The organism is Streptomyces sp. NPDC093984 (assembly GCF_044764595.1).
Taxonomy (GTDB): Bacteria; Actinomycetota; Actinomycetes; order Streptomycetales; family Streptomycetaceae; genus Streptomyces; species Streptomyces cynarae.
Window position 1 is genome coordinate 338,272 of record NZ_JBIWIM010000001.1, and the last position, 57,671, is coordinate 395,942.

The 57,671-nt window shown below is 71.4% G+C and carries 46 protein-coding genes and 3 pseudogenes (2 of these 49 only partly in view); 27 read left to right on the forward strand and 22 right to left on the reverse strand.

Annotation, left to right across the window (positions count from 1 at the left end):
- Together ACIRC0_RS01610 and ACIRC0_RS01615 are read right to left on the reverse strand one after the other, a co-directional pair.
- Window positions 1-273, reverse strand: the 5' portion of a protein-coding gene (locus ACIRC0_RS01610; RefSeq protein ID WP_403609787.1) for a tetratricopeptide repeat protein. The gene continues 159 nt to the left of window position 1, outside the view; only the first 273 of its 432 coding nucleotides appear in the window; it begins with the start codon at window positions 271-273; its stop codon lies beyond the left edge, outside the window.
- 395 nt (window positions 274-668) lie between these two features.
- Window positions 669-1,133, reverse strand: a complete 465-nt coding sequence (locus ACIRC0_RS01615; protein ID WP_403609790.1) for a MarR family winged helix-turn-helix transcriptional regulator — start codon at window positions 1,131-1,133, stop codon at window positions 669-671.
- Window positions 1,134-1,266: 133 nt separating this feature from the next.
- Here ACIRC0_RS01615 and ACIRC0_RS01620 point away from each other — a divergent pair, with 133 nt between their 5' ends.
- From ACIRC0_RS01620 to ACIRC0_RS01635, 4 genes are all read left to right on the forward strand, one after another.
- Window positions 1,267-2,298, forward strand: coding sequence for an LLM class flavin-dependent oxidoreductase (locus ACIRC0_RS01620; RefSeq protein WP_403609792.1), 1,032 nt, complete (start codon window positions 1,267-1,269; stop codon window positions 2,296-2,298).
- Window positions 2,299-2,317: 19 nt separating this feature from the next.
- Window positions 2,318-3,034: an NADPH-dependent F420 reductase gene (locus ACIRC0_RS01625; RefSeq protein WP_403609794.1), complete on the forward strand. Its 717-nt coding sequence runs from the start codon at window positions 2,318-2,320 to the stop codon at window positions 3,032-3,034.
- A 158-nt stretch (window positions 3,035-3,192) separates the two neighbouring features.
- Window positions 3,193-3,570, forward strand: a complete 378-nt coding sequence (locus ACIRC0_RS01630) for a DoxX family protein (protein WP_403609797.1) — start codon at window positions 3,193-3,195, stop codon at window positions 3,568-3,570.
- Window positions 3,571-3,673: 103 nt separating this feature from the next.
- Window positions 3,674-4,237, forward strand: coding sequence for an NADPH-dependent FMN reductase (locus ACIRC0_RS01635; protein ID WP_403609800.1), 564 nt, complete (start codon window positions 3,674-3,676; stop codon window positions 4,235-4,237).
- Window positions 4,238-4,352: 115 nt separating this feature from the next.
- Here ACIRC0_RS01635 and ACIRC0_RS01640 read toward each other — a convergent pair whose 3' ends face one another.
- Both ACIRC0_RS01640 and ACIRC0_RS01645 read right to left on the reverse strand, forming a co-directional pair.
- Window positions 4,353-4,772: a nuclear transport factor 2 family protein gene (locus ACIRC0_RS01640; protein WP_403609803.1), complete on the reverse strand. Its 420-nt coding sequence runs from the start codon at window positions 4,770-4,772 to the stop codon at window positions 4,353-4,355.
- Window positions 4,773-5,014: 242 nt separating this feature from the next.
- Window positions 5,015-6,616 carry a PLP-dependent aminotransferase family protein gene (locus ACIRC0_RS01645; protein WP_403612636.1) on the reverse strand — a complete coding sequence of 534 codons (1,602 nt, stop codon included), beginning with the start codon at window positions 6,614-6,616 and terminating at the stop codon, window positions 5,015-5,017.
- Between the two features lie 21 nt (window positions 6,617-6,637).
- Between ACIRC0_RS01645 and ACIRC0_RS01650 the strand changes: the two genes are divergently transcribed.
- Window positions 6,638-7,585, forward strand: coding sequence for a DMT family transporter (locus tag ACIRC0_RS01650; protein ID WP_403609805.1), 948 nt, complete (start codon window positions 6,638-6,640; stop codon window positions 7,583-7,585).
- A 16-nt stretch (window positions 7,586-7,601) separates the two neighbouring features.
- Window positions 7,602-7,775, forward strand: a pseudogene (locus ACIRC0_RS01655) (zinc-binding dehydrogenase); the annotation flags it as partial.
- A 31-nt stretch (window positions 7,776-7,806) separates the two neighbouring features.
- On the opposite strand, the gene ACIRC0_RS01660 reads toward ACIRC0_RS01655, so the two are convergent.
- From ACIRC0_RS01660 to ACIRC0_RS01680, 5 genes are all read right to left on the reverse strand, one after another.
- Window positions 7,807-9,543, reverse strand: a complete 1,737-nt coding sequence (locus ACIRC0_RS01660; protein ID WP_403609808.1) for an amylo-alpha-1,6-glucosidase — start codon at window positions 9,541-9,543, stop codon at window positions 7,807-7,809.
- A gap of 80 nt (window positions 9,544-9,623) precedes the next feature.
- Window positions 9,624-10,448: a carbohydrate ABC transporter permease gene (locus tag ACIRC0_RS01665; protein ID WP_403609810.1), complete on the reverse strand. Its 825-nt coding sequence runs from the start codon at window positions 10,446-10,448 to the stop codon at window positions 9,624-9,626.
- On the reverse strand, window positions 10,445-11,428 hold the full coding sequence (locus tag ACIRC0_RS01670; protein WP_403609813.1) for a carbohydrate ABC transporter permease: 984 nt from the start codon (window positions 11,426-11,428) through the stop codon (window positions 10,445-10,447). The genes ACIRC0_RS01665 and ACIRC0_RS01670 overlap by 4 nt, the downstream gene beginning before the upstream one ends.
- Before the next feature lie 21 nt (window positions 11,429-11,449).
- Window positions 11,450-12,691 carry an extracellular solute-binding protein gene (locus ACIRC0_RS01675; RefSeq protein WP_403609816.1) on the reverse strand — a complete coding sequence of 414 codons (1,242 nt, stop codon included), beginning with the start codon at window positions 12,689-12,691 and terminating at the stop codon, window positions 11,450-11,452.
- Between the two features lie 155 nt (window positions 12,692-12,846).
- Window positions 12,847-13,884, reverse strand: a complete 1,038-nt coding sequence (locus ACIRC0_RS01680; RefSeq protein WP_403609819.1) for a LacI family DNA-binding transcriptional regulator — start codon at window positions 13,882-13,884, stop codon at window positions 12,847-12,849.
- Window positions 13,885-14,292: 408 nt separating this feature from the next.
- Here ACIRC0_RS01680 and ACIRC0_RS01685 point away from each other — a divergent pair, with 408 nt between their 5' ends.
- Window positions 14,293-17,958: a LamG-like jellyroll fold domain-containing protein gene (locus ACIRC0_RS01685; RefSeq protein WP_403609821.1), complete on the forward strand. Its 3,666-nt coding sequence runs from the start codon at window positions 14,293-14,295 to the stop codon at window positions 17,956-17,958.
- Between the two features lie 398 nt (window positions 17,959-18,356).
- Window positions 18,357-19,052: a hypothetical protein gene (locus ACIRC0_RS01690; protein ID WP_403609823.1), complete on the forward strand. Its 696-nt coding sequence runs from the start codon at window positions 18,357-18,359 to the stop codon at window positions 19,050-19,052.
- A gap of 68 nt (window positions 19,053-19,120) precedes the next feature.
- On the opposite strand, the pseudogene ACIRC0_RS01695 reads toward ACIRC0_RS01690, so the two are convergent.
- Window positions 19,121-19,285: pseudogene (locus tag ACIRC0_RS01695) on the reverse strand (LacI family transcriptional regulator); the annotation flags it as partial.
- A gap of 203 nt (window positions 19,286-19,488) precedes the next feature.
- On the opposite strand from ACIRC0_RS01695, the gene ACIRC0_RS01700 reads away from it, so the two are divergent.
- From ACIRC0_RS01700 to ACIRC0_RS01720, 5 genes are all read left to right on the forward strand, one after another.
- On the forward strand, window positions 19,489-19,689 hold the full coding sequence (locus ACIRC0_RS01700) for a hypothetical protein (RefSeq protein WP_403609824.1): 201 nt from the start codon (window positions 19,489-19,491) through the stop codon (window positions 19,687-19,689).
- Between the two features lie 970 nt (window positions 19,690-20,659).
- Window positions 20,660-24,433: a S8 family serine peptidase gene (locus ACIRC0_RS01705; RefSeq protein ID WP_403609826.1), complete on the forward strand. Its 3,774-nt coding sequence runs from the start codon at window positions 20,660-20,662 to the stop codon at window positions 24,431-24,433.
- 106 nt (window positions 24,434-24,539) lie between these two features.
- The gene (locus tag ACIRC0_RS01710) at window positions 24,540-25,544 is read left to right on the forward strand and encodes a helix-turn-helix domain-containing protein (protein ID WP_403609828.1); all 1,005 of its coding nucleotides are present in this window, start codon (window positions 24,540-24,542) and stop codon (window positions 25,542-25,544) included.
- A 415-nt stretch (window positions 25,545-25,959) separates the two neighbouring features.
- On the forward strand, window positions 25,960-29,484 hold the full coding sequence (locus ACIRC0_RS01715) for a S8 family serine peptidase (protein WP_403609830.1): 3,525 nt from the start codon (window positions 25,960-25,962) through the stop codon (window positions 29,482-29,484).
- Between the two features lie 372 nt (window positions 29,485-29,856).
- The gene (locus ACIRC0_RS01720) at window positions 29,857-31,239 is read left to right on the forward strand and encodes an MFS transporter (protein ID WP_403609832.1); all 1,383 of its coding nucleotides are present in this window, start codon (window positions 29,857-29,859) and stop codon (window positions 31,237-31,239) included.
- A gap of 89 nt (window positions 31,240-31,328) precedes the next feature.
- On the opposite strand, the gene ACIRC0_RS01725 is transcribed toward ACIRC0_RS01720, so the two are convergent.
- The 4 genes from ACIRC0_RS01725 to lnt all read right to left on the reverse strand — a co-directional run bounded on the left by ACIRC0_RS01725 (window position 31,329) and on the right by lnt (window position 36,313).
- Window positions 31,329-33,248, reverse strand: a complete 1,920-nt coding sequence (locus ACIRC0_RS01725) for a helix-turn-helix domain-containing protein (protein ID WP_403609835.1) — start codon at window positions 33,246-33,248, stop codon at window positions 31,329-31,331.
- A 68-nt stretch (window positions 33,249-33,316) separates the two neighbouring features.
- Window positions 33,317-34,105, reverse strand: a complete 789-nt coding sequence (locus ACIRC0_RS01730) for a 3-hydroxybutyrate dehydrogenase (protein WP_403609837.1) — start codon at window positions 34,103-34,105, stop codon at window positions 33,317-33,319.
- A 54-nt stretch (window positions 34,106-34,159) separates the two neighbouring features.
- Entirely contained in the window at window positions 34,160-34,639 is a 480-nt protein-coding gene (locus tag ACIRC0_RS01735) for an NUDIX hydrolase (RefSeq protein ID WP_403609839.1), read from the reverse strand.
- A gap of 9 nt (window positions 34,640-34,648) precedes the next feature.
- On the reverse strand, window positions 34,649-36,313 hold the full coding sequence (lnt, locus tag ACIRC0_RS01740; protein ID WP_403609841.1) for an apolipoprotein N-acyltransferase: 1,665 nt from the start codon (window positions 36,311-36,313) through the stop codon (window positions 34,649-34,651).
- A 222-nt stretch (window positions 36,314-36,535) separates the two neighbouring features.
- Between lnt and ACIRC0_RS01745 the strand changes: the two genes are divergently transcribed.
- Window positions 36,536-37,585, forward strand: a complete 1,050-nt coding sequence (locus ACIRC0_RS01745; protein WP_403609844.1) for an O-antigen ligase family protein — start codon at window positions 36,536-36,538, stop codon at window positions 37,583-37,585.
- A 122-nt stretch (window positions 37,586-37,707) separates the two neighbouring features.
- Here the strand turns inward: ACIRC0_RS01745 and ACIRC0_RS01750 are convergent, their stop codons facing one another.
- Window positions 37,708-38,253 carry a hypothetical protein gene (locus tag ACIRC0_RS01750; RefSeq protein WP_403609846.1) on the reverse strand — a complete coding sequence of 182 codons (546 nt, stop codon included), beginning with the start codon at window positions 38,251-38,253 and terminating at the stop codon, window positions 37,708-37,710.
- A gap of 91 nt (window positions 38,254-38,344) precedes the next feature.
- The gene (locus ACIRC0_RS01755) at window positions 38,345-39,130 is read right to left on the reverse strand and encodes a glutamate racemase (protein WP_403609848.1); all 786 of its coding nucleotides are present in this window, start codon (window positions 39,128-39,130) and stop codon (window positions 38,345-38,347) included.
- A 56-nt stretch (window positions 39,131-39,186) separates the two neighbouring features.
- On the opposite strand from ACIRC0_RS01755, the gene ACIRC0_RS01760 reads away from it, so the two are divergent.
- On the forward strand, window positions 39,187-40,362 hold the full coding sequence (locus ACIRC0_RS01760) for a glycosyltransferase (RefSeq protein ID WP_403609851.1): 1,176 nt from the start codon (window positions 39,187-39,189) through the stop codon (window positions 40,360-40,362).
- 54 nt (window positions 40,363-40,416) lie between these two features.
- Here ACIRC0_RS01760 and ACIRC0_RS01765 read toward each other — a convergent pair whose 3' ends face one another.
- Entirely contained in the window at window positions 40,417-41,634 is a 1,218-nt protein-coding gene (locus ACIRC0_RS01765) for a TerD family protein (RefSeq protein ID WP_403609853.1), read from the reverse strand.
- Window positions 41,635-41,928: 294 nt separating this feature from the next.
- Here ACIRC0_RS01765 and ACIRC0_RS01770 point away from each other — a divergent pair, with 294 nt between their 5' ends.
- From ACIRC0_RS01770 to ACIRC0_RS01785, 4 genes are all read left to right on the forward strand, one after another.
- Window positions 41,929-42,375: a DUF6643 family protein gene (locus tag ACIRC0_RS01770; RefSeq protein WP_403609856.1), complete on the forward strand. Its 447-nt coding sequence runs from the start codon at window positions 41,929-41,931 to the stop codon at window positions 42,373-42,375.
- Window positions 42,376-42,421: 46 nt separating this feature from the next.
- Entirely contained in the window at window positions 42,422-43,249 is an 828-nt protein-coding gene (locus ACIRC0_RS01775) for an MOSC domain-containing protein (RefSeq protein WP_403609859.1), read from the forward strand.
- A gap of 279 nt (window positions 43,250-43,528) precedes the next feature.
- Window positions 43,529-44,134: a hypothetical protein gene (locus tag ACIRC0_RS01780; protein ID WP_403609861.1), complete on the forward strand. Its 606-nt coding sequence runs from the start codon at window positions 43,529-43,531 to the stop codon at window positions 44,132-44,134.
- Window positions 44,135-44,250: 116 nt separating this feature from the next.
- On the forward strand, window positions 44,251-46,689 hold the full coding sequence (locus ACIRC0_RS01785; RefSeq protein WP_403609864.1) for a right-handed parallel beta-helix repeat-containing protein: 2,439 nt from the start codon (window positions 44,251-44,253) through the stop codon (window positions 46,687-46,689).
- On the opposite strand, the gene ACIRC0_RS01790 is transcribed toward ACIRC0_RS01785, so the two are convergent.
- Entirely contained in the window at window positions 46,659-49,034 is a 2,376-nt protein-coding gene (locus ACIRC0_RS01790; RefSeq protein WP_403609866.1) for a hypothetical protein, read from the reverse strand. The two genes, ACIRC0_RS01785 and ACIRC0_RS01790, sit on opposite strands and share 31 nt — an antisense overlap.
- 276 nt (window positions 49,035-49,310) lie before the next feature.
- Between ACIRC0_RS01790 and ACIRC0_RS01795 the strand changes: the two genes are divergently transcribed.
- Entirely contained in the window at window positions 49,311-50,141 is an 831-nt protein-coding gene (locus tag ACIRC0_RS01795; protein ID WP_366026763.1) for a DeoR/GlpR family DNA-binding transcription regulator, read from the forward strand.
- A gap of 67 nt (window positions 50,142-50,208) precedes the next feature.
- Window positions 50,209-50,718, forward strand: coding sequence for an SRPBCC family protein (locus tag ACIRC0_RS01800; RefSeq protein WP_403609870.1), 510 nt, complete (start codon window positions 50,209-50,211; stop codon window positions 50,716-50,718).
- 64 nt (window positions 50,719-50,782) lie between these two features.
- Here the strand turns inward: ACIRC0_RS01800 and ACIRC0_RS01805 are convergent, their stop codons facing one another.
- Entirely contained in the window at window positions 50,783-51,892 is a 1,110-nt protein-coding gene (locus ACIRC0_RS01805; protein WP_403612638.1) for a PLP-dependent cysteine synthase family protein, read from the reverse strand.
- 418 nt (window positions 51,893-52,310) lie between these two features.
- On the opposite strand from ACIRC0_RS01805, the gene ACIRC0_RS01810 reads away from it, so the two are divergent.
- Entirely contained in the window at window positions 52,311-52,634 is a 324-nt protein-coding gene (locus ACIRC0_RS01810) for a hypothetical protein (protein ID WP_263233653.1), read from the forward strand.
- Window positions 52,635-52,878: 244 nt separating this feature from the next.
- On the forward strand, window positions 52,879-53,403 hold the full coding sequence (locus tag ACIRC0_RS01815; protein ID WP_403609873.1) for an ATP-binding protein: 525 nt from the start codon (window positions 52,879-52,881) through the stop codon (window positions 53,401-53,403).
- 213 nt (window positions 53,404-53,616) lie between these two features.
- Here the strand turns inward: ACIRC0_RS01815 and ACIRC0_RS01820 are convergent, their stop codons facing one another.
- Window positions 53,617-53,904, reverse strand: a complete 288-nt coding sequence (locus ACIRC0_RS01820) for an SHOCT domain-containing protein (protein WP_403609876.1) — start codon at window positions 53,902-53,904, stop codon at window positions 53,617-53,619.
- A gap of 194 nt (window positions 53,905-54,098) precedes the next feature.
- On the opposite strand from ACIRC0_RS01820, the gene ACIRC0_RS01825 reads away from it, so the two are divergent.
- The 4 genes and pseudogenes from ACIRC0_RS01825 to ACIRC0_RS01840 form a co-directional block, all read left to right on the forward strand.
- Window positions 54,099-54,659 carry a TetR/AcrR family transcriptional regulator gene (locus ACIRC0_RS01825; RefSeq protein ID WP_403609879.1) on the forward strand — a complete coding sequence of 187 codons (561 nt, stop codon included), beginning with the start codon at window positions 54,099-54,101 and terminating at the stop codon, window positions 54,657-54,659.
- Between the two features lie 8 nt (window positions 54,660-54,667).
- On the forward strand, window positions 54,668-54,805 hold the full coding sequence (locus ACIRC0_RS01830) for a hypothetical protein (RefSeq protein ID WP_403609881.1): 138 nt from the start codon (window positions 54,668-54,670) through the stop codon (window positions 54,803-54,805).
- Window positions 54,806-54,816: 11 nt separating this feature from the next.
- Window positions 54,817-55,401, forward strand: a complete 585-nt coding sequence (locus ACIRC0_RS01835; RefSeq protein ID WP_403609884.1) for a DUF4865 family protein — start codon at window positions 54,817-54,819, stop codon at window positions 55,399-55,401.
- Between the two features lie 275 nt (window positions 55,402-55,676).
- Window positions 55,677-55,891 (forward strand): annotated as a pseudogene (locus tag ACIRC0_RS01840) (LysR substrate-binding domain-containing protein); the annotation flags it as partial.
- A gap of 5 nt (window positions 55,892-55,896) precedes the next feature.
- Here the strand turns inward: ACIRC0_RS01840 and ACIRC0_RS01845 are convergent.
- Window positions 55,897-57,135, reverse strand: coding sequence for an ROK family protein (locus ACIRC0_RS01845; protein ID WP_403609887.1), 1,239 nt, complete (start codon window positions 57,133-57,135; stop codon window positions 55,897-55,899).
- Window positions 57,132-57,671 carry the 3' portion of an alpha-ketoglutarate-dependent dioxygenase AlkB family protein gene (locus ACIRC0_RS01850; protein ID WP_403609890.1) on the reverse strand. It continues 150 nt past the right edge of the window, so the window shows 540 of its 690 coding nt (coding positions 151-690); its start codon lies off the right edge, out of view; its stop codon occupies window positions 57,132-57,134. The genes ACIRC0_RS01845 and ACIRC0_RS01850 overlap by 4 nt, the downstream gene beginning before the upstream one ends.

The following is a 57,671-nucleotide window of genomic DNA, read 5'->3' on the forward strand; positions in this document are numbered from 1 at the left end:
GGCACGCCGCAGCTGTGCCGAGTGGTAGTAGGCGCGGGCAAGCAGCAGCCGGGGCGCGGTCTGCTCGGGGACCTCCTCGACGACGACGGCGAGCAGTTTCGCGGCCCCGATGTAGTCCTTCGCCTCGAACAGCAGCCGGGCCCGCTCCCAGCGCTCCGCCGTGGTCTCCTCGTGCGGGAGACCGGCGCCGTTGTCGAACAGGTGCAGGGCGCTCGCCCAGCGGTCCGGCGCAACGCCGTTCGTCGCCGGGTAGTCGTTGAAGGTGTCGCTCATCGGTCCTCCTCTTGGAGTTGTCCGGCGCGGGCAACGGTCCCTCACAGGAGCCAGAGCTCAGCCAGTTGCTGTTCGTACGGCACGGTGGACGGTCCGCCGTCGTGCGCCCTCAGACGCGAAGACGTCCAGACCGACCTCCTCCGCCTTCAGCGCGATGGCATCGCCCTTACCTGCCGCACTCGGTTGATACATCAACCGACAGCCCGAACATGCACCGGCCCGCCTCTATTCCAGGCGGGCCGCGTCAGCTTCGCGTCGTCGACCTCGAACCGGGAAGTCGCCGACGCGGCGGGTTGCGGCGCGGTGTGACGGTGGCGATCGGCACGGCGGGCGCGGGCGTCGACGGTCACCACGATGGTCACCACGACCACGCACAGCCGGCCGGTCCGCTCAGGCTAGGCTTCCTCTTCCAGCTTCTCGACCACCCGCTCGGAGACTTCCGCCAGTGTCCGCAGCTCCGCCGGCGTCACATGGTCCAGGAACAGGGAACGCACCGCCTTCACGTGCAGCGGGGCCGCCGCCTCGATGGCCGCACGACCGGCCTCCGTGATCGCCACGAAGGCACCCCGTCCGTCCTCGAGGCACTCCTCCCGCACCACCAGTCCCCGCCCGGCCATGCGCGCGATGTGGTGGGACATCCGGCTCTTCTCCCACTCCAGTGTCCGCGCAAGGTCCTGGTAGCGCCGGCGCCCCTCCGGCACATCCGTCAGATTGACCAGGACCGCGAAATCCGCGGCGGACAGGTTGGATTCCGTCTGCAACAAGCGCGCCAAGCGGCCGCCCAGGCGCTCATGCAACCGGACAAAGTTCCGCCATGCGTGCTGCTCCTCCGGGGTCAACCAGTGCACTGAATCCTCCACGCGGACGAGTGTAGCCAAATGGTTGATATATCACTGCGCCAGCACGCTCCGGCGCCGTACGGCTTGGTTGACACGTCAAGGGCACGGATCGGATGATTGACGCATCAACCATCAGTCTGCTCGGGAGCCCACCATGTCTGATCTCGCCTTCGGCCTGGACACGTTCGGCGATGTGCCGGAGGACGACTCCGGGAACCCGGTGTCCTACGCACGGGCCATCCGGCAGGTCGTCGACGAGGCCGTCCTCGCGGACGAGATCGGCGTCGACGTCATCGCCCTCGGCGAGCATCACCGCCCGGAGTACGCGATCTCGACTCCGGAGACGGTGCTCGCCGGCATCGCCACACGGACCCGCCGTATCCGTCTCGGCTCCGGCGTGACCGTGCTGAGCTCCGACGATCCGGTCCGCGTCTTCCAGCGTTTCTCGACCGTGGACGCGCTCTCCGACGGCCGGGCCGAGGTCATCCTCGGGCGCGGCTCCTTCACCGAGTCCTTCCCCCTCTTCGGATACGACCTGAGCGATTACGACGTGCTCTTCGAGGAGAAGATCGAGCTGTTCGCCAAGCTGCTCGAGGAGAAGCCCGTCACCTGGAGCGGCACCAAGCGGGCCCCGCTCGAGAACGCCGACGTCTTCCCCAAGACCGAGTCCGGGCACCTGACCACGTGGGTGGGGGTCGGCGGATCGCCCCAGTCGGTCGTCCGCACCGCGCGCTACGGCTTCCCGCTGATGATCGCCATCATCGGCGGGAGCCCGCAACGCTTCGCGCCGTACATCGATCTCTACCAGCGCGCCGCCGACAAGTTCGGCACGACGGCCCATCCGGTCGGAATGCACTCGCCGGGCTTCATCGCCGACACGGACGAGGAGGCCCGGGAGTTGCACTGGCCGCACTACAAGGTCATCCGGGACCGCATCGGCGCGCTGCGGGGCTGGCCGCCGGTCCGCAAGGAGGAGTACGACGCCGAGATCGAGCACGGCTCCCTCTACGTCGGCTCGCCGGAGACGGTCGCCCGCAAGATGGCCCGCGCCGTCGAGGCACTGGGCGTCGGCCGGTTCGATCTGATCTACACCGCGGGGGCGCAGCCGGTCAGCGCTCGCCTGCGCGCCGTCGAGCTGTACGGCACGAAGGTGATCCCGATGGTCCGCGACATCCTCGCGCGCTGACACCGTGAACGGACACGACATGACCACCACAGGCATCGGCACGGTCGGCATCCTGGGTGCGGGGAAGGTCGGCACCGTGCTCGCACGGCTGGCCCTCGCAGCCGGGTGTCGCGTGCTCATCGCCGGATCGGGCGACCCCGCCGAGATCGCCCTCACCGCAGAGGTCCTCACACCGGGCGCGGTCGCCGTCACCTCCGCGGAGGCCGCGGCTCAGGCAGACGTCGTCATCCTGGCGCTCCCGCTCGGCAAGTACCGCAGCATTCCCGCCGAAGCACTGCGGGGCAAGCTCGTCATCGACGCGATGAACTACTGGTGGGAGGTCGACGGGATCCGCGAGGACCTCACCGACCCGCTCACCTCTTCCAGCGAGATCGTGCAGGCGTACCTGCCCGGAGCGCGCGTGGTGAAGGCCTTCAACCACATGGGCTACCACGATCTCGAGGACGGCGCCCGGCCGGCGCAGACGCCGGGACGGAAGGCGATCGCGATAGCCGGTGACGATCCCGACGACCTCGCCACCGTCGCGCGCCTCGTCGACGCTTTCGGGTTCGACCCCGTCATGGCAGGGCCACTTGCCGAAGGGATGCGACTCGAACCGGGCACCGAGCCCTTCGGCGCCAACGTCGGCGCCGCGGAGCTGCAGGCGATGCTCAACCGGTTCCCGGAATCACAGCGCGGACGAACCGTGAGCCGAGCGCGGGCCACCGCTCCGACCTCGGCCGAACCGGCAGTCTGAGCGCCTTCGTACTGCCGGCGGTCGGCGATGTGAAGCCGCTCACTCGCCACACAAGTTGATATGTCATCCACCTTCTCCTAAGTTAGATGACGCATCAAGCAGCTCTGCGGAAACGCCCTTCCCGCGGAATCCGCACCACCCCGTCTCAAGAGGTATCTGTGAACGTCGCCCTCTGGGTTGTCGCGGCCCTGCTCGCCCTGGTGTTCCTGGGTGCCGGTGCCGCCAAGCTGGCCCAGCCGAAGGAGAAACTCACCGCCTCACCGTCCATGGGCTGGGCCGAGGCCTTCTCGCCCGGGGCGATCAAGGCGATCGGCCTCGTCGAGGTGCTGGCTGCGATCGGGCTGGTTCTGCCCGCGGCCGTGGACATCGCTCCGTCCCTGGTTCCGCTGGCCGCGTCCGGCCTGGCGCTGACCATGTTCGGCGCGGCGATCACACACGGCCGGCGCGGGGAGACGCAGTCGATCGTCGTGAACGTGGTCCTGTTCGCCCTGGCCGTCTTCGTGGCCTGGGGCCGATTCGGGCCACACGCCTTCTGACGGCGCCCGAGGGTGGGGCCCGCAACGGGCCGTTCGTGATGAACACCCGCGCCCTGAACGCCTTTCAGGGCGACACCACAACCAACACGGTTAAGGAAACACCATGATCAGGATAGGCATCATTCTCGGCAGCACCCGCCCCAACCGCAACGGCGAGCAGGTCGCCAAGTGGGTCTACGACGCCGCCACCCAGCGCGGCGACGCCGAGTTCGAGCTCGTCGACCTGCGGGACTACCCGCTGCCGCACCTGGACGAGCCGCTGCCCCCGTCCCTGGGCCAGTACCAGAACGAGCACACGAAGGAGTGGGCGGAGAAGATCGCCTCCTTCGACGGGTTCATCATGGTGACGCCCGAGTACAACCACTCCACCTCGGGCGTGCTGAAGAACGCCATCGACTACCTCTCCGCCGAGTGGGCCAACAAGGCGGTCGGCTTCGTCTCGTACGGCGGAGTCGGCGGTGCCCGGGCCGTGGAGCACCTGCGGCTGGTCGTCGGCGAGCTGCAGATGGCCGACGTGCGTCAGCAGGTGGCCCTGTCGCTGATGACGGAGTTCGAGAACTTCAGTGTCCTCAAGCCGGGCGAATACAACGTGCAGGCGCTCGGCGTCCTGTTCGACCAGGTCATCGCCTGGAGCACCGCTCTCGCACCGCTGCGCAACGCCGCCTGATCCTCCAGGCACGCCCCACCCGTGGTCGGGCCCACCGTACGGGCCCGACCACGGGTGGGATCCGGCACCGGGAGAAGGAAGGCGGCGCACGACGCTGCCGCGTTCTTGGGGCTGCTCAGCCGTGATGCTCCGCCGTCGGCCGCCACGAGCTGCCCGTCTCACGCTCGAAGACAGGGCGCACCTCGACCGTGTCGTACACGATCCGGAGGGTGGTGATGCGGCCGTCCTCATCGAGCTCTGCCAGGTCCACCACGTCGAAGGGGGCGGCTGCACCCGACGGCAGGCGCCAGTCGAAGTGGAACCAGAACGAGATCAGCGCGGCGCCCTGGTGGGTGCGGCCCTCCGTCACACCGAGCAGGGTGAGGCGTGAGCGGCTCGTGTCGGCGAAGAGTTCGGGGTAGAACTCCGTGGCCGGCCTCGGCCCGTACAGGGGTGAGTGGACCATCGCGCCGGGCGCGAACAACGCCAACACCGCCTCGGTGTCTGCGCGTTCCAGCCCGTCCAGGTATGCGGACACGAGTTCAGCGGTTGTCATGATGATGCGCTCCAGGTGGAGTCGGTCGGCTGCGCCGGCTCCAGCGTACGTAGCCACCGTCGACGGACGGCGCCCCTCCGGTGACGGAGCTCGCTTCGTCGGCTGCACAGCGGGTTGGGCCGGTGCCGGAGGGCTGACCAAGGCCGTCAACGCCCTGAAGGCAGGCCCGGCCAACAGGTCGACCAGGGCGGTGCCGCCCGCGATGTCCGGACGCAGAGACCACCACGACCAGCGAGCTGCGCTCAGCGAAGAAGGCCGCGCAGGGCGGCTCCGATGACGGCGATGCCCTCGTCGATGTCGTGGGCCGGGCCCGCCGCGTAGCCGAGGACCAGGCCCGGAGGGCCGGGTGTGATGCGGTGCCAGGACAGTGGGTGCGCCTTGACGCCTCGTGCGAGCACGGCCGCGGCGAGGTCGGTGTCGCGGAAGCCGCTGTCGCGGGCGCCGCCCCGCGGGTCGCCGAAGGTGACCATCAGGTGCAGGCCGGCTGCCGCCCCGTGGACGCGGGCACCGGGCAGATGCCTGTCGATCGCTCGCAGCATCACGTCCCGGCGCCTGCGGTGGCGCCGCCGGACATGGCGCAGGTGCCGTTCCAGCTCGCCCGAGTCCATCAGGCGAGCGAGGACGAGCTGGGTGAGGACGCCGTTTCCGAGGTCGGCGTACCGCTTGGCCGTCACCAGGGCGTCGCGTCGGTCCGGCGGTACGAGGAGCCAGCCCACTCGGAGCGCGGGCGCGAGCAGCTTGGAGACGCTGCCCGCGTAGCAGACGCCGTCGGGCAGCAGCGAGCGCAGCGCGGGCACCGGCGGCCGGTCGTAGCGGTGCTCGGCGTCGTAGTCGTCCTCGATGACCACGCCGCCCTCGGCCGCCCAGCTCAGCAGCTCGCGACGGCGTTCCCCGTCGAGGACGACACCGGTGGGGAACTGGTGTGCCGGGGTCAGCAACACCGCTCGGGCACCACTGGCACGCAGCGCTCCCACGTCGAGGCCGCCCGCGTCCACGGGAACGGGCACGACCTCGTGGCCGCCGTACTCCAGCTGCTGGCGCGCCCCGAGCGAACCGGGATCTTCGACGGCGATGCGGTGGATGCCGTGCGCCCGCAGGATCTGCCCGAGCAGGCCGAGAGCCTGCGCCACACCCGCGACGACCACCACGTCCTCCGGGTCGGCCCGAATGCCGCGATTGCGTGCCAGCCAGCCGACCACGGCCCGGCGAAGGGCGGGAGCACCCCGGGGGTCGCCATAGCCGAAGTCGGCCGGGCCGACGCCCGCGAGGACGGCGCGTTCCGCGCGCAGCCAGCCGGTGCGGGGGAAGGCGGCGAGGTCGGGGACGCCCGGGGAGAGGTCGATGCGGCAGGGCAGGGCGCGCAGAGCGTCGATGAGGCCGTCGCGGTCGCCCGAGCCGAAGAGCGCGGGTCCGGTCCCGGCCTCCGGTACGGCCCCGGGTCCGGCCGCGTCGCGGGCGTGGTCGCGGGGCGCGGCGGGAGCCGCCACGACCACCGTGCCCAGCCGGCCGCGCCCGGCGATCTGGCCGGACTCGGCGAGGCGCCGATAAGCCTCGGTGACCACGCCCCGGGTGACGCGCAGCTCCTCGGCGAGTACGCGACTGGCGGGCAGTCGTGCGCCGATGGGCAGCCGGCCGTCGGCGATGGCTGACCGCAGCCGGTCGGCGAGCCAGGCGGTACGCCCGCCCGGCGGTGCCTCGCCGATGTCCAGCTGGAGGAAGTCCGAGCCGACGACCGCGCCTGAGGCCGCCGTGTCGCCCACCGACGCGTCCGCTGCCGCCGCCGTCGGGCGTGGACTTTTGGACCCCCGTGCCGATGGGTCTGTGGACCTGTCCATGGCGTCCATTGTCACGGCAGCGTGGGCGGTATGGACACACCTTCCGCTTCGTTCACCCAACTCGTCCCGGGCATGGTCGGGATGACGCTGGTCGGCAGCAGCGTCACCGTCTCGCGCACGCTGATCGACGCCCCGCTGTTCACCGCTCAGGCGGTCCGGTACGCGGCCGCCACCGTGATCCTTTTGCTCATGGCCCGGCTCACCGGTGCCCGCCTGCTGTGGCCCCGTGGACGGGAGTGGCTGTGGCTGGCCGGGATCGCGGTCACCGGGCTGGTGCTGTTCAACGTGGCCGTGGTCCGGGGCGTCGGCCATGCGGAGCCCGCGGTGGTCGCCGTCGCGATCGCGTGCGTACCGGTGGTGCTCGGGGTGGTGGGCCCGGCGCTGGAGCGGCGCAGGCCGAGCCGGCAGGTCCTGTCGGCGGCTCCGGTCGTCATGGCGGGAGCGGTGCTGGTGGAGGGGACGGGCCGTACCGATGCCGTGGGCGTGGGCTGGGCGGTGGTCGCCCTGGGGTGCGAGGCCGCGTTCACCCTGCTCGCGGTGCCGGTGCTGCGGCGGCACTCGCCGTGGGGGGTGTCCGTGCACGCGATGTGGCTGGCCGGTGTGCTGCTGGCCGTTCTCGGCGCGGCCTCGGAAGGTCCTTCGGCGGCCCGGGAGTTGACCGGCTCCCAGTGGGCTGCCGTCGGTTATCTGGCGCTGATGGTGACGGCGGTCGCCTTCGTGATGTGGTACTCGACGGTTCGCGCCGTCGGGGCCGGACGAGCCGGGCTGCTCACCGGCATCGCACCACTCTCCGCGGCGGTCGCCGGCGTCGTCTCGGGCAGCGGCGCGCCGAAACCGTCGGTATGGCTGGGCATCGCCGTGCTGATACTCGGCCTGGTCGGTGGCCTGCGCCCACACGGCGGTCCCGCCCGGGGCGTCACGGCCGGGGATCAGTCGCCGACGGCGGACTCCGCACCCGCCTCGGCGCCCTCCAAGTAGCGGGCCCCCGCAGGGGTCGGCGCCCGAGGCGCTGCGCTCACTGGCCGAGCGCGCCTTCCGCAAGGTCACCGACGGCACTGTGAACCTTCCGGTCACCGTGGAGTTCGCGCTGTCGGACGCGGCCGAGGCCCACCGGCTGATGGGCGGGCGCACCTCGACGGGCAAGTTGCTGCTGCGGACGGCCGGCTGAGCACGCCTCGACGGTGACCGGGGGCGGTCGGTCAGTCGCCGCCTCGGCGGGTGTGTGCTTCGGCGAGGAGGAGGTAGCTGCTGGCCGTCCAGGTGTAGGCGCGGTCGCGCAGACCGGTTCCGGTGAGGGCGTCGAAGTTCTCGGCGAAGCCGTGGGTCTCGCACAGGACGCGGAAGCGGGCGCTGATGTCGTCCGCCAGTCGGAGGTGGCCGGCCCTGCGCAGGCCGTCCTCGATGAGGACGGTGGCGGGGGCCCAGATGGGGCCGCGCCAGTAGCCGTCGGCGAGGTAGTGCGGCGAGGTGGTGAGTTCGGTGGCCAGGCCGTACGGCGTCAGGTGCGCCTTGATGCGGTCCGCCAGTGCGCTGCCGACGTGTCCGGGCAGGTGCTCGCCCAGCACGATGGGCATCAGGTCGAGGAGGCTGGCGCTGCTCCAGGTGTCCCCGCTGTCGACGCCCCGGGCGACGAACCTGTCCTGCGTCCAGAGCTGGTCGAGGAGCGCCGACTGGGCGGCATCCGCTGCCCGCGTCCACCGGAGCGTTTCATCAGCCCTTCCCAACTCCGCCGCCAAGGAGGCGAGTTCCCGCATCTGGAGGATGAGGAAGGCGGCCAGATCGGCGGTGACGACCACCCGCTCGGGGTCGAAGGTGGTGGCGTTGTCCCAGCCGCTGTCGTTGCCGTGCTGGTAGTGGGGCAGTTCGCTGCCGGGGGCCCGTCGTGCGGTGAGCCAGAAGTCCGTCCACCGTTCCAGCCGGTCATAGGTCCGGGCGAGTTCGGTACGGCTGGGAGGTGCCGGCAGACGGCGGCGCAGGTGGCCGTGGGCCCAGCCGTGGATGGGCGGTTTGACGAAGTTGTACAGGACCTCGGAGTGGGTGACCGAGTCGGGCAGGGCGCCGCCGGGTTCCTGGTGGTCGAAGGGCAGGGCGAACTGGTCCATGGCGAGTTCGGGGCGTCCGGGAGCCAAGGCGAGCGCGTTGAAGCAGTGATCCCAGCTCCACACCTTGTCCATCCAGTGCTTGGACATGAGCACGGCAGGCCGGGTGACCAGACCCGTCGGGCGTACCGTGGCCGACCAGAGGACGTAGGCGGCGAGTTCGGCGGCCGGGGTGGCGGATGACCGCCAGGGCGCCACCGCCTCGACGAAGTCCGCGAACGAGTTCCGCGCGGACGCCACGATCTCGCCGAAGGTCGCCGAGGACGCGTACGGCGGGCGGGACGCGTCGAGTTCCTCGATCGCGATCTCCCAGGTGCCGTTCACTCCGGCGGTCGTGACGAGGCCGCGGTCGCCGCTGCCGAGCGCCTGGCCTCCGGCCGTGTGGGCCACGGTGCCGGAGAGCACGGTGACGCGGTAGCGGCGTCCGGTCTCGTACGACGTGAACACGTGCGCGTCCGCTGCCGGGTCGCGGAAGAAGTACGTGCCGCTGAACGGGGTCAAGGTCTCGGCCGCTGCGGACACCTTGATGCCCAGACCGGTTCCCCGCAGCCGTACGGTGTCCGGCGACTCGAAGGCGAGGTCGACGCGCCCGCCCTCGCCGGTCCAGCTGAGCAGGCCGGGTGTCGCCTCGACGCGGGTCTGGGCACGGTCGCCGGTCCCCGTGTACAGGGGGATCAGGCGCAGGACGGCGTGCATGCCGTTCTGGTGGGAGACGAGGTGGAGGTCCTCGGCGTACGTCTTCTCCGCCACCACGGGCGAGATGTCGAACCAGGATCCGTGTGTGCTGAACGGGATGTCGTGGACGGAGAAGGCCGGACCGGATCGGGCGGCGGTCATAGGGTGACACTCGTTTCTCGAGCAGGGGAGATCGGCGGTCCGACGGGCGGTCGGCGGAGCCGTGACGACGTGTGGGGCGGTCAGTCCTTGACGGCACCGGCGGTCACACCGGCGGCGACATAGCGCTGGGCCAGGACGAGGATGACCGCGGCCGGCAGCGAGGCCACGACGGCGGTGGCCATGATGGCGTTCCACTCCTGGTTGTTGTTGCCGATGTAGTGGTAGATGCCGAGGGTGATCGGCTCGTGGGCGCCGCCGTTGACCAGCGTGCTGGCGAAGACGAAGTCCGACCAGGACCACAGAAAGGCGAACAGCGACACCGTGACGACGGCGTTGCGGCTCATCGGCAGGACGATCGACCAGAAAGTCCGCAACGGCCCGGCGCCGTCGGTCTTCGCGGCCTGGAGCAGTTCGCCGGGGATGCCGGACATGAACGCGGTGAAGATGAGGACCGCGAAGGGAACCGCCAGAGTGGAGTCGGCGACGATCAGGCCGGGGACTGTCTGGAGCAGGCCGAGCTGGAGGTAGATGGCGTAGAAGCCCATTGCCATGATGATCCCGGGGATCATCTGCGCGGCCAGCAGGACGAAGCTCAGGATGCCGCCGCCGCGCGGGCGCAGCTTGGCGAGGGCGTAGCCGGCCGGTGCGGAAAGGACGACGGTCAGGACGACGGTGCCCAGGCCGATGACGAGGCTGGTGCCGAGGTAGGGCAACTGCTCGTCGAGGACGGTGCGGTAGCCGGCCAGCGTGCCGTGGACGGGGAGCAGGTCCGGTGGGCTCTTGCGCATGTCCTGGTCACGGGTCAGGGAGACGTTGAGCATCCAGTAGACCGGGAAGAGCATGATCGCGGTCAGCAGCAGACCGACGGCCGTCTTGAACCACGAACGGCTGGTGCTTCGGTTCATGACAGCGCCTGCTTTCGCTGGACCCGGACGTAGACCAGCCCGAACACCAGGGCGGCGACCACAAGGAGGTTCCCGACGGCCGCGCCCGGGCCGAAGGCGGGCAGGAGATTGCCGAAGCCGAGCCGGTAGGACCACGTGGCGAAGGTGGTGGACGAGTCCGCCGGGCCGCCCTTGGTCATGATCCAGATGATGTCGAAGACCTTGAGCGTGTAGACCAGGCCCAGGAGCAGCGTGATCGCCGAGACCGGGCGGAGCAGCGGGAACGTGATGCTCCAGAACCGGCGCCAGGCGCCCGCCCCGTCGAGGGCTGCGGCCTCGTACAGGCCGGCCGGGATCGACTGCAGGCCGCTGTGGAGGACCACCAGGTTGAAGGGGACGCCGATCCAGATGTTGGCGATGATCACGGAGGTCAGCGACCACGACGGCGAGGTCAGCCAGTTCACCGGTCCGATGCCTATGACGTGCAGGGCGGCGTTGACGATCCCGGAGTCGCTGTTGAGCATCCACGACCAGGTGGACGCCGACACGATCAGCGGCAGCAGCCAGGGCACCAGGAACAGGGCACGCAGGGTCGCCGAGAGCCGGAAGTGCTGGTTGAAGAAGACCGCGAGGGCCAGACCGATGGCGTACTGGAACGCCAGGCACACGCCGGTGAACACCACGGTGTGCAGCAGGGCCGGGGCGAAGGTCGGGTCGTCGAGGACGGTCCGGTAGTTCTCCAGGCCCGTGAAGGGCGCGTTGCCCTGCACGAAGGAGCGGACCGTGTAGTTGCGGAGGCTGAGATCGATGTTGCGGTACAGCGGATAGGCGTAGAAGAGAGCGAGATAGAGGGTCACCGGGGCGAGGAAGCCCCAGGCGGCCCACTGCGTGGAGGTGGGCCGACGCCGTGTCCTGGTGCGGGCCGGGGGCGGGGCGGCGGTGGCCGCCCCGTTCCGGGCGCGCGCGGACCGGTGGTCCGGCAGCTGTGTCGTGTGGTTCATCTGCGGTCCGGCGGATCCTGGCTACTTGGCGGCGGACTGCGCCGCGGCCAGCGCGTCCTTGGGTGACTTGGACCCGCTGAGGGCGGACTGGACGGCCTTCCACAACTGCTCGGAGATCTTCGGGTACTTGGTGCCGAGATCGTCGCTGGTGCGTCCCTTGGCCGACTTCACCGCGTCGACCCACGGCTTCAGCTTCGCGTTCGCCGTCACCTGCTTCGCCTGCACCTGGCTGGTGGGTGCCACGTAGGACAGCGTGGTGTCGGTGTCGTACAGGTTCTGGGTGCTGGTCAGGCAGGACGCCAGCTTCTCGGAGGTGGCGTAGCGGCCGGTGTCGCTCTGGACCGGGATGGTGACGAACTCGCCGCCGGTCGGGGCCGCGGCGGTGCCTCCCGAGGCGGCGGGAATGGGCAGCACCCCGTAGTCGAAGCCGGCCTTCTCGGCGTTCGCGAGCTGCCAGGTGCCGTTCTCCGCGAACGCGTAGTCACCAGTGGCGAACTCCTGCCAGCTGGTCGTCTGGGTGTTGTTGAGCACGGAGTTGGGCGCGTACCCCTTCTTCAGCCAGTCCTTCCAGAGCGACAGGGCGGACACGCCCTGGGCGGAGTCGAGTTCGGTCAGCTTGGCGCCCGCGCCCCAGAACCACGGCAGGAACTGGAAGCTGCCCTCCTCCGTGCCGATCGCCGAGAAGGTGACGCCCTTCTTGCCCGCCTTCTTGACCTTCTCCAGCGCCGCCGTCAGCGACGTCCAGTCCTTGACCGAGGCGATGTCCACCCCGGCCTCCTTCAGCACCTTCTTGTTGTAGTAGAGGGCGAGCGTGTTGGCGCCGATCGGTGTGCCGTACGTCTTCCCGCCCGACTGGCCGGCCGCGAGCAGGTTGGGGTCCACCTTCGAGGTGTCCAGCTTGTTGTCGTCGGTCGTGGTGAGCACGCCCGCCTCGGCCAGGGTCGACACCACCGGGTTGTCCACGATGAGGACGTCCGGTGAGTTGCCCTGCTGTGCCGCCAGCAGCGTCTTGTTCGCCAGGTCGCTGGTGTCGAACCCGGTCCGCTTGATCTTCACGCCGGCCTGGGTGCCGCACTTGTCCAGCAGCTTGGTCCACGCCGAGCCGTTGGCGAACTGCGGGTACGGGTCCCAGACGGTGTACGTGCCGCTGTCCGCGCCCTTGGTGCTGGTGCTGCCCGAGCCGGAGGAGCAGGCGGTGCCGACGAGGGCGACGACTGTCGACAGGGAGGCGGCGGCAAGGAGCCGTCGGGAGGAGCTGTGCATGGCGGGTCCTTCGTTTTGGGCACAGGGATGCCGTGGGAGGGGCGACGTGGGGGAAGCGGGCACGCCGAACGGCGGTGGGAGACGGATGCCCGGTGTCGAGAGGAAGGAGGAAGGAGGGAAGGAGGGTTACGGGTACGGCGGACGTGATGGTGTGGTCAGGAGTGCGGGACCTCGGCGGAGGGCGTACCGGTCGCCGGCCCGGTGCTGGCCCGCAAGGAGATCGGCGGCGTGAGCAGGTGGTGCCGGGCGGGCGCGTCAGGACGGTCGAGCCGTTCGACGAGCAGGTCGACGGCGCGGCGGCCCATCTCCGCCGCCGGTACGTCCGCCGCGGTGAGCTGCGGGGTCACCGTCTCCGCCCACCGGCCGGCCACGACCCCGGTGACGGAGAAGTCGCGCGGCACATGCCGGCCCGCCTGGGCGAGCCCTCGGTACAGGCCGCCCAGCGCGGCCTCGTTCAGCGTGACCAGGGCCGTGGTGGCCGGGTCGTCGTACAGGATCTGCTCCAGGCATGCCTGGCCCGATGCGGCATCGTCCCCGCAGCAGTACGTCCGCACCGTCAGCCCGCGCTCGGCCGCGGCCTTGGTGAACCCGTCCAGTCCCCGGTGTGCCGACTCGTACCCCGCACGCAGGAGCTGTTCGGGACGGTTGACGAAGGCGACCCGGTGGTGGCCGAGGTCCGCGAGGTGGTGGACGCACGCTTCCGCCAGCGCGGTGTGGTCCAGGCCGACCCACCAGCCGCCCTCAGGATGAGCGGTACGGCCGATGGTGACGGAGGGGAAGTTCAGGGCGGCCAGGTGATCGACCCGGTCGTCCTCCAGCCTGATCTCCATCAGGATCGCGCCGTCGACCCGCCGCTCCCCCAGCAGCCGCTGAAAGGACCGGTCGCTGTCCATGCCGCTGGGCGACAGCAGCACGTCGTAGTCGTACGCCGCGGCGGCCTCCACCACACTGCCGATGAAATCCAGCTGCATCCCCGTGTAGTGGTTCCCGGCAGGCGGGAAGACCAGGCCGATCGTGCTGGTCCGGCCATTGGCCAGGGCACGGGCGCTGGCATTGGGCCGGTACCCCAGCTCGTCGATGACCTGCTGGATCTTGCGGCGGGTGTCGTCCGACACGGGCCGCTTGCCGCTCAGCGCGTAGGACACGGTGCTCCGCGAGACACCGGCCCGCCGGGCGATCTCACCGATGTTCACGGTGACTCCTTGCTCGAACCGGTTCGACACTCCGTGGGAGTGAGCGGCTGCCGGTCGTCAGGCGATGGAATGAGGTGTGAGGCGAGGACCGGCTGCCGAACCGGTTCGCGTGAAAGTGAAGGTAGGAAGGCGACACACATCTGTCAACACTTCGGACTCGTACTGCCGCAGCCCGTTGCAACTCCGGGAGATCGCTGTCGGAGGGATTGCTGGTCACCTGTCCCGGTGCTAGCTTCGCCGAACCGGTTCGATGCAGTGATCAATCCGCCAACCGCGAGCCCGCCTGCCCCATAGCCGCGAAGTACGGGTCGGCGTTCCCGGCTGCCACGCACAGTCCCCCGGCTCCTTGACACATGCGAACGAACCGGTTCGACAGCCTGCTCACTCAAGGGATTGAGGACGCGATCGATGTCATCCGCTGACAGACCCGCCCGGCCACGCCGGGCCCCGGCCGCCGTGGCCCTGGCGCTCGGCGCGGGCCTGCTGACCTCGCCGGCCGCCACAGCACAGGCGGCGGACCCGCCCCAGCCCACTGCCCGCTACACCTTCGACCAGGACGACCTCGCCTCCGGAAAGATCGCCGACAGCTCCGGCAACGGGCTCACGGCGAGCCTGGTGAACGGCGCGACCGCCCAGTCCGTCGCGGGCGCGGACGGCGGCAAGGCTCTGGCCCTGCCCGGCGGGGCGCCCGACTCCCAGGGCGCGTACGTCCGTCTGCCCCGCGAAGTGCTCGGGGACGCGGCCGACCTGACGGTCTCCGCCCGCGTGAAGTGGAGCGGTGACGGCTCGTCCTGGCAAAGGATCTTCGACCTGGGGACCGACACCACGAAGTACCTGTTCACCACCCCGTCCAACAACGGCGGGGTGCTGCGCACCGCCGTGACCACCGGAGGCGGCGGCGCGGAGGCTCAGGTGAACGGCTACGCCGCGCTTCCCGCGGGCCAGTGGCGAACCGTCACCGTCACCCTCGACAGCTCCGCCCAGCGCGTCACCACCTACCTCGACGGCGTCGCGGTCTCCTCCGCCGCGACCGGCGTCAAGGCCAAGGACCTGCTGAACAGTTCCGCCACGGCCGCCGGTTACATCGGCAAGTCCTTCTACCCGGACCCGCTGTTCAAGGGCGCGATCGACGACTTCACCGTGTGGCACACCGCGCTCACCCCCGAGCAGGTGGCCGGCACGGTCGGGCACGTGCCCACCGTCCAGCAGCTCTCGCAGACGTCGTTCGAAGTCCGTACGACGACGGGGACCGCCCCGTCTCTCCCGGCCGCCGTCCGCTCCTCCTTCTCCGACGGCTACGACCGTGACACGCCGATCGCCTGGGACGCCGTACCGTCCGAGAAGTACGCCCGGCCGGGGACCTTCACGGTGGCGGGAACGGCGGCCGGCCGCGCGGTGAAGGCGACCGTCACCGTCGTCCGCGAGGGACAGCTGGATGTCGACCTCGGCTCGGACACCGGTGCCTTCCACGGCGGCGCCTCCGGCACCCTCTACGGCGTGTACGGGCCGGACGTCCCCACCAACAACCTCATCGAGGGCATGGGCCTGCGCACGGTGTCCACGAAGGCGCAGGACGGCCCGCAACACCCGGGTGCCGACGCGCTGGAGGTGGTCGGGCCGCTGGCCGACTCCACCGACGGCGACGTGTACATCTACATGACCGACATCCACCGCGGCTTCCCGTACGAGTGGCCGGGCGACACGCCCGAGGAGAAACTCAAGCTCTACGAGGAGAAGATCGCGAAGCAGGTCGACCAGGTCCTGCGGCTGCCGGCGAAGTACCAGGACAACATCGTCTTCGTGCCGTTCAACGAGCCCGAGGGCAACATGTTCGGCACCGGCCAGTGGAGCTACGACAAGGTCAGCTGGCTCAACGACCCGCACGACTACTTCGCCGCCTGGGACGAGGTCTACAGGCTCATCAAGGGGAAGATGCCGAAGGCCCGCATCGCCGGCCCCAACACCAGCGTTCTCTACGACCAGGTGAAGGGCTTCCTCACCCATACCCTGGCCGCCGGCACCCTCCCCGACGTCATCACCTGGCACGAGCTGAGCCACCCCGAGGCGGTGCGCGCCAACGTCGCCAAGTACCGGGCGTGGGAGAAGGAACTGTTCAAGGGCACCAGTCGTGAGGGCACCCGACTCCCGATCAACGTCAACGAGTACGCCTTCAACTACCACACCTCCGTACCGGGCGAGATGGTCCAGTGGGTTTCCGCGATCGAGGAGTCCAAGGTGGACGCCGACATCGCGTACTGGAACATCGACGGCAACCTCTCCGACTCCGCCGTGCAGGCGGGCCGCGGCAACGGCCAGTGGTGGCTGCTGCATTCCTACGCCTCGATGAGCGGACACACCCTGAAGGTGACCCCACCGTTCCCCGGCGAGAACTACACCATGCAGGGCGTCGCCACACTCGACAAGGACAAGCGGCAGGCGCGGCTGCTCTTCGGCGGATCCACCGGCAACGGCCACATCACCTTCAGCAATGTCCCGAAGACGGTCTTCGGGGACCGCGTGCACGCCTGGGTCCGGGAGATCGAGTGGAGCGGGCAGATCGGCGACTCTTCCGGCCCGAAGCTGCTCACGGAGAGGAACCTGAAGGTCGGTGACGACGGCAAGGTCGTCGTCGACTTCGGCGACGGCGGGCTGCCGAAGCTGAAGGAGTCCTCGGCGTACGAGATCGTCCTCAGTCCGGCCGGCGAGGCGAAGAGCACCCAGTCCCCGCCCGTGCGCTGGCAGGCGTCGTACGAGGCGGAGGGCGCCGCCCACACCGGGTCCGGCTACTCCAAGAACGGCCCGGAAGGCTCGCCGCGCGACGTGTCGAAGTTCTACACCTCCGGTGGCTACGACGTGGGCGGCCTGCGCACCGGCTCCGACGTCACGCTCGGCTTCACCGTGGACGTGCCCGAGGACGGCGCCTACGACCTGAGCGTCTTCGCCAACTCCCTCAACACCTTCGACAAGGTGAAGGAGCAGGGCCCCACCAACGTCTTCCTGCGCGTGGACGGCAAGGCGGACAGCGAGCAGGAGCTCTACCTGCCGCTCGGCTACAAGTGGGTGGTCTGGGACCACACCGACACCAAGATCCACCTCACCAGGGGCAAGCACACCCTCACGCTCGCCGCGAAGAGCCTCGACGGCAAGCGCGCCACCAAGGGCGACGCCATCGTCGACCGCCTCACCCTCTCCCTGCCCGCGTCTTCGGCCGCCACCCAGGTGTACGAGGGCGAACTGGCCTGGCTGGGCGGCGGGGCACGGCCCGTCTACGACCTGCCCGAACACGCCGGAACCCCCGCCACCGGCTCGGGCGCGGCCCGGCTTCCGCAAGGCGCGACGGCCACGTTCTGGGTCTACTCCCCCGCCGACCGGGAAGCCACCCTGAGCGTCGACACTCTCGGCGCCGCGAACGCCCGGCTCTCCGTCAACGGACATGAGGTCGCCCACGTGACCCGGGGCCACGGAAGCGTGGCGGTCTCCCTCTCGGGCGGCATCAACAAGGTGACGCTCACCGGCGGTTCGGCCGACACGCTCGTCGACCGCCTCACGGCCACGCCGACCGAGGGCACCCTCACGGCACGTACCTACGAGGCACAGGACGCCAGGCTCACGGGCTCCGCCACGCTCACCCCGCTCTCCCTGGCCACCGACGGCACGGCGATCACCGGCATCGGAGGCGATCCCGGCAACGGCAACACCGCGACCTTCACCGTCGACGCCGACCGGACCGGCCTCTACGCACTCCGCATCCGCTACTCCAACCCCGAACAGTCCGAAGCCACCCACTACAACCCCGACCCGCTCGCCCGGCACGCCGACATCACCGTCAATGGCGGCGACATGCGCCGCGTCAGCTTCCCCCACACCTTCCACCAGAACAACTTCTGGGAGCTGACCGTCCCGGTGCACCTCACGAAGGGACGGAACACGATCACCTTCCGCTCCGAGGAACTGCCGAACTTCGACGGCACCACCTACGCCTCGGACACCTTCCCCGGCATCCTGCTCCGCTCCCGCTACGCACCGCTGATCGACCGGATCACCATCGCGCCCTACGCACGGGAGCTCCGATGAGGTGATCACCACCGGCGGCCGGCGGGCACGGAGCGGTGCAGCGAGTCACCGCCCCGCTCCGGCCGGCCCGCCGGTGCCGCGAGCAGACGCCTGGGTCCGTCGCAGTGGACGGAACCAAGCGCTGTGCTGTGGAACGGTGAGACCGGCGGCTGCACTTCCCTCGCCGAGATCTGGCGTGAGCCATGGAACCTGCCCTATCGGGTAGTTCCCCCTGGGCCTGTGCCGGCGTCGCCTTGCGACACAGCGGGGTGCGCACTCGCCAGGGCTTCCACGGCTGCCGCGACCTCATGAGGGCTGGAGATCATGGTCAGGTGGCGGGCTCGGGGAACGAGGGTGGGCGGTGGTGCGTCGATGCGCCGCGCGGTCTCCTGCGGAGTCTGCCTGCTGAACACGTCGTCTTGCGCACCGAACACGACCGACTTGGGGATGCGGAGGGCGGCGAGACGGGCCACCTGGTCGGCGGGGAGGCCGGGCACGCCCTGGCCCAGATCTTCTCCAGGCTCTTCGCGTCGAGTTGCGCCGACTTCTCGGTGATCTTCGACCCCAGCGCCCCGGCCCGCTCGGCCATGACGTCCTGGACCCGGTTGTTGAACAGCGCGCCCATGATCGCGACACCGAAGGAGGAGCCGAGCGTACGGAACAGGGTGGTCGAGGACGACGCGACGCCCATGAAGACACCGGACGTGAATCGCGAGGTCCCGGTGTCCATCGTGGACATCGAGGAACTGATCCAGTGGGGCAAGCGGCAACCGCGCACCCTGGAGACGAAGCAGGAGATCATCCGCCGCAAAAGCGAGGCCCTGACCGAGGCGCTCCCGCTCTTCCGCTTCATGCAGGAGAACCAGGCGACGATGAAGGAACTGCGCAGCGGCGAGATGTTCCGCCAGCGCATGCTGGGCATGCGCGACATCCTCCTCGCCCCGGACGCCGCCCTGGTCGACCAGGTCCGCTGCGTCAGCCCGGTCTTCACGATCCACGCCGGCATGATCACCCTCGGCGACCTCCCGGGTACCGATGAGGAGAAGCGCAAGGCAGTCCTGGAGGTCGCGACCACCCTGGTCACCGAGGCACACCTGGGCAGGCACGCGTCCTAGAGGTGCCCTATGGCGGCCCTACCCCAGTCGGGTCCGCCTGACGATGTCTCAGCGAGCGGTGGCCGGGCTCACCCTGAGAAGGGTGCGGGAGAAACGTCCGGTGGCAGGTTGAACGGCGTGACCACCTGGATCGCCGACGGCAGGATCGGGCCGTCGTCCGGCAGTGCGTTGTGGGCGCGCATGATGGTCTGGCAGGCGCGGCGTACGTCCTGGCGCAAGTCGTGGTGGAGCACTTGGCCGCAGGCGTGGAACAGAACGTGCTGCTCTACGACAGTGAGCGGCTCCGCATCCTCGCTGCCTCCGCCGAGGGCCGTACTCCACGGCCACCGCACCCTGGCTGGACGATGCAAGCTGGGCATCCCCGGCGGACCAGAGCGCCGCCCTGGTCGACGCCGCCGGGCGGGCCACCCACCGCAACGGCTTCCTGGCCCTGGGCGTGCTCATCGAACGCACCGACGGCATCGAAGTCGGGGTCGCGGCCGGCCGCGCTGCGGCGCACTGGTTGACCCCCGACATCGATCAGTGGGGACACGGTTACGGCTGGACCGGGCAGGCCGTCGACGCCGGCACCCTGACCGTCGTGTCCCTGGTGCGCGGCACCCCTGGGAAGTGCGACTGGTGCACGTCGATGCCCTGACCGACGGCGTCGCGGCCCAAGACGTCAAGCTCCGCATGCCCGGGTGGCCGACCGTGGACGGTGACGGGCTGAACTCCACGGTGCAGCCACTGACACCGTCCCTGGCCACCGGCTCGCAGGAGCGCTCCGACGCGTCCCTCTTCGGCGACCCGTCCGTGGTTCCCTGGGCCGACTTCCCGGTCGAGCCGGGCCAGTGGTCGGTGGCCCTGGTCAGCCTTCAACGCCAGAACCGCCCGACGGGCGGGTCGTGTCGGCCACCGTGCTCAGCTCCCCGGTACCGGCCGTGGCCGTCACCTGGCCCGACGGGGCGACCACCACCGAGCTTCCCTGAGCGAAACCACACGCCTCCGCAGCCACTACGGCCGGCGGCTGGACCTGTGGGCCCAAAGCCAGGCCGCCGTGGAACGAGATCAAGCAATGAGCGAGTTTGCCAGGAGCTTGTGAATCCTCGGCGGATGGGCGTGATCACGTGGCCTCCGCAGCCTCCGCTCCACCCACGTCCGCCAAGCTCCCCCGTATCGTCGCCGCCAGCCTCATCGGCACCACCATCGAGTGGTCCTACAACTCAGAACGTCCGTGCCGCCGCCGACGGTGGCGATCTGGGCGGTGAACAGGGTGAAGCGCGCGGGCCACATCGCCAGGTGGGCATCCGCGGATACCGGACCGGCTGCCGTCGGTGAGGGTTCGACGACCCGGTGGCGACGCCGCCGGCCATGGGATCGCCGGCGCGATCCGGTCGCGAGGCACGTCGGCCGGTCCGAGGACCGGGCACGATTGCGGGCACCACACCGGGGAACGGCCGCCGTCCGCTGTCCCGTGTGCACATCGCGGCCGTTCGGCCGCCGCGTGATGTCGCCGTTGCGACATGTCTCATCTGTGCCAGCCGCATCGGCTGACACGCCATGCCGTGCCAGCCGATTCTGTCCCGCGCATGAACACCACACCCCGCACGAGGGAAGGCCCGACACTGATGAGACGAATCCGCCTTCTGGCGGCGATATCGGCGGGCTTCGCGCTCGCTGCCGGCGCCATGGCGCCCCAGTCCGCCGGCGCAAGTGACCTGCGTGAGGCAGCCGTTGGGAGCGCGCCGACCGGCGGTGCGGCGACAGTGCGGTTGATCACGGGTGACAGCGTGACCGTCACCAAGGCCGCGGACGGCCGGCAGATCGCCTCCGTCTCCCCAGGGGCCGGCCGACGGGGCATCGTCTTCCGGACCTTCGAGGAGGACGGGCACCTGACGGTGCTTCCGTCCGACGCGAGGGCCCTGGTCGCCGCGGGCCGCCTCGACCGGCAACTGTTCGACGTGACCGCGCTGGTCGCGCAGAAGTACGACAAGGCTCACACCGACTCGCTGCCGCTCATCGTGGCGGGCTCCGGCAAGGTGGCGGCATCGGCCCTACGCGACCTGGCCGCCCTCGCAGCCGACGGCTCGCCCGTGCGCAGGCTCGACAGCATCGCCGCCCGGGCGATGCGCGTGCCCGGCTCCGACCTCGGCCGTTTCTGGCAGCAACTGGCGCCCGACGACGGGCGGATGAAGGCGGCCGAGGTCGCCGCCACGCCCCGGGTGTGGTTGGACGGCCGGGTGGACGCCAGCCTCGACCGCAGCACGGCCCAGATCGGTGCGCCGGACGTGTGGCAGGCCGGTTACCGCGGCGACGGCGTGAAGGTCGCCATCCTCGACACCGGAGCGGACCAGACCCATCCCGACCTGGCCGGGCGCATCGCCGAGGCCAAGGACTTCTCCGGCAGTTCAGGTACCGGGGACGTCTTCGGGCACGGCACCCATGTCGCCTCCATCGTCGGCGGCAGCGGTGCCGCGGCCGGCGGCAAGTACAAGGGGGTGGCGCCCGCCGCGCAGTTGCTGGTCGGCAAGGTCCTCGGCGACGACGGCTACGGCAGCGAGTCCCAGGTGATCGCCGGCATGGAGTGGGCCGCGTCGCAGGGTGCCAAGGTCGTCAACATGAGCCTCGGCTCCGAGGAGGCCACAGACGGCACCGATCCCATGAGCCAGGCGGTGAACGAAATCAGCCGGAGCACCGGCACCCTGTTCGTCGTGGCAGCGGGCAACAGCGGGGAGGAAGGGGCGAGCACCGTCGGCTCCCCCGGTGCGGCCGACGCCGCCCTGACGGTGGGGGCCGTCGACCGGGACGACTCGCTCGCCCCGTTCTCGAGCCGCGGGCCACGCCTCGGGGACGACGCGGCAAAGCCCGATGTGACCGCACCCGGTGTCGGGATCGTCGCGGCCCGCGCGGCCGGAACAACGATGGGCTCTCCGGTGGACGAGCACTACATCGCCGCCTCCGGCACCTCCATGGCGACCCCGCACGTGGCGGGCGCCGCCGCCCTGCTGGCGCAGCGACACCCCGACTGGACCGGGACGCAGTTGAAGGACGCGCTGATCAGTACGGCCCGCACCGTGTCCGGCCAGCAGGTCACGGAACAGGGCGGCGGCCGGATCGACGTGCGCACCGCGGCTCTGGGCTCGGTCACCGCCACCGGCACCCTCGCCCTCGGCCCGTTCTCGACCAACTCCGGTGCCCCTGCCCCGTCCTCGCTGCGGTACACGAACACGTCCGACAAGGACCTCACCCTCACACTCGCCGTCGAGCTGGCCACCGTCGGCGGCCGCGCTCCCGGTGAGGGCGCGGTGCGGCTCGGCTCCGACTCGGTACGTGTGCCGGCCGGAGCTACGGCCGAGGTCCCGCTGGCCGTCGACCCGGCTCGTGCCGGGCAGGGCAAGTTCTACGGCTACGTGACCGCCGCGTCCGCCGACGGGAACACCACCGTGCACACCACGCTCAGCCTCGTGGTGCACGGGCCCGTCCACCGCATCACCGTGGAGACGTACGACAAGACCGGCAAGCGCGTCCCGGCCCTGCCGACCATCTGGGGACCCGACGGCTTCGTGGGCTACACGAGCACCGACCCGGCCGTGGCCGAGGTCGAGGAGGGCACCTACCAGGTGGACAACACCTGGCTGGACACGTCGGCCGATGGTCAGGAACTGCGCGATGTGGTGCTGCCCGAGGTGAAGGTCACCAAGGACATGACCGTCACCCTGGACGCCCGCAAGACGGTTCCGGTGCAGATCCGCACGCCCCGCCCCGCGGAACAGCGCGGTGTCCTCAGCTACCAGACGTACCGGGAGATCGACGGCCACAGCCTGACCCAGGGCACCATGTACTTCGACGTCGCCAAGCGGCTGTACGTCAGCCCCACGGCGCGCGTCACCGAGGGCACCTTCGAGTTCGCCTCCCGCTGGCAGCTCGTCGCTCCGCTCCTCCGGGCGAAGGTGACGGGCAGCGACCTCGACCTGAACGCCTACTACATGCCCGCCTCGCCGCTCTTCTCCGACCGCGGGGCCACCCTGACCGCGGTCGACGCAGGGAACGCCGCCACCGCCGACTTCAGCCACGCCCGCGGCCGGCTCGCGGTCGTGAACGACCCGACCGGCGCGAACGAGAATGACCTCGTCGAGCGGGCGGCTGCGGCCGGTGTACGCGCCGTGATGCTCGTCCACTTCAGCGACATCGGGTGGACCCGCTGGGACCCGCAGGGCGAGCGCTGGGCCGTGCCGACCGTGCGGATCGGCTCGCGCGCGGGAGCCGACCTCCTGGCGCGGATCGCCCGCCGCTCCACCTCGGTCACGTTCTCGGGCACCGCCCGCAGCCCCTACCTGTACGACGTGATGCAGGTGTCCGCGCAGCAGATCCCCCAGCATGTCGTGTACACCGTCTCCGAGCGGAACAGCGCGGTCGTACGGAGCACGTACACGGACAACGGCGGTGCCGGCTGGGCGAGCGAGCAGCGCTTCGGCCGACGGCCGTACCAGAACACGGCCTGGCTGCAGTACACCCGGTTCGTCCCGACCGGCTTCACGCGTACCGAGTACGTCAGTGCCGGGGACACCACGTGGCAGCACCTCGTGCACCACACGACGACGTTCGACGTCGACATGCCGCTCGCCGCCGGGATGCGTGACACCCCGCGGACGTACCGGGCTGGAGCACAGCCGGCCGAGACCTGGCAGGGTGCCGTCGTGCGGCCGTCCATCCCGATCGGCACCACCACCCCGACGGTGCGCGAGGGCAACGTGCTGCGGCTGAGGATTCCCGAGTTCACGGACTCGCAGTCCGGACATTGGTCGCGGGCCGAGCAAGGCGACGGCGGCGGAATCGGCGTGTCCGGCGTGAACCAGGGCGGCGACGCCACGAGCGCCGTTCTCTACCGCGACGGCCGAAAGCTCACCGAGACGGACAGCGCCTGGACGGACGTGGAGGTGCCCGCCGATGCGGCGCGGTACCGACTGGAGCTGACGACGTCGCGGAACGTGCCGGACTGGAAGTACGGCGTCGCCACCGCCACGTCCTGGTCCTTCGCGTCGGCCCGGACGGACACGGCCACGCCGTTGTCGCTTCTCCAGCTCGACTATCAGGTGCCGGTCGACGCGCACAACACACTGCGTGCCGGGCGTACCCACACCATCGGCGTCCACGTCCGCACCCAGGACGGGCTCTCCGCCGCGCGTGGGGTGACCATCCGTGTCGAGGCCTCCTACGACGACGGGCGCACCTGGCGCACGGCCGAGGTGGCCGACCGCGGCCACAACGCCTTCCAGGCCAGGGTCGCCGGGCCGTCGCAGGCGGCCGCCGTCGCCTGGGTGACCCTGCGCGTCACGGCTCGCGACGCCGCCGGGAACACGGTGCGTCAGACGGTGCAGCGCGCCTACGCCGTGCAGCGTTAGGTGCAACTGCCTGGGGGCGTGCGGCCTACCGTGCGCCCCCTTGCTCCACCCCTCTCATGTAGTACGGTATTCAACTGTCGGCGCAGAGAATCCGGGGAGGCCGTTCGTGGTGCTGGAGGTCGCCGGCGTCTCGCACGAGGAGGAGGCCGTCTACCGACTGCTCGTCACGTCCGGCCGGGCCACCACGGAGGACCTGGCCCTGCGTGCCGGTCTGCCCCACGCGGACGTCGCGCGGATTCTCGGCTCACTGGCCTCCAAGGGCCTGGCAAGCCATACCGACGGCACACCCCGGGTGTTCCGGGCGGCTCCCCCGGACGTGGCACTGCTGCCCCGGCTCAAACGCAGCGCCGACGCGCTGGAGCTGGCCCAATTCGAGGCCGCCCGTCTGATCGAGTCCTACCGGGACACGATGCGCAGGCACGACGCCGGCCAGTTGCTCGAGGTCATCACCGGGGCGGAGGCCCTGCGTCAGCACCTGAGGCAGATCCAGGCCGGCGTGCAGCACGAGATGCTCTGGTTCTGCAAGGCCCAGTACGTGGCCATGCCGTCGGGCAGCAACGCCGAGGAGTTCCATGCGCTGGCCCGGGGCGTACGCTACCGGGTGCTGTACGAGAAGGCGTTCTTCGACGACGAAGGAGCCGTGGACAACGTGGTCGCGGGCGTGCGGGCCGGGGAGGTCGCCCGGGCCGTGCCGCACCTGCCGCTGCGCCTGGCGATCGCCGACGGCTCCGTCGCCATCTTCCCCCTCGTGGCAGGTGGGCCGCACGGCAGCCCGGAGGAGCCCACCACCGCACTCGTCAGGGACAGCAATCTGCTCGCGGCCCTGATCGCTCTGTTCGAGCGCTACTGGGAGGACGCCGTCCCCCTGAACGTGGACGGCGCCGGCGCCATCTCGGGGACGGACGGAGCCGGGCCGTCCGATGCGCTCTCCCCCATCGACCGCAAGCTGTTGTCCCTGCTGGTGGCCGGAGTCGCCGACAAGGCGATCGCCTCCCAGATGCAGCTGAGCCGGCGGACCGTCCAGCGCCGGATCCAGGCCATGATGGAGCGCGCCGGAGCGGCGACCCGGATGCAACTCGCCTGGCAGGCCGCACGCCACGGATGGCTGTGAGCCGGACCGCCTGCCCGGAGGACGTCGCTGCTCGGCAGCAGTGAGGCAGGTACCGGCGTACGGCTCCGGAGAGTGGCCGCGACGGCTTCAGCGACCGCCGCCTGCCCATGTGAAGTTGACACAGGTGCGCCATGACACAGGTGCGCCATCCAAACCCATTGCTGGAGAGGGAGGGGGCCTCCATGATCCAAGCCACCTCCCGTTTCTTCCATCGTCTTGGGGGTTCTCCTTGCCCAACAAGCCCGTTCCCGGACCGGGGTTGCAGGCCCTCACCGTGGTCGCAGCCCTGTGTCTCGGGACCGTACCGGCCGTAGCCGCCGCGCCCGCGGACCCTGCCATGTCCGTTCATGCCGGAACCACACAGCGGTCACCGGGCGGCGACATACACACCGTTACGCTGATCACCGGTGACAAGGTGACCATCGGTACCACCGCCGACGGCACCGTGGTCCGGTCCTTCGAACCCGCGAACGGCACGACTTCAGGCTTTCACCGCGCCGTCATGGACGGAGCGACGTACGTGTATCCGGACGCCGTCCTGCCCTACGTCAGTGCCGGAAGGCTGGACAAGCAGTTGTTCAACGTGACCGGGCTCATCGCCGACGGCTACGACGACGCTCATGCCTCCCGGCTGCCGCTCATCGTGAACTACACCGACGCAGCCGCCAGGTCCCGGACCCGGCCGCAGGTGGCCGGTTCGAGCGTCGTCCGCCGGCTGGACAGCATCCAGGGTGCCGCCCTCGCGCAGAACCGTGAGCAGGCTCCGACGTTCTGGTCCGCACTGACCCGTGCTTCCGGCGCGACTGCCCGCTCGGCGGCGACGACGGCGTTCGCGGGCGGCATCGCCAAGGTCTGGCTCGACGCCAAGGTGAAGGCCGACCTGGCCGACTCGACCGCCCAGATCGGCGCGCAACAGGTCTGGGCGGAAGGGAACACCGGCAAGGGTGTGAAGGTCGCGCTGCTCGACACCGGCGTGGACGCCGAACACCCGGATCTGGCCGGGCAGATCGACACCAGCACCAGCTTCGTCCCCTACGAGGAGGACGTCGCCGACTACAACGGTCACGGCACCCACGTGGCCTCGACCATCGCGGGGACCGGCAGCGCCTCCGACGGCAAGGAGCGAGGCGTCGCCCCCGGCGCCCGGCTGGCCATAGGCAAGGTGCTGGACTCCGAAGGCAGGGGCCAGGAGTCCTGGATCATCGCGGGCATGGAATGGGCCGCCCAAGACCAGCACGCCAAGATCATCAGCATGAGCCTGGGCGGCGGCGGCGACGCCACCGACCCCATGAGCCAGACCGTCGACCGGCTCAGCCACGACACCGGCGCGCTGTTCGTCGTCGCGGCGGGCAACGGCGGCCCGCACGCCATCAGCAGCCCGGGCGCCGCGGACGCCGCGCTGACCGTCGGTGCCGTGGACGCCAAGGACCAGCTGGCCGACTTCTCCAGCCAGGGCCCCCGTGACGGCGACGCCGGGCTGAAGCCCGAACTCACCGCACCCGGCGTCGACATCGTCGCCGCCCGCTCGCACTACAAGCGAGGTTCCGGCTACTACACCACGATGAGCGGCACATCGATGGCCACGCCGCACGTCGCGGGTGCCGCCGCGCTGCTGGCCTGCGAGCACCCCGACTGGACCGGCACGCAGCTGAAGGAGGCACTGGTCAGCAGCGTCAAGGCGACCCCGTCGTACACGCCGTACCAGGCAGGCGCCGGACGGCTGGACGCGTCAGCGGCGGTACACGCCACGGTCCTCGCCACCGCGAGCGCCTACTCCGGTTTCCACACCTGGCCTCAGAAGCCAGGAGGGACCCACGTCCAGAAAGTGACGTACACCAACGTCGGTGACGCCCCGGTCAGCCTCGCCCTGGCGGTCGACGGCACCGTCCCGGCGGGGCTGTTCACCCTCTCCGACGACCGGATCACCGTTCCCGCGCACGGCACCACCTCGCTGGACCTGACCGCGCACCTGGACCGTCTTCCGGCCGACCAACCCGTCAGTGCCATGGTCACCGGTACGGACAGCGACGGTAAAGTGCGGGCCCGGACCCTGATCGGCGGCGCCAGGGAGGGTCAGCGGCAGAACCTGACCGTCGTCGCGAAGGACCGGTCGGGCCGGCCGCTGGCCGGCAGGGTCGTCCTCACCGCTGAGCGCCTCTTCACGGTCCTGGACCTCGACGAGTCCGGCACCGGCACAGTACGGCTCCCGGTCGGCGACTACAGCGGATGGCTCACCGCCGACGTGCAGGGGGCAGGCGGGCCGCACTCACGGGGCATGGCGCTGCTCGCCTTCAACGACGTGCAGCTGAACCAGGACCGCACGGTCACCCTGGACGGTCGCAAGACCCGGCAGATCCTGGCACACGTACCGAAGCAGACCACCGCTGTCGCACCGCGCCTGGACGTCCACCGGTCGTTCACCGACAGCCTGGTCGAGACCTCCATGCTGCCCGACGAGTCCTACGACAGCATCTGGGCGCTGCCGACCGGCAAGAAGGTCACCGCCGGCGAGTTCGAGTTCGGTGCCCGCTTCCGCCTCGAGCAGCCCGCGCTGACCGTGGGCACGGCGTCGAAGAACTATGCCGACCCGCTGGTCAAACGCGCGGCCGAGCCGCTGCCGGCCGGCACCCGGACGCTCACCGCGGTCTACGCCGGCGAGGGCACCGCACAGCAGCTCGCCCGCCAGGACGTGCACGGCAAGGCCGTGGTGGTCGAGGGCAGCGACACCGCCAGGATCAAGGCACAGGCGGAGGCCGCCGCGGCCTCGGGCGCCCAGATGCTCCTGGTCGTCAACGAAGGCACCGGCCGACTGAAGCCCTGGGACGAGACTCCCTGGAGCCCCGAGAGCCCGGCCCCGCTGACAGTGGCGACCCTCGATGCCGACCAGGGCGCCGACCTGATCGGGGCGCTCCGGCAAGGATCCGTCAGGCTGAGGGTCACCTCGCACCCCACCACCGACTACCTCTACGACGTGGTGCACCACTGGTCCGGCGCAGTCCCGGCGGACCCGACCTGGCGGGAGGAGCGCAAGGGACTCGGCAAGGTGAACGTCTCGTTCCGCAACTACCGGCCGGGCAAGGCGGCGGAGTTCCGCTCCGACGTCTGGCGGGGCTGGGCCGTCGGCAACCAGCTCACCGCTCCCGCCCAGGGCGAGCGGACCGACTGGGTCACCTCCGGCGCCACCTGGCTGGACGACGCCTTCATCCAGGGCGAGACCGGACAGCACTCCATCAACGTCCTCCACTACCCGGCGCGGAGGTCCGGCAAGGTCAGCTGGTTCGGGCCGATCCAACGACCCCGGATGGGCCCGATGGGCTACCAACCGGTGCGCTACCTCGACACCATGTACATCACCGCTCCCGGCTGGGGCGACTCCGGGGGCGGACACGTGGGCGAGGCCAACGCCAACTTCGACGTCAAGGACTGGATGGCTCTCTACCAGGGTGACCAGCAGCTCGACTGGGGCAACGCCGAGTGGCTGCAGGTCCCCGCACTCGCCCCGGGACGGCTGCCCTACCGGCTGACGGTCGACGACGACCGGGGAACCTGGGCAGATCCGTACTCCACGCACACCCTGACCGAGTGGGACTTCACCTCCGGGGCCACCGGGACCGAGTCGACCGAGCCCCTTCCGCTGATCCAACTCGACTACGGTGTGGACACCGACACAGCCGGCCGAGCCGATCGGCGTGCCGAGCTGACGGTGACCGCCTCGCACCTGCCCGGCACCACCGCCGCCATCGGGAAGCCCGCCCTGGAGGTCTCCTACGACGACGGCAGAACCTGGCACACGAGCGACCTGACCCGCACCGGTGACGGATGGCGGACCGACCTGAGCGCCCCGGAATCGGCGGTCTTCGCCACCCTCCGGGTCACCGCCCGGGACAAGGCCGGGAACTCCGTCTCCCAGACGATCACCCGGGCCTTCGGACTGCGCTGACATCTCCTCCGGGTGACCAACCGGGCGGGGCTCAGTCGGCAGCCCCGTCCGGCCTCTCGGGGGACGCCCGCCTACCGCGCAGCCCAGCACCCGATCTGCGACACACGCCGGACTTCTCCCAGCGCAGTCAGGACCAAGTCAGCACGGGAGTCGGCACCACACTGTCACATCACCCCGAACTACGCGTCCCGGACGGCACTCGCTTCGACCACCTTCGAGCCCCTCAACCGCCCTTCTGTAAAGCCGGCATGGTGGCCGCACGCATAGCCCGCCCCAGAACTATGTTGCCCCGCCACATGTGCGCCTGACCTGCAAGTTTCTACGGTGTGCCGACACGTACCCGTCCCCACCGCACACGAGGAAGTGGCGCACATGGCCTCCGCAGCATCCGCTCCCCCAACACCCGCCAAGCTCCCCAGGATCGTCGCCGCGAGCCTCATCGGCACCACCATCGAGTGGTACGACTTCTTCCTCTACGGGTCCGCCGCCGCGCTCGTCTTCAACAAGCTCTTCTTCCCCGAGTCCGACCCGCTCGTCGGCACGCTCCTGTCGTTCCTGACCTATGCGGTCGGGTTCGCCGCCCGGCCGCTCGGGGCCCTGGTGTTCGGGCACTACGGCGACCGGCTCGGGCGCAAGAAGCTGCTGGTGCTCAGTCTGCTGCTGATGGGCGGGGCGACCTTCGCCATCGGGCTGCTGCCCACGCACGCCACCGTCGGCGCCGCCGCGCCCGTGCTGCTCACCACGCTGCGTCTGGTGCAGGGCTTCGCGCTCGGCGGCGAGTGGGGCGGCGCCGTTCTGCTCGTGTCGGAGCACGGCGACGCCCGGCGGCGGGGCTTCTGGGCCTCCTGGCCCCAGACCGGCGCGCCGGCCGGGCAGTTGCTCGCCACAGGTGTGCTGTCGTTGCTGACCGCCGTGCTCTCGGACGACGCGTTCGGCTCCTGGGGCTGGCGCATTCCGTTCCTCCTGTCCGGGGTACTGGTGATCGTCGGTTTGTGGATTCGTCTCTCCGTCGATGAATCGCCCGTGTTCCAGCAGGCGCTGGCTCAGGCCGAGGCCCGTAAGGCGGCCTCCGACGGCGGTGCGGAGAAGTTGCCACTGGTGTCCGTGCTGCGTCACCACTGGCGGGACATACTGGTCGCGATGGGCGCCCGCATGGCGGAGAACATCAGCTACTACGTGATCACCGCCTTCATCCTCGTCTACGCCACCACGTCGGCCGGCGTCTCCAAGCAGACGGCGCTCAACGCCGTCCTCATCGGCTCCGCCGTGCACTTCGCCGTCATCCCGGCCTGGGGCGCGCTCTCGGACCGGATCGGCCGTCGGCCCGTGTATCTGCTGGGCGCGGCCGGGGTCGGCCTGTGGATGTTCCCGTTCTTCTCGCTCATCGACACCGGCGGCTTCGGGAACCTGATCATCGCCGTGACCGTCGGTCTCGTGCTGCACGGGGCGATGTACGCGCCCCAGGCGGCCTTCTTCTCCGAGATGTTCGCGACCCGCATGCGCTACTCGGGCGCGTCCATCGGTGCCCAGTTCGCCTCGGTGGCGGCCGGCGCTCCGGCCCCGCTCATCGCGACCGCGCTGCTGTCCGACTACGGCAGTTCCACGCCGATCGCCCTGTACGTGATCGCCGCTGCCGTCCTGACCCTGATCGCGGTCGGTGCCGCCAAGGAGACACGCGATCGCGACCTCGCCCGGATCGAGTCCGCGGACACCGAGCCCTCAGGGGCGCCGGCCGCGGATGCGCGTACCGTCTGAGTCCGAGACTTCCCGGCCGGCCCCGTGCGTTCACGCGTGCGGGGCCGCTGCGCGTCGTACCAGCGGCGTACCAAGTGAGCCGCTCAGCGTCAGGGGCGGGCCGACAACCGGTGCAATCGAAGAGCCAGTTGTATCTCCAGGGCGCGAGCGGGGCTCTGCCAGTCGTCGCCGAGGAGCCGGCCCACCCGCTCCAGGCGCTGCGCCACCGTGTTCACATGGACGTGCAGTTCGTCCTTGGTGCGGGCCGGGCTCATCCCGCAGGCGAAGTACGCGTCGAGGGTGCGGACGAGGTCGGTGCCGCGCCGTTCGTCGTAGGCGACGACCTCGCCGATGGTGCGCTCGACATAGCCGGCGATGTCCCGGTCCCCGGCGAGCAGCAGTCCCAGGAAGCCGAAGTCCTCGGCGGCGGCCCCGTCTCCGGCGCGGCCCAGCAGGCGAAGGGCGTCGAGGCAGCGCTGTCCCTCCGCGTAGGCGGCGGCCACGGCGTCGGGGTGGCCGGCGAGGTCCTCGACGGGTGCGGAGGCGCCGACGGTGACCGGTTCGTGGACCGCGGTGCCGAGGTGCCGGGCGGTGCGGCGGGCCAGGTCCGTCGCCGTGTCGCCCGTCTCGAGCGGGAGCAGCAGCACCGTACCGCCGTCGCGGGCGGCGGCGAGTCCGTGCCGTGTGGCCGCCAGGTGGGACGCGGCGGACCACAGGCGGCGGCGTGCGGCCGCTTCCTGGTCGGCGTCGGCGTCGGCGCCGTCCAGGCGGGCGGCGAGCACCACATGGGTGGCGTCGAGGTCCGCGTGCAGCCGGGCGGCGCGCTCGCGCAGCACGCGCGGATCGCGGTCGCGGGCATCGAGCAGGTCGTCCAGCAGCTCGCCCCGGACGCGCTGTTCGGCCTCGACGGCCGAGCGGCGGGCGAGCAGCAGCAGGGAGGTGACCATGGCCGCGCGCTCGAGGGTGCGCTGGTCGACGGGGTCGAGCCCCGGATGGCCGCGCAGCACCAGTGCGCCGAGCAGTTCGCCCCCGCCGGTCACCGCGGCGATCCAGTCGTCCCCGTGCCGTACGGCGTGGCCCTCGGCACGGGACGCCTCCAGGGCTGAGGCGGGCGCCGCGTCCGCCTCGGTGAACTCGACCGTGCCGTCCAGGACCTGGGACACCGCCGCCGCCACGTCGTGGACGCCGCCACCGCGCAGGACGAGTTCGGCGAGTCGGTCGTGGACGTCCGAGGCGCGCTCGATGACGGCGCTCCGGTCGCGGATGATCTCGTTGGCACGGGCGAGCCGGTCCAGGGCCGAACGTGTCTCGGTGAGGAGGTTGGCGGTGTCGATGGCGGCGGCGGCCAGCGCCGCGAACGAACCGAGGAGCGCGATCTCCTCCCGCTCGAAGACCCGGGCCCGCCGGTCGGCGGCGAACAGCACTCCGATGACCTGGGCGCCGATCATCAGCGGCACGCCGAGGATCGCCACGAGCCCCTCGTCACGCACGCCCGTGTCGATCGTCCGGGTGTGCTGGAAGCGGTCGTCCTCGAAGTAGTCGGGCGTCACATAGGGGCGGGCGGTCTGGGCGACGAGGCCGCCGAGCCCCTCCCCCATGCCGAGCCTGAGCTGCTGGAAGCGGGCGGCGACCGACCCCTCGGTGACCCTCATATAGGTGTCGCCCGCGGCCTCGTCGTGGAGGGTGAGATAGGCGACGTCGGTGCTCAGCAGGGAGCGGGCGCGCTGGACGATCGCCTGCAGGACGGCGTCGAGATCGCGCAGCCCGGCCAGGTCGTGGGCGGTCTCGAAGAGCGCGGACAGCTCCGCCTCGCGGCGGCGTCTGCCTTCCATCTCGGCGCGCACGTGCAGCGCGAGCCGCTTGGCCTGCTCGAGCGCGCGGATGCGCTCGGGCGGCAGGCCCTCGGCGCGGGCGAGCAGCACCGGCTGCTCGTAGGCGTCGGCCGACGCGCCACGGGCCAGGAGCTCCAGGAAGGGCGCCTCGGCGCCGGTGCCGGGGCGCTGCGCGGACTGTACGTGATCGCGGGACATGCCCCCAGAATGGCCCACGACCGGCCCGGACCCATCGGGCCTGTGGACAACTTCCGACATGTCCCTGCTCAGTGTGCGGTCCAGCCGCCGTCCAGGACCAGCGACGTGCCGGTGATGAAGGACGCCTGCGGGCTGCACAGATAGGCCACCGCCTCGGCGACCTCCTCCGGTTCGATCAGCCGTTTGACGGCGCTGTCCTGGAGCAGCACCTCGGACAGCACGCGTTCCTCGGGGATTCCGTGCGCCCGTGCCTGGTCGGCGAGCTGCTTCTCCACGAGGGGGGTGCGCACGTACGCCGGGTTCACACAGTTCGAGGTGACGCCGTGCGGGGCGCCTTCCAGGGCGGCGGTCTTCGAGAGCCCTTCCAGCCCGTGCTTGGCGGAGACGTACGCCGCCTTGTAGGCGGAGGCGCGCAGCCCGTGGACCGAGGAGATGTTGACGATACGGCCCCAGCCCTGCCCGTACATGTGGGGCAGCGCTCCGCGGATGAGCCGGAACGGGGCTTCCAGCATCACCGTCAGGACGGTGTGGAACACGTCGGGCGGGAACTCCTCGAGCGGCCGAACCAGTTGGATTCCGGCGTTGTTGACGAGGATGTCGGTGCCGGCGGCGGCGTGTTCGGCAGCGTCCAGGTCGGTGAGGTCCAGGACGTGTGGTTCGACGGTGCCCGCGAGGTCGCGGGCCGCGCCGGCGAGGGCGTCGAGGCCCGCGGCGTCCCGGTCGACCGCTCTCACCTTGGCCCCGGCGGCGGCCAGCCGCAGCGCGCAGGCGCGGCCGATACCGCCGGCGGCGCCGGTGACGAGGGCGGTTCGTCCGCCGAGATCGACTGAGGTGGTGTGGGGGTGGGGCACGGTCATGTGCCGACCCTAAGCAGTGCCGGTGCCCCACCCCATATGGTCACCACCCATACTTCATAGTGGATTCGTGGGGTCGAACCATGTGGGTGCATCCGACAGGGCCTGCTTGATCCGCATCAGGCCGTACTCGTTCAGCTCCGGCAGAGAGTCCACCGGGAACCAGCCGACCTCCAGGGACTCGTCGTCGTTCACACGCGCTTCGCCCCCTACGGCCCGGCAGCGGAACGTGATGTCCATGTACTGGCAGGTGTCGCCGTTGCCGTAGGTCACCGGAGCCAGGGCCTGCACGAGGACCACGCGTTCGGCCACGCACCGCACCGCCGTCTCCTCGTAGACCTCGCGCACGGCGCAGGCCGCGGGCTGCTCCCCCGGCTCCGGGATGCCGCCGATCGCCGACCACCGGCCGGTGTCGGCCCGGCGCCCCAGCAGCACTCTGCCGTCGTCGTCGAAGACGATGGCGGTGACGCCGGGGAGCCAGAGCAGCTGATGACCGGCCAAGGCCCGGATGGTCCGGATGAAGTCGGGAGTAGCCATGGGCCGACCCTAGCGGGTCGGTTCCGCCACTCCCGCGTCTTCAGGACGGACGGCCTGGACGTGACGGTCGCGGCGGCCGCGTGCCGCCGACGCCGCCGCCCATCCGAGGCCGCCGGCCGCGACGAGCACCAGGAGCATCTCGGGGAGGGTGCCGAGCCGGGTGGCGGGGGTCGTGTAGGAGCGCAGCGGCACCTTCTGGACGAGCGAGTCGGCGACGAACATGCCCGTGCGCTGGGTGATCCTCCCGTCGGGGAGGATGATGGCGCTGACGCCGCTGGTCACCGGGACGGTGACGGTACGGCTGTGCTCCACCGCCCGCACACGGGACATGGCGAGCTGCTGGTAGGTCATCTCGCTGCGGTCGAAGGTCGCGTTGTTGCTGGGCACCGAGATCAGCTGGGCGCCGTCGGTGACGGTCGAGCGCACCGTCCAGTCGAAGGCTGCCTCGTAGCAGGTGACCAGCCCCACCTTGGCGCCCGCCATGGTGAACACACCGGGCTTGTCTCCCCGGCTGAAGTCCTGGCGGACCATCGCCGTCCAGTCGGGGTTGACGGCGTTCAGCAACGAGCGCAGCGGAAGGTACTCGCCGAACGGCTGCACCTGCCGCTTGTCGTAGGTGTCGACGGGGCCCTTGGCCGGGTCCCACAGGATCTGCTCGTTGTAGAGCCTGCCGCCCCGCTCGACGACGCCGCCGACCGAGATGGGCACCCCGATCGCCTTCGCGGCGCGATCGATCACGGCCGCGGCGTCGGGGTTGGCGAAGGGGTCGACGTCGGAGGAGTTCTCGGGCCACAGTACGAAGTCGGGCCGCGCGACCTTGCCCGCCTTGACCTCGGTGGCCAGACGCTCGGTCTCCCGCGCGTGGTAGTCCAGGACGGCGCGTCGCTGGGCGTTGAACTCGAGTCCGGAGCGCGGCACGTTGCCCTGGACGACGGCCACGGTCGCGGTCCCGTCCTGCGCCTTGTCGCTGACCAGGGAGCGCGCGGCGACAGCGCCCACCACGGGAGCGGCGACGCTGATCAGGGCCGCGACGGCCGCCCCGCGCCGCAGCGCGTTTCCGGTGCGCCGCCACTCCACGACGAGCCGCACGATCTCGTGGAGCCCGAAGCCGCACAGGACGACCGCGAAGCCGAGCACCGGGGTGCCGCCGACCGCGGCGAGCGGCAGGAAGACGCCGTCCGCCTGACCGAAGGCGATCTTCCCCCAGGGAAAGCCGCCGAACGGCACGCGCGCGCGTGCCGCCTCTCCGGCGATCCACACGGCCGCCGCCCACACCGGCCAGGCGGGCAGCCGGGAGACCAGCGCGATGCCCGCGCCGACCAGCGCGATGAAGATCGCCTCCACCGCGACGAGCGCGAGCCACGGTCCGGAGCCGACCTCTACACCGGTCCACACGAGCAGTGGCAGCAGAAAGCCGAGGCCGAACAGATAGCCGAGGCCGAGACCCGCCTTCCAGGTACGGCCGCGCACGGCCCAGCCGAAGACGGCGAACGCCGGAAGTGCCAGCCACCACAGTGTCCGGGGCGGAAAACTGACGTAGAGCAGCACGCCGGACAGCGACGCGGCGGCGGCCGGAACGACACGCCGCACCCGGCGGACGCCACGGGCGGGTGCTGGCGCGGCCGCGGGTTCGAGCTGTTCCGGCTCGCCCACGGATGTTGCGGTGACGGTCACCCGGGGAGTCTACGGCGCGCGACCACGGCGCGGACAGCGCGGGCCGTGCCCGCCCCATGGGCGGTCCGCCCCTTGTGCCCGGACATGGGCCGCCCCCTGCTGCATCGTTTCTGCACAACCCGTCCACAAACCGGCGCATCCCCCGATACGGTGTGCCGGAGCTCTGCACCACGGCCGGACGGGGCGGCCGGGACGGTCGGGTCCGTCACAGGGGGGGCGGCGGTGGGATCCACGGGGACGAAGTCCGAGGCCAGGGCCGCGGACACGGAGGACGAGAGACGGAACGCCTCGGACACGGCGGGCGTCCTGGTGCTGGGCGCGTGCGCGGTGTGGTCGCTGATCACGGCCGCCGCACACGGCGGCAGGCCCGAGGGCGTCCTGCTCGCTGTGCTCGCGGTCGCCGCGGGATACGCGTCCGGACGTATCTTCGGGGCGCTGCTCCCGGTCGCGGCACCCGTCGCGGGCGCCCTGGCCGGTGTCGGACTCGCCGTGGCCGCCCCGCACGTCGCGGTGGGCCCGCAGTTCGCCGTGCCGCTCGGGCGCACCGGCGGGACCGCAGCGCTGCTGACGCTCTCCTCGGGGGCGGCGTGCTGCGCCGCGTGGGCCGCCCGGGCCCCCGCGGCACGGCTGGCGCTGCGTCTGTCGGCCGCCGGGATCGCGGTGGTCGCGGCGGCGATCGGTTCCACGACCGGGCTCGTGACCTGCACCGGTGTGCTGCTGTGCTCGCTCGCCGCCGACCGGACCCGGCACCGCGCCCCTGCACTCGCCGCTCTCGGGCTCGTGGCGGCCCTGGTGACCGGCCTGAGCTGGGGGATCACCGAGGACCTCCTCCCCGAGGGACTCAGGTCGTTCCTGACCGACCAGCTCACCCGGCACCGGGTCCTGCTCTGGCACGACGCGCTGGCGCTGGCGCATCGGGACCCCGGCCTGGGCGTGGGCCCCGGACGCTTCGGGGATCTGAGCGTCACGGCCGCGCAGTCCCTCCTGCCCGACGGCAAACCGCACTCCGCGCCCTTTCAGCAGGCCGCCGAGGAGGGGCTGCTCGGCGCGGCCCTGCTCGCGGCGGTCTTCTGCTGGGTGCTGTACGCACTGTGGCGCACCCGGCGCCCCACCCCGCTCGCGCTCACGGCGGGCGCCGCGCTGACGGCGCTGGCGGTGATCGCGTCGCTCGGCAACGCGCTGAGCTTCACGACGGTGACGGCGGGAGCGGGACTTCTGGCCGGGATCGCGACCGCGCGTCCGCTGGGGGACGGGGAGCCGCCGAACCGATGAAGAGGAGGCCGGCCACTGACACCGCCGGCCCAAGAAGAGGCCGGGCCGGTAATTCGAGTAATACGCAATACGAGTAATGCGAGTAATGCGATGCGAGTAATAGAGGAGAAGGAAGCCTGCAGTCAGTGCGTGGCGCCGGGAAGCGTCGGATGCAGCCGGGCGCGGATGATCCGTACCGCCGTCTCGGCGTTGTCCACGGTGATCGTGAAGGTGTGACCGTCCCACAGGCGCAGGACGAGACCCTCCCCACGCCGTACGACGACGGCGGTGCCCTTCTCCGGTCGCCAGCGGTAGCCCCAGCCGCCCCACTGGCGTGGTGTGACGCGGGGCACGAATTCGGCACCGGCGACGTGGGCGAGGGGGATGCGGCGGCGCGGCACACCGATGTGGCCGCAGCGCACCTCGAGGCATTCCTTGTCGACCTTCACGGCGACGTGCACGAACGCGAGCGTGCCGAAGAGGACCAGCAGGCCGGCCGCGATACAGCCCACGACCGACATGACGAGCGGGGCGACGCCGGACGTCCAGGCGGAGTCGACGGCCAGTTCGATACCGAGCGCCATGCAGGCCGCACCGACGAGCGCCGCCAGCCACTGCGCCCGATTGGTCGCCCGCCCTGTCCAGATGTCGGGGTGCGGGGCTTCGTCACCGTGGGGGTGGTCCCTCATGCCACGAGAGTACCCATGTTCCGTAACGGGGGCACCGCATCGTGCAGCATCACCGGTTCGGGCCAGGAGCCGGTTCTGTCGCCCGCGTCGCTCACCGCGCCGGGCTGACCGCCTGCAGGAACCTGCCCTCGGGGTACGTCAGCGCCTCGGCCGGCAGTACGCCCTCCCGACCACTCAGCAGGACCGTCAGACCGCCCTCGGCGGGAGCCTCCGGCGCCGGACCCTCACCGATGCGGCGCAGCGCCTGCGCGACCACCGCCCCGGCGCTTCCGTGCAGCATGAGCGGCGCCGCGCCGGGCTTCTGCACGGCTTCGCGGATGCGGTCGGCGACCAGTTCGTAGTTGGTGCAGCCGAGCACGACGGTCGTGACGTCGTCCGGGGTGAGCGCCGCGGCGGCGGCGATCGCCGCCTCGGTCGCGGATTCGTCCGCATGGTGCACGGCGTCCGCGAGTCCGGGGCACGGCACCTCGGTGACCGTCACGCCGTCCGCGAACTCCTGGATCAGCCCCCGCTGGTAGGGGCTGCCCGTGGTCGCGGGCGTGGCCCAGATCGCGACGGGTCCGCCCCCTGCGGCGGCCGGCTTGATCGCCGGGACCGTGCCGATGATCGGCAGGTCCGGTTCGAAACGGGCACGCATCTGCGGCAGCGAGTGCACGGACGCGGTGTTGCAGGCGACGATCAGGACATCGGGGCCATGGGCGGCGGCGGCCTCCGCGACGGCCAGTGCCCGCTCCGTGATGTCCTCCGGTGTGCGCGGCCCCCACGGCATCCCGTCGGGGTCCCAGGAGAGGACGAGGTCCGCGTCTGGCCGCAGACGGCGTACCGCGGCGGCGGCCGGCAGCAGTCCGATTCCGGAGTCCATGAGCGCGATCTTCACCCGGCAACCATAGACGATGCGCCCAACGGACCCCGTGGTGGGGCAGACTGCCACGGGTGAGTGCCGTTGTGTGGATCGCCGTCGCGTCACTGGCAGCCTGGGTGTGGCTGCTGCTTTGCCAGGGCTTCTTCTGGCGTACGGATGTGCGGTTGCCGCCGCGCCGGAACCCGGAGCAGTGGCCGTCCGTCTGTGTGGTCGTACCGGCGCGGGACGAGGCCGCCGTACTCCCGCACAGTCTCCCCTCGTTGCTCGCGCAGGACTATCCCGGGCGCGCCGAGATCTTCCTGATCGATGACGGCAGTTCCGACGGCACCGGGGAGCTGGCCCGCGAGCTGGCGGAGCGGCACGGTGGGCTGCCGCTCACCGTGGGCTCCCCCGGCGAGCCTCCTGCGGGCTGGACGGGCAAGCTGTGGGCCGTGCGCCATGGAATCGGACTGGCACGCGCGCGTGCGCCCGAGTACCTGCTCCTGACGGACGCCGACATCGCCCACGCGCCCGACAGCCTGCGGGAGTTGGTGGCGGCCGCGCGCACCGGCGGCTTCGACCTCGTCTCCCAGATGGCGCGGCTGCGGGTGGACAGCGTGTGGGAGAGGCTCGTCGTGCCCGCCTTCGTGTACTTCTTCTCGCAGCTGTATCCCTTCCGCCGGATCGCGGTGAAGGGGTCGCGGACGGCGGCCGCGGCGGGCGGCTGCGTGCTGCTGCGGGCCGACGCCGCCGAGCGGGCGCGGATTCCGGACGCCATCCGGCAGGCCGTCATCGACGACGTGGCGCTTGCTCGCGCGGTCAAGAGGAGCGGCGGCCACATCTGGCTGGGGCTTGCCGACCGGGTCGACAGCGTGCGCCCGTACCCGCGGCTGCACGACCTGTGGCGGATGGTCTCGCGCAGTGCCTACGCCCAGCTCAGGCACAATCCGCTGCTGCTCCTCGGTACGGTGCTCGGACTCATCCTGGTCTACCTGGTGCCGTCCGTAGCGCTGGTCGCCGGGATCGTCACCGGCGATGTGGCGGCCGTGGTGGTGGGCGGGCTCGCGAAGGCGGTGATGACGGCGACGTACGTGCCCATGCTGCGCTACTACCGTCAGCCGCTGTGGCTCGCTCCGCTGCTGTCGGTCAGCGCTTTCCTCTACCTGCTGATGACGGTCGATTCGGCGGTGCAGCACTACCGGGGGCGTGGCGCGGCATGGAAGGGCCGCACGTACGCGCGCCCGGACGCGGTGCTGGACGAGCGGTGAGCGGGCCGGAGGCGACGGCGACGGCGACGGCGACGGCGACGGCGGACGATCCGGTCATTTCCTGCCCGGTGTCCAGTTCATGCCCCATCCGTAGGCCCGGTCGACGGTGCGCTGCGGGCTGACCCCGCGCTCCGGGACGAGATAGCGGGCCTCGCGTTGGACGACCAGGTCGCCGCCGGTGTTCGTGATGAGGGCGAGCGCGCACACGGTGGAGGGCACCGTGCACTCGTCCAGGACGAACTCGACGGGGGCGCCGTGCTGCGGCCGGAGCGTGACCGTGGCGTGCAGGTCGGCGAAGGAGCGGGCGCCTTCGTAGATGGTCACGAAGACGAGGATGCGCCGGAAGCGGTCTTTGTGGTCGAGGTTGACGGTCAGGTTCTCGCCGGTGTCGAGGGCTCCGGTGCGGTCGTCGCCGTCGAGATGGATGTACGGCGGCCGGTGCAGCGAGCCGAAGGCGTTGCCGAGCGCCTGGACGACGCCCTTGCTGCCGTCGGACAGCTCGTACAGGGCGCACAGGTCCAGGTCGAGGTCCGCGTGGCGGGGCACCGCCCGGCCCTGTTCGCGGCCCCCACCGGAGTACTGCCCGCGCACCTGCCAGTTGAGGTTGACGCGCATCGCTCCGGAGGTGCCGCCCTGTTTGGCCAGCGAGACGGTGGGGGCCTGCTTGGTGAGCGTGACCTTGGTGAGGCGTACCGGGGTGGGTGGTGCCGCCGGCGGGGCGGGGGGCGGAGGCGGGGGCGCGGCGTGCTGCGGCTCGTCCACCGTGATCCCGTAGTCCGTGGCCAGGCCCTCGAGTCCGCTGCTGTAGCCCTGACCGACGGCGCGGAACTTCCAGGCGCCCTGGCGGCGGTAGAACTCCCCCAGCACGAACGCCGTCTCGACGGTGGCGGCGGGGTCGAAGCGCGCGACCTCCGTGCCCTGCCGGGCGTCGAGCACCCGGATGTACAGGCCGGGCACCTGGCCGAACGTGCCGCCGTCGGCCGAGGCGGCGAGCACCACCGTCTCGACCTCGGGCTCCACGCGCGTGAGGTCGACGAGGAGGGTGTCCGTCACCTGTCCGCCCAGGTCGCGCTTGCCCTCGTGGCGCACCGCGCCGGAGGGATGCGCGGGCTGGTTGTAGAAGACGAGGTCTGCGTCCGTACGGACCCTGCCGGAGACCAGCAGCAGCGCCGAGGCGTCCGCGTCGGGCACGCCCGGTCCGGAACGCCGGCCCAGTTCGACGCGCAGCGCCGTGGTCGGCACCTGAAGGTTGGACCCCTTCGCCATCGACATGTCCGCCCCCATCCACCTGTCGCCACACCGGGACCCGGGGCCCGGGCAGCGCCTCGCGTCCGTGGGGCCAACCTATTCCCCCGGGGCCCGAACTCCCACGACCCGCCCCGCGAGACCGCTGCTCAACCGCCGGTAACCCACCTTGAACTCGGCCTTTTACACGATCCGGACCCCGTTTGCCGCCCTTTTTTGCCAAGTTCGCTCGCATTGGGGATCCCGCGTCACCCACGGCACGGAAAACAACCCTCTTATCGGTCTCCCCAACCAGCACATCGTGGGCTTAACTTATGTCCCATGACCTCCCCCCGCTCCACCTATGGCGGCGGTTACTACTCCGCGTCGCCCTTCCCGGACACTCCGATCTACGACAAGCTCGTCGCCGAGCGGGGCACCCCGCAGATCGCTCCGATCCGGGTCCCCTCCGCGTACGAGACGCCGGGCAGCAGCCTGCCCGCACTGCCGTCGGCGCTGCCCGCGCTGCCGTCCGGGCCCTCCCACCAGGCCCCGGCATACGGCTACCCCCAGACACCGCAACCCGCACCGCTGCAGCAGGCCCCGACCGCGTACATCCCGCAGCAGGCGGGACCGCGCGGCTACCCTGCCCCGCAGCAGATGCAGCAGATGCAGCAGCCGCGCCCGATGGCCTCGGGCTACGAGTCGATGCGCCCCGCGGCGCAGCGGCCGGCCCCGGCGCCCTACCAGGACCCGTACAACAACGGGCAGCAGTACCGCGGATACTGATCCGCGAACCGGGTGAGGCCGTCGCTGCCGGTGGCACGATGGCCTCATGCCGAATTCAGCGCTGCACTCGATTCACGTCCACCCGGTCAAGGCACTGCGGGGCCAGGCGCCCCACGAGGCCGTGGTGGAGCCATGGGGGCTGGCCGGGGACCGGCGCTGGGCACTGATCGACGACACCGGCAGGGTCGTCACCCAGCGCGAGCACCCGGCTCTGGCGTTGGCGGCCGCCGAGCCGCTGCCCGGCGGCGGTGTCCGGGTGTCCGCGGATGCTCTTGCGCCGCTGACCGTCGCCGTGCCCGATCCCGTCGGCACGACTACCGCGAAGTGGGCGGGAGAGAAGATCGAGACGGTTCCCGCAGGCCCCGAGGCGGGCGAGTGGTTCAGCGCCTTCCTCGGTGAGCGTGTGACCCTCGTGCACCTCGACGATCCGGCCACCCGCCGCCCGATCGACGACCCGCCGTACGGGCGCCCGGGCGAGACCGTGAGCCTGGCGGACGCCTACCCGCTGCTGCTCGCCTCGGTCGCCTCCCTGGATGCCCTCAATTCCCTGATCGCACAGGGCGATCACGCCGACGAGGGCCCGCTGCCCATGAACCGGTTCCGGCCGAACCTGGTCGTGGCCGGAACGGAACCCTGGGCCGAGGACGGCTGGAAGCGGATCTCCATCGGCGAGGTCACGTTCCGGGTCGCCAAGATGTGCGGGCGCTGTGTCGTGACCACCACGGACCAGAGCACCGCCGAGCGCGGCAGGGAGCCGCTGCGCACCCTCGCCCGCCACCGCCGCTTCGGCGGCCAACTCGCCTTCGGGCAGAACCTCGTACCGGAGACGACCGGCCTGGTCCGCGTCGGCGACCCGGTCACGATCCTCGAATAGGGTCCGGCCGGCCGCTCCGGTCCGGCCCCCGACCTGCCGAGCCGTTTCCGGCTGCCCGCGCCGCAGTGCGAACAGGATCCTCCGAATCCGGTGGGCGAAAGGCCGCGATGCCACACACGGGTGGGAACCCGGGCGAGGGCCGCGGTCGTTGAGTCCGCGTGAGAAGTTCGTGAGAGGCGCGCGGGACGGGAGAGAGGTGATTTCCCTCTCTCTTCCCCGGCCTCGAGAGTGAACGGCCGGGTGCGGGGGTTATCACGGACGCGGAAGGGGGTGCGGGACGTGCGAGCAATCAACGGCCTGTGGCGCTGGCGGCACAATCCGCTGCGCCGTACGACCGACCTGATCGAGGCCTGGGTGGCGCTGGTCGCCCTGCTGCTGATCCTCGTCGCCGCGCCTGTCGCCGGGTCGCTGATCGGCTCGGTCGCCCAGGACTCCCTGCAGCGCTCCGTACGGGACCAGCAGCACAGCCGTCACCAGGTGGCGGCCACCGTCGTCAAACAGCTCAACCGGGGCCCGCTGGACCCCGATCCGGACTCCTCGACGACCCGGGACGCGCACAGCCGGGTTCTCGCCGACTGGACCGCCCCGGACGGCACCGCACAGCACGGAGCGGTTCTGGCCACCCTGTCCTCCCCGCACCCGGGCGACCGTTTCCCGCTCTGGACCGACGACCACGGCCGAATAACCGCCCGCCCGCTGGACAGCACCACCGCCACGACGCACGCCGTGCTGGCCGGTTTCGGCGCGGCCGCGATGACCGCGGGACTCATCGAGGGCTGCCGCCGGCTGATCGTCTGGCGCCTGGTCCTCCGCCGCTACGCCCGCTGGGACCAGGCGTGGGACAAGGCGGGCCCGGACTGGGGCCGTACCGGCACGGGCAGTTGACGGCGTTCGGCCTCCGGTCACCGGTCGCGTCCCCGCACGCTACGGTGGACCCGCCGGGCCGTCCGGCATCTTCGCGAGAACCCGCGTGAGCAACGAGGTGGGGGCACAGCAGCGCCATGGCACAGGGCACGGTCCAGGTGACGCACACCGGCACATCGCGGTGGCGGCGCCGCACGGGTGAATACGCGTCACTCGCCGCCGCCCTGGAGGCCGCGGGCGACGGGGACGTCCTGACCGTCGCGCCCGGCACGTACCGGGAGAACCTCGTCGTCCAGCGTGCGGTGACGCTGCGCGGGCCCGAGGGCTCCCCCGGGTCGGTTCGCATCGCGCCGGTGGACGGCGTGCCGCTGACCGTACGGGCCTCCGCCGTGGTCCAGGACCTGCACGTCGAGGGGCAGGACGCGGCGGCGCCCGCGCTCCTCGTCGAGGAAGGCACACCCGAGCTGGTCGACGTGCGGATCATGACACGGTCCGCGGCCGGCATCGAGGTCCGCGGCAACGCTCGCCCCACGGTGCGGCGTTGCACGGTCGACAACCCGGCCGGCATCGGCATCGCCGTCCTGGACGGCGGTGGCGGGGTGTTCGAGGAGTGCGAGGTGGTGGCGGCGGCCCAGTCGGGCGTCGCCGTGCGCGGCGGAGCGCGCCCGCGCCTCGAGCGCTGCCGGGTGCACCACACCTCGGGCGCGGGCCTCTCGGCGACCGGGGAGAACTCCTCGCTCGAGGCCGTCGGTTGCGAGGTCTACGAGGTGAGGGGCTCCGGTGTGCAGATCACCGGGCGGGCCACGGCGCACCTGACGGACTGCGACGTGCACCGCACCACCGCGGACGGCGTCACGATGGACACGGACGCGGTGCTCACCCTGGCCGACTGCCGCATCCACGACATCCCGGAGAACGCGGTCGACCTCAGGTCCCGTTCGGTGCTCACGCTGACCCGCACGACGGTGCGGCAGTTCGGCCGCAACGGCCTGTCGGTGTGGGACCCGGGCACCCGTGTGGACGCCAACCAGTGCGAGATCTTCGACAGCACCGGGGACTACCCGGCGGTGTGGGTCAGCGACGGCGCGACCGCGGTGCTCGACTCCTGCCGGGTGCACGACGTGCCGGACGCCCTGTTCGTCCTCGACCGGGGGTCCCGGGTGGACGTCGTGGACAGCGACCTCTCCCAGGTGCGCAACACCGCCGTGTCGGTGAGTGACGGCGCCACCGCTCAGCTGGACGACTGCCGTGTCCGGGAGGCGGCGACGGGCGCCTGGTTCCGGGACCACGGCAGTGGCGGCACGCTGTCCGGCTGCACCATCGACGGCACCCAGACCGGCGTGATCGTCACCAAGGGCGCCGATCCGACCATCGAGCGCTGCACGGTGACCTCGCCGGCGGAGGCGGGCTTCTACGTCTCGGCGGAGGGCCGGGGCAGCTTCCTGAACTGCCGGGTGACGGGCAGCGGCGGCTACGGCTTCCATGTGATCGACGGCTGCCGCGCCACGCTGCGGAAGTGCCGTACGGAGCGGTGTGCGCGCGGGGGCTACGAGTTCGCGGACGGCGGCCCGGGCGGGCCAGGCGGGGGCGGTGCGGTCGTCGAGGACTGCACCAGCGACGAGAGCGGCGGACTGCGGCCCGTGGTCACCCAGGAGACGGCCGTGCAGACGACGAGCCCGTCGCCCGGTCTGCTGGGCATTCCGAGCCAGCGCACCACCGAGCAGGAGCCGCTCCTCACTCCGCTCCCCGAGCAGCCGAGGGCCGCACGTACCTCCCAGGATGTGCTCGGCGAACTCGACGCGCTGGTGGGCCTGGAGAGCGTCAAGCGTGAGGTGCGGGCCCTCACCGACATGATCGAGGTGGGGCGCCGCCGGCAGCAGGCGGGCCTGAAGGCGGCCTCCGTGCGGCGGCATCTGGTGTTCACGGGCTCCCCCGGCACCGGCAAGACGACGGTGGCCCGTCTCTACGGCGAGATCCTGGCCTCGCTCGGCGTCCTGGAGAAGGGCCACCTCGTGGAGGTCTCCCGGGTCGATCTGGTCGGCGAGCACATCGGCTCCACCGCCATCCGCACCCAGGAGGCCTTCGACCGGGCGCGCGGCGGAGTGCTGTTCATCGACGAGGCGTACGCGCTGTCGCCGGAGGACTCAGGGCGGGACTTCGGGCGTGAGGCGATCGACACGCTGGTGAAGCTGATGGAGGATCACCGCGACGCCGTGGTGGTGATCGTCGCGGGCTACACGGCCGAGATGGAACGCTTTCTGTCCGTCAACCCCGGTGTCGCCTCGCGCTTCTCGCGGACGATCACCTTCGGCGACTACGGTGCGGAGGAGCTGCTGCGGATCGTCGAGCAGCAGGCCGAGGAGCACGAGTACCGGCTCGGACCGGGGACCGCCGAGGCGCTGCTGAAGTACTTCACGGCGATCCCGAAGGGGCCGACGTTCGGCAACGGCCGCACCGCGCGCCAGACCTTCGAGGCGATGGTCGAGCGGCACGCGGGCCGGGTCGCCCAGTTCGCGGACGCCAGCACCGACGACCTGTCCCTGCTCTACCCCGAGGACCTGCCGGAGCTGCCCTGAGCGCGCCCGCCGGGCGCAGCGCCCGGCGCCGAGGAGGTGTTCGCCTCCCGCGGCGCCGGCAGCCCGGGTCTGAGGCGCGCCAGCAGTCGCGCGCGCTCCTCGGCGAACGCTGGGTCCGCCTGGTAGTCGCCGTGTCCGAGGATCGGCGCGGGCAGCGGGTGCTCGGGGGTCCGGCCGTAGGCGAGCGGGTCCTTGAGCGGTGGGTGGTCCACCTGCGGGCCGCAGTCGCCGGGCAGCCGGATCGGGCCGCCGATCGGATCGGTGAGGCGGTACAGATTGCGCCAGCAGTCCACCTCGCGATGCAGGGAGCTGAGCGCGGCCGGGCCGAAGTACGCCGGGAACCAGCGCCCGTAGAGCCGCTCCAGGGGTGAGCCGTACGTCAGGAGGGCCACCCGCCTGCGCACGGAGGGCCCCAGCTGCCGGGCCGCGGCCGCCGCCAGCACGCTGCCCTGGGAGTGCCCGGACAGGACCAGGCGCCCTCCGGTGGAGCCCGTCCAGGTGGCCATGCGCCAGGTCAGGTCGGGCACGGCGCGCTCGGCGTAGCAGGGCGGTGCGAAGGGGTGGGCGGCGCGCGGCCAGAACGTGCCGACGTCCCACAGGATGCCGATGGTGCGGCGCGCGGAGGCGTCCTTGTAGGCGCGGCGACCCCAGGTGACGAAGAGCAGGAAGCCGACGCCGATCAGCCAGGAGCCGAGGGCCTGGCAGGTCTCGGCGGCGGCCCGGACGACCGGTGGGCTGCCGAGTGCGGCTCCTCCCGGAGTGTCACCGGTGGCGAAGGCCCCCGCCACGGCGACGGCGCCCAGGATCAGGGTCATGGCGGAGGTGACGGCGACGACGAGCGGTGCCCGGTCGGTGAGGGCGGCCATCGCGCGCGTGTGCGCGATCCGCAGGGTGCGGTCCGTGTCCGTGGACTCCCCCGGGTACTCCGCCTCGACCGCGACGGTCTCGGCGCGTCGTAGCAGCCGGGTGCGCCAGGCCAGCCGGCCGGCGAGGAGGAGCAGGACGAGCAGCAGCGGCGGGATCGTCGACGCCTGCCAGGTCAGCAGGGCGGGCGGGCCGGTCAGGGTGTGCCCAGTGCCGTCCAGCCAGTCGGCGACCCGCTGGGCCACGCCGCCGGACATCACGCCGCCGAGCGCGCAGGCCAGCAGCGCGACGGCGGGTCCGGCCAGCCCGCGCATCGCGGTGCGTGTGTCGGGGTGGGTGCGGTACAGGACGCGGGCGACGGCACCGAGCGCGATGACGAGGAGACCCTGTGCCAAGGTGAGCGCGCCGAACGCCGCCTCGCCGGGCAGCCGGCCCGACGACCGCCAGCCGGGGCGGGACCAGGCGGCGTAGACCATGGTCAGGACGAGCAGGGCGAGGGCGCCCGCGGGCAGCCTTCGCACCAGGGCCCGGTCGAGATGCTTGTCGAGCCGGTGCTCCGAGCGACCCCGGCGGCACACCACCCACAGCACGACCACCGCGCCCCCGAGGAACACCAGGTGCAGCAGCCAGCCGATCACTTCCAGCTGAACCGAGCCGTGGCGGCGGTCGTAGCGGGCGGCGCTGCCGCCGAGCGCCGCCGTGACCGTCAGGAAGCCGGCGGCGGTGTGCGCGGCGCGCAGCCGGGCCACCAGCCGGCGCCCGTACCAGAACCCGGGGCGGCCGAGCGGGACGCGGTGGGAGTCGTCGTCGGTCCCGGGATCGTGTGAGATCGGCTGCTGGGACTCGTAGGCGCTCCAGGTGCGGTGCGAGAGGTACCACAGCAGGCAGGTGAGCGCCGTCGGCACCAGCGACGCCAGGGCGAGGCGCCTGCCGGGCCCGCTCCACCAGCCGTGGCCGGAGACGGCGGGCGAGAGGAAGCCGAGCCAGCTGTGGCGCCCGGCGCACCCGCGCGTGCCCGCGCACTGCCAGGCCACCAGGTCCAGGGCGACCTCGCAGGCGGCGGCGACCAGCAGCACGGTCAGGGAGAGCCCGACGAGCCGGACGATCACTCCGTACAGGCGGACGGTCCGCCACCGGCCGATGGTCGTGGGGCGCATCCAGTGGGCGAGATTGGCGACCATGAACGGCAGCAGCAACAGCCACAGGGCGCGAGCGGCGTTCCCGGAGGTCAGGTTGCACCAGACGTACGCCTCGGGAACCGGCTCGTCGCGGTGCTCGCGGGGCCGCCGTTCCGCGTCGGCGTCATCGGCGCGCCGGTACACCGCGGCCGTCTCGTCACCGGTGATCCTCACCGTGCGCGGATCGCCGAGCATCTCCGCGGGCGTGGTGCCGCCGACTCCGTGGACCAGGAGTTCCAGGGCCGGCGCGGACGGCTCGGCGAAGTCGCCGCACTCCCCCTCGTGTTCCCGTGCACGCTCCACTGTTCCGCTCTTCCCCCGTGCTGCGTACGGTGTGTCCCGGGCAGCAAGAGGATCTCCGCTGCGCCGGCGGCGCACACCTGCCGGCGCGGAATCTCCCCGATATGTGTGACAGCGGCGGGGAGGGCGGACGGATCCCAGGTGACGGGGGATGGCGCCACCTGCGGCGAGGCGTGCGAGGATGGGGCGTCCGCGGTGCCGGCGGCGGGAGAATGACCTCGTCGGAGCCGGTATAGGCGACATGTGGGACGTGATGGGATGAAAGGGGACGGAGCGGACGTGAGCGAGAATCAGAACCTCCTCGCGGAGCAGCGCCGTGCCCTGATCCTGGACGAGGTGCGACGACGCGGCGGCGTCCGCGTGAACGAGCTGACGCGCAAGCTCGGCGTCTCGGACATGACGGTCCGCCGCGATCTCGACGCGCTCGCCCGCCAGGGCGTGCTGGAGAAGGTGCACGGCGGCGCGGTGCCCGTGGTCGAGGCCAGTACGCACGAACCGGGATTCGAGGCGAAGTCGGGCCTGGAGCTGACGGCCAAGGAGGACATCGCCCGGGCCGCGGCCGAGCTGGTCACTCCCGGCACGGCGATCGCGCTGTCCGGCGGCACGACGACGTACGCGCTGGCCCAGCACCTGCTCGACGTGCCGGATCTGACCGTCGTCACCAACTCGGTGCGGGTGGCCGACGTCTTCCATGCCGCTCAGCGCACCTCGGGCCAGCGGCAGGGCGCGGCCACGGTCGTCCTCACGGGCGGTGTGCGCACCCCGTCCGACTCGCTGGTGGGCCCCGTCGCCGACCGGGCGATCGCCTCCCTCCACTTCGACGTGCTGTTCCTCGGGGTCCACGGCATATCGCTGGAGGCGGGCCTGTCGACGCCGAACCTGGCGGAGGCCGAGACCAACCGGCAGCTCGTGCAGTCCGCACGGCGTGTGGTGGTGGTCGCCGACCACACCAAGTGGGGCACGGTGGGGCTGAGTTCGTTCGCCGCGCTGGAGGAGGTCGACACCCTGGTGACCGACGCCGGGCTGCCGACGGACGCGCGGATGGAGATCTCGGAGCATCTGCGGCGGCTGGTGGTCGCGGGAGAGTCCGAGGAAGACACAGACAGCTGACACTGCGTCAGCTAAGGTGAAGCGGAGCCGGCTTCCGTTCGCGCACGTCCCGCGAGGAGGTTTCGTCATGGCACACCGCCTGCGCCCGGTGGGACTCGCGTTCACCCGGACCGCTCCCGTACGGCTCGTGTTCGCCGGGGAGATGACCGCCTCCCCCGAGGTGGTCTTCCGCGCCCTCGCCGACGACGTCCCCGGCTGGAGCGACTGGTTTCCCGCGGTGAGGTCCATAGGTCTCATCGACGAGGGCGCCGGACGCAAGGTGCGCCTCGCGGGCGGCACCCGCTTCCGCGAGACGATCGTCGCGGCCGAGCCCGACGAGCTGTACGCGTACCGGGTCGACGAAGCGACCGTCCCCGGCGTCCACGCGCTGCTCGAGGAGTGGCGGCTCACCCCCGCCGGCACGGGCACCCACGTGCAGTGGACGTGGGCGGCCGACGGCAACGCGCTCTTCCGCCTGCTGGTGAGGCTGTCGCGCGGTGCCCTGGCACGGGTGTTCCGCGGCGCGGTGACGGCCCTGGACCGCAGGCTGGCGGGTCAGAGCTCCGAACAGGACGGGCGCCCGGCTCGCGAGGCCTGAGGCGCATGCCCCCAAGCTCGTCGAGCGGGCGCCCCAGCCGCGTCGCCGAGGCGCCGGGGAGGGATCAGCCCGGCCAGACCCCCGTCCGCAGCAGCGACTCGATCGCCGCCGCGTACGGTGCGATGTCCAGTCCCTGTTCGGCCAGCCACACGTCCGAGTAGTACTTGTCCAGATAGCGGTCCCCCGGGTCGCACAGCAGGGTGACCACGCTGCCCGTGCGCCCGTCGGCCACCATCTCCGCGACGATCTTCAGCGCGCCCCACAGGCCCGTGCCGGTCGAGCCGCCCGCCTTGCGGCCGATCGCCCGCTCCAGGGCCCGTACCGCGGCGACTGCGGCCGCGTCCGGGACCTTCATCATCCGGTCGATGGCGCCGGGGACGAAGCTGGGCTCCATCCGGGGCCGGCCGATGCCCTCGATCCGCGAGCCGCGGTCACAGGTGACCTCCGGATCGCCGTTCGTCCACCCCTCGAAGAAGCAGGAGTTCTCCGGGTCGGCGACACAGACGCGGGTGTCGTACCCCATGTAGTGCACGTACCGCGCGATGGTCGCCGAGGTGCCGCCGGTGCCGGCCGTGGCGACGATCCAAGCGGGCTCCGGAAACCGCTCCAACTCGAGCTGGCGGAAGACGGATTCGGCGATGTTGTTGTTGCCACGCCAGTCCGTGGCCCGTTCCGCGTAGGTGAACTGGTCCATGTAGTGGCCCCCGGTCTCCTCCGCGAGGGCGGCCGAGGCCTCGTACATCGTGCGCGGGTCGTCCACGAAATGGCACCGTCCGCCGTGGAACTCGATCAGGCGGCACTTCTCGGCGCTCGTCGTGCGCGGCATGACCGCGACGAAGGGCACGCCGATGAGCTTCGCGAAGTAGGCCTCCGAGACGGCCGTGGAACCACTGGACGCCTCGATCACCGGGCGGCCCGGCCGGATCCAGCCGTTGCACAGCCCGTACAGGAACAGCGAGCGCGCCAGACGGTGCTTGAGGCTGCCCGTGGGGTGGGTCGACTCGTCCTTCAGATACAGGTCGATGCCCCAGTGCTCGGGCAGTGGGAAGCGCAGCAGATGCGTGTCGGCGGAACGGTTGGCGTCGGCCTGGACCTTGCGGACGGCCGCTTTCAGCCAGGCCCGGTACTCGGGGTCACTGCGGTCCACGTCGAGGGTCTCGCCGGGTCGGGTCATCTGGGAGGTACTCACGGCGGGACTCCTTACAGGGGCGTGCCGATGTCCGGATCACTCGGTCGGACCTCTGCATCATAGGCACCTTTCACATGCCTTCTCACCTGCATAAACGCATCTTTGAGCCACTCAAAGGCGCACCTGGGAAGGGAGCGGGAAACAGGCGGAAATCCGTGGGGGCGCATCCGCGCGAGTGCGCCGACCGGCCACCCCCGTCTCGGTACGCGCACTGGTGCGACGCGCCGGGCCGGGGCAGACTGCACCGCGGGACGGGAGCCGGTGCGGCGGGCTCCGCCCGGGGGACCCGTCCGACCGGGGATGCACACTGGATCACGACCGAACTCTCGATCGAGGCCGCGGGATCGCGCCGCCGGGCGGGATCCGCAGCGGGCCCAGCCGAACGCACAAGGGGGCGGACATCATGGCGGAGCCGGAGTTCACGGCCACGGGTGTGCGGATCGGGAAGGGACTGCGGTCGCTCACCCGGGCCGGGCAGGTCCGGATCAGTGACGGCAGGCTGCGCCTGCTCACCAGTTACGGCAGCGAGATCGACAGCGCGCCGGTGCAGGCGGTGCGCGCGTCCCAGCCCTGGTTCGCGCCCGAGGACCGGGCGCTGGCCGATCTGAACGGCACCCGCTATTCACTGACCCTCGGTGATCACGACCCGGCCCCGGGGCAGCCGGGGCCGCCGTCGGCGCGGCGGTTCATCGAGGCGGTCCGCAAGGCGGCAGGTCGCGGCGGCTGAGCGCGGCGTGAGTTGCGGCGCGGCGTGCCCTGCGTCACTCTGGTCTCACATCACTCTCGGTTTACCGGCGATTACGCTGAAGAACCAGCCGCCGGTCACGACAGCGGGCGGCCCCCGTACGAAGCCGTTCCGCACCAGGCGGCCGGAGTACTCAGCCGCACAGCAGGCGGCGTGTACACCCGGCCACCCTGCTGGATCCGATCTCCGTGTCTTCTTCCGGACCTCAATTCGGGGAGTCGCAGCCGTGATCAGCCAGCCAAGCAGGCACTGCACGGTGGAGCTCCAAGCCCTGCCGTCGCGGATCGGCCAGGTCCGCAGAATCGTATCGGCGCAGTTGCGCTACTGGCATCTCGATTCCTTGATCGACCGGGCCGCGCTCGGTGTGACGGAACTGTTGACCAACGTCCACCTGCATGCCCAGCCCGACAAGACGTGCACCGTGGAGATGGAGTTGCTGCTGGACCGGCTCACCGTCTCGGTGCACGACCACGATCCGCGCCTGCCGGAGTTGCGCGCGCCGGATCCCTCCGCCACCAGCGGACGCGGTCTGGCGATGGTCGCCGCTGTGGCCGCCAGTTGGGGGGCGCGTCCGGACGGCGATTCGGGGAAGGTCGTCTGGTTCACGCTTCCCGCGCCGTCGGCGGCGCCGGCCGGGCCGGTGCGCAGCCGTACCCCGTACGAACGCGCCCTCGAGGCGCCCGCCCGCGGGCCGGCGGTCGACGAGCACACGACCCGACATGCTCCCGCCCGGTCCGCCGTTGCCGGCTGACCGGGCGGTGACCCCCTGTCCCTGAGGCAAGCCGGGATACGTGCGTCGGCGCCGACGTGACGGAGCCCGAGGGCCCCGTGATCACGGGGAACCGGCCGGCCGGAACGCCGACGCTCACGCAGTCCGGGCCGAGGCCCGAACGGCGGTGTCACCGCTGCCGTGGACCGTGGCGGCGCCGAAGAAGCGGGCGGCCGTCCGCAGGGCGAACGGTCGTCACGCGGCACCGCCCTTGCCGACACGGCCGAACTGTTCATCCAGGACGGACAGTCGGCGCCAGTACTCGTCCTCGTCGATCTCGCCGGATGCGAAGCGGCGGCCGAGCACCGCGATCGGCGAGTCCCCGGCGGGACGGCCGTCCACCGGACGCCAGGGGCCGCCGCGGTCACGCCGGGCCGTGCGGCGCAGCACGGTGACGGCGCCGACCACGACGGCCGCCCAGATCAGCGGGAAGAACAGGATCCACGGGCCGGGGCCGCCGTCCCAGTGAGCCAGGGTCTGCATCGTGAGGTCATCTCCCTCGGTGTGTTCTCGGGTGATGCCTCGAGATTCGCGCGAGGAGGGGGTCCAGGTCGTCGTACGGCCGGTGGCAATGTGCGTACCTCACGAGGAGTATGCGGGCGGACGGCCGTTGCTTCCCCGAAAGGTGCTTCCCCGAAAGGTCGCCTACTGTACCTACTAGTATGTACAGTAGCGTCATGAGCACCCCGGAGCGACTGATCGAGTCCACCCGTGAGCTGCTGTGGGAGCGCGGGTACGTGGGCACCAGCCCCAAGGCGATCCTGGAGCGCGCGGGCGCCGGACAGGGCAGCATGTACCACCACTTCAAGGGCAAGCCCGATCTGGCGCTGGCCGCCATCCGCCGCACCGCCGAGGAGATGCGGGCTACTGCGCGGGGCGTACTCGGCGCGCCCGGGACGCCGTACGAGCGGATCGAGGCGTATCTGCGGCGCGAGCGTGACGTACTGCGCGGCTGCCCCGTCGGCCGGCTGACGATGGACCCCGACGTCATCGCGAGCGCCGAACTGCGGGCACCCGTCGACGAGACGATCGACTGGCTGCGCGAAGAGCTCGCCGGAATCGTCGAAGAGGGCAAGGAGCAGGGTCAGTTCGCACAGGACCTGGATGCTGAGGAGATCGCGGCGACGATCCTCGCCACGGTCCAGGGCGGGTATGTCCTGGCCCGCGCCTCGGGTTCGCCGGCGGCGTTCGACGCGGGCGTACGGGGCCTGCTCTCCCTTCTCCGTCCGGCCTCCTGAGGAGTCACGTGCAGACCACGAGAAAGCGCCCCGACACCCGGCAGGGTTCGGCGGAGAGGACGCATCTCGCGGTCGTCGAGGCCGCCGAGGACGGCACGACCACCGAATGGGACGCGCACGTCCGCCCCGAGGACCATCCCGCCTGAGGAGGCACCCCATGCACGCGATGCAGTACGAGCTGACCCTGCCCGCCGACTACGACATGGACATCATCCGGGGACGCGTCTCCCGCATCGGGCACCTGCTCGACGACTGGGACGGCCTCGGCTTCAAGACCTTCCTGATGCGTGAGCGCGGGGTGCACGGCTCACCGGTCAACCAGTACGGGCCGTTCTACCTCTGGAACACCGTGGAGGGGATGAACGCCTTCCTGTGGGGTGGCGCCTTCCAGGGGCTCGTGGGCGACTTCGGGCGGCCGGTGGTGCAGCAGTGGACGGGGCTGGCGTACGAGGAGGGCGTCGCTGCGGCCTCCCCCGCCGTGGTGGCGGTGCGCCGTCGGCAACAGGTCCCCGACGGCCTGCCGCTGTCCGAGGTGATGGAGGACGCCGTGCGGGAGGCCGGTCGGCTGGCCGGGGAGGACGGCGCCGTGCTCGCGGCGGCGGCCGTCGACACGCGCCACTGGGAGCTGGTGCACTTCTCGCTCTGGGATCACGACACGCCCAAGGCGACGGGTGAGGTGTTCCAGGTGCTGCATGTGTCGGCGCCGGGCCGGGGTGAGCTGCCGCGGGGCCGTCAGTGGTGAGCTGCGTCCGTACGGTGCTGGGCGACGGGGGTGCCGCTGAGCGTCGGCCCGGCGCATGGCTCGATCCCACGGATCGTTGTCCCTACAGCCGCTTTCGGTCTCGGCGACCGACCCGAGGATGGGGGTGACAGGCCACGAACGTGAGGTCGCTCTCGGCGGTGACGGCGAGCCAGTCGCCGAGCGTGCCGTCCTCCTCGGTGAAGCCGTGCGCGCGGGCGTCGGCGGTCGAGGCGGAGCGGGGCGCAGACCCACGGTGACCGTGATGCCGGTACGGGAAGCCGGACTGCCACGAAGCCCTGTTGACCTTGGTCGCGCTCGGCTGCGGCACCGGTGTGGTGCCCCGGCTGGTCCTCGAACTCAGCGCCGTGCGCGACCCTCTGACCGTGATCCAGGCCGATCCGGCGCCCGAGGCCTTCCGATCGGCCTGTGCGTACGCCGGACGGATCTGCGCCGTCCGCTGGTGGCGGCGCTGTGGAGCCTGACCGCCTGAAGGCGTCAGGTGAGGGCGGCCAGTGGGTCGTCCAGTACCGGCTGCCACGCCAGCTCCGCCGCTCCGACCAGGCTGTTGTGATCGAGTGTGCAGGCGAGGACGGGGACTTGGCCGCTGCGGCCCCACAGGCTGCGGTCGGCGACGACGGCGCGCAGCCGCTCGGGGTCGGCGTCGAGCAGGGTGCGGTGCAGCCCGCCGAGGATGATGCGGTCCGGGTTGAGGATGTTGACCAGACCGGCGAGGCCGAGGCCGAGCCGGTCGATCAGCAGCTCGACGGCGCCGCGGACGGCCGGGTCGGTGGCGTACGCGGTGCGGATGAGGTCGTTGGCCTGCTGAAGCTGTGAGACCTCGGGACCGGCCTCGCGCCCGGCCGCCGCCAGGAAGGCCAGCGGGTCCGCCTCCACGTCGAGGCAGCCACGGCTGCCGCAGTGACAGGGGCGGCCCTCCGGGTTCACGGTGAGGTGGCCGACCTCGAGCGCCAGACCCGAACTGCCCGTGTGCAGCCGTCCGTCGAGCACCAGCGCGCCGCCCACGCCCCGGTGCCCGGTGGCCACGCACAGCAGGTCCCTGGAGCCGCGGCCCGCGCCGTGCCGGTGCTCGGCGAGCGCGGCCAGGTTGATGTCGTTGGCGGCGAAGGCGGGCCCGGTGATGCCGGCGGCGCGCACCCGCTCGGCGAAGATCTCCCGTACGGGCGCTCCCGCCGGCCAGGCGAGGTGCAGCGGGTTGAGCGCCAGGCCCTCGGGTTCGGCGACCGCGGACGGCACGGCGAGCCCGGCGCCCACGCAGCGCCGCCCGGTCTCGCGCAGCAGTTCGGCGCCCGCTTCGACGACCGAGCCGAGCACCTTGGCCGGGTCGGCGTCGACGGTCTCGCAGCCGGGGGCGGTCGCGACGATGCGGCCGCCGAGGCCGACGAGCGCGGCCCGGAAGCCGTCGGCGTGCACCTGGGCGGCGAGCGCGACGGGTCCGTCCTCGGCGATCTCCAGCCGGTGCGAGGGCCGGCCCTGCGTCCCGGCGGCGGCCCCCGGGTGGGCGTCGACGCGGATCAGGCCGAGCGCCTCGAGTTCGGCGGCCACCGCTCCGGCGGTCGCCCGGGTGACGCCCAGCTCGGCGGTGAGCACGGCACGCGTCGGCGCACGGCCGGTGTGCACCAGCTCCAGCGCGGGTCCGAGCGCGCCGCGCCCCCGGTCCAGCCGTGTCCGTGTGTTCCCTTCCCCTACCGCCCGGGGGCCCGCCTTACCGCTCATGAGGGCGAGTCTCCCATGATCCGCTCCGGGTCCCGGCGGAAGCCGCTGACCCTGAGGGTGATGTTCAGCCGGCCCGTCAGCCCCAACGCGGGCGGCGCGGTCCCCGGCCGCACCTTCGGCACCCCGTGGTAGGCGAGCCGCGCCGGGCCGCCGAAGACGAACAGGTCCCCGCTGCGCAGCTCCACGTCCGTGTAAGGGCGCGCCCGGGTCTCGGTGTTGCCGAAACGGAAGACGCAGGTGTCGCCGAGACTCAGCGACACCACGGGCGCGTCGGACGTCTCGTCGCTGTCGCGGTGCATCCCCATACGGGCGTCCGCGTCATAGAAGTTGATCAGGGCGATGTCGTACGGCTCCGACGGCACCGCCCGCGGGCCCAGGGCGGCCTCGACCGCGTCGCGGCCCAGTGCGGAGAGCCAGTCCGGGAGCGGCTTCACGGGGGCGCCGTCGCCGTCGACGACCGTGCGGGCGTACCCGTAGGGATACCAGTGCCAGCCGAGGCAGACCTGCCGTGAGGTCATCGTGCCCCCGCCGGGCGT

What these genes read in the sequence shown, in the direction of transcription:
- ACIRC0_RS01735 (WP_403609839.1), bottom strand. Translation starts at nt 34,639, where the DNA reads ATGGCTACTCCCGACTTCATCCGGACCATCCGGGCCTTGGCCGGTCAT.
- ACIRC0_RS01805 (WP_403612638.1), bottom strand. Translation starts at nt 51,892, where the DNA reads ATGACCCGACCCGGCGAGACCCTCGACGTGGACCGCAGTGACCCCGAG.
- ACIRC0_RS01725 (WP_403609835.1), bottom strand. Translation starts at nt 33,248, where the DNA reads ATGTCCCGCGATCACGTACAGTCCGCGCAGCGCCCCGGCACCGGCGCC.
- ACIRC0_RS01730 (WP_403609837.1), bottom strand. Translation starts at nt 34,105, where the DNA reads ATGACCGTGCCCCACCCCCACACCACCTCAGTCGATCTCGGCGGACGA.
- ACIRC0_RS01620 (WP_403609792.1), top strand. Translation starts at nt 1,267, where the DNA reads ATGTCTGATCTCGCCTTCGGCCTGGACACGTTCGGCGATGTGCCGGAG.
- ACIRC0_RS01625 (WP_403609794.1), top strand. Translation starts at nt 2,318, where the DNA reads ATGACCACCACAGGCATCGGCACGGTCGGCATCCTGGGTGCGGGGAAG.
- ACIRC0_RS01775 (WP_403609859.1), top strand. Translation starts at nt 42,422, where the DNA reads ATGCCGAATTCAGCGCTGCACTCGATTCACGTCCACCCGGTCAAGGCA.
- ACIRC0_RS01635 (WP_403609800.1), top strand. Translation starts at nt 3,674, where the DNA reads ATGATCAGGATAGGCATCATTCTCGGCAGCACCCGCCCCAACCGCAAC.
- ACIRC0_RS01705 (WP_403609826.1), top strand. Translation starts at nt 20,660, where the DNA reads ATGAGACGAATCCGCCTTCTGGCGGCGATATCGGCGGGCTTCGCGCTC.
- ACIRC0_RS01660 (WP_403609808.1), bottom strand. Translation starts at nt 9,543, where the DNA reads ATGACCGCCGCCCGATCCGGTCCGGCCTTCTCCGTCCACGACATCCCG.
- ACIRC0_RS01770 (WP_403609856.1), top strand. Translation starts at nt 41,929, where the DNA reads ATGACCTCCCCCCGCTCCACCTATGGCGGCGGTTACTACTCCGCGTCG.
- ACIRC0_RS01825 (WP_403609879.1), top strand. Translation starts at nt 54,099, where the DNA reads ATGAGCACCCCGGAGCGACTGATCGAGTCCACCCGTGAGCTGCTGTGG.
- ACIRC0_RS01785 (WP_403609864.1), top strand. Translation starts at nt 44,251, where the DNA reads ATGGCACAGGGCACGGTCCAGGTGACGCACACCGGCACATCGCGGTGG.
- ACIRC0_RS01845 (WP_403609887.1), bottom strand. Translation starts at nt 57,135, where the DNA reads ATGAGCGGTAAGGCGGGCCCCCGGGCGGTAGGGGAAGGGAACACACGG.
- ACIRC0_RS01800 (WP_403609870.1), top strand. Translation starts at nt 50,209, where the DNA reads ATGGCACACCGCCTGCGCCCGGTGGGACTCGCGTTCACCCGGACCGCT.
- ACIRC0_RS01650 (WP_403609805.1), top strand. Translation starts at nt 6,638, where the DNA reads ATGGACACACCTTCCGCTTCGTTCACCCAACTCGTCCCGGGCATGGTC.
- ACIRC0_RS01765 (WP_403609853.1), bottom strand. Translation starts at nt 41,634, where the DNA reads ATGTCGATGGCGAAGGGGTCCAACCTTCAGGTGCCGACCACGGCGCTG.
- ACIRC0_RS01720 (WP_403609832.1), top strand. Translation starts at nt 29,857, where the DNA reads ATGGCCTCCGCAGCATCCGCTCCCCCAACACCCGCCAAGCTCCCCAGG.
- ACIRC0_RS01820 (WP_403609876.1), bottom strand. Translation starts at nt 53,904, where the DNA reads ATGCAGACCCTGGCTCACTGGGACGGCGGCCCCGGCCCGTGGATCCTG.
- ACIRC0_RS01640 (WP_403609803.1), bottom strand. Translation starts at nt 4,772, where the DNA reads ATGACAACCGCTGAACTCGTGTCCGCATACCTGGACGGGCTGGAACGC.
- ACIRC0_RS01750 (WP_403609846.1), bottom strand. Translation starts at nt 38,253, where the DNA reads ATGAGGGACCACCCCCACGGTGACGAAGCCCCGCACCCCGACATCTGG.
- ACIRC0_RS01685 (WP_403609821.1), top strand. Translation starts at nt 14,293, where the DNA reads ATGTCATCCGCTGACAGACCCGCCCGGCCACGCCGGGCCCCGGCCGCC.
- ACIRC0_RS01670 (WP_403609813.1), bottom strand. Translation starts at nt 11,428, where the DNA reads ATGAACCACACGACACAGCTGCCGGACCACCGGTCCGCGCGCGCCCGG.
- ACIRC0_RS01645 (WP_403612636.1), bottom strand. Translation starts at nt 6,616, where the DNA reads ATGGACGCCATGGACAGGTCCACAGACCCATCGGCACGGGGGTCCAAA.
- ACIRC0_RS01675 (WP_403609816.1), bottom strand. Translation starts at nt 12,691, where the DNA reads ATGCACAGCTCCTCCCGACGGCTCCTTGCCGCCGCCTCCCTGTCGACA.
- ACIRC0_RS01835 (WP_403609884.1), top strand. Translation starts at nt 54,817, where the DNA reads ATGCACGCGATGCAGTACGAGCTGACCCTGCCCGCCGACTACGACATG.
- ACIRC0_RS01810 (WP_263233653.1), top strand. Translation starts at nt 52,311, where the DNA reads ATGGCGGAGCCGGAGTTCACGGCCACGGGTGTGCGGATCGGGAAGGGA.
- ACIRC0_RS01665 (WP_403609810.1), bottom strand. Translation starts at nt 10,448, where the DNA reads ATGAACCGAAGCACCAGCCGTTCGTGGTTCAAGACGGCCGTCGGTCTG.